This window comes from Streptomyces sp. BE20 (assembly GCF_036322525.1).
In the GTDB taxonomy this organism is placed as follows: Bacteria; Actinomycetota; Actinomycetes; order Streptomycetales; family Streptomycetaceae; genus Kitasatospora.
Map to the genome: position 1 here is coordinate 1 of NZ_JAQYWW010000562.1, position 47789 is coordinate 47789.

Genomic DNA, 47789 nt, shown 5'->3' on the forward strand with positions numbered 1-47789 from the left:
GGAGCTTGCGGCCACCGGTGAAGATGTCGGCGGTGCCGTCCTCGTTCTGGCTGAGGAAGACACCGAATCCGGCCGGGGGCTGTGCCAGCCGGTCCACTTCCTCCTTGAGGGCCACGATCTGGTCGCGGGCCTCTCGCAGGGTGGAGGCGAGCCGTTCGTTCTGGGCGGTCACGCCGGCCAGGTTGGTCTGGAGCTCGACGATCCGCTCTTCGAGGACTCTCGAATTGCGCGGCGAGTCGGCGAGCTTGCGGCGCAGGACGGCGATTTCCTGCTCAAGGTACGAGACCTGAGCGGTCTCGTCGGAACCACGAGCGGGCCTGCCGGTGCTGCGGTTGTAGTCGTCATCGTGGGCTGCCACGGTCCTCACCTCCTCCGGGGAGCTGGACGCTTCCAGACCCTACCTGGGACCAGGGGTCCGTAAACCCCTAGATCAAGAAAGATGGAACGGGCGTGTCCGATCTTCGCCCTCGCGTGCTTCCCCTCTGCTAGGGGGATACCCACCGCGCACCGGCCAAAGCGGACCAGATGTATCGTCGATCGAGTCGATATCCGATCGCGACCGCTGCCTGAGGTCCGATCGTTGTACGAATGGCGGGAATGCCCCGCGCGGGGACGTCCCGGGACAGAAACGGCGGAAAAGCATGTCGGTGAGCGAGTCGGAGACGGAGACCGGACCACTGGAGGTCTGGATCGACCAGGATCTGTGCACCGGCGACGGCATCTGCGCGCAGTACGCGCCCGAGGTCTTCGAACTGGACATCGACGGCCTGGCCTATGTGAAGGGCGCCGACGACGAGTTGCGCCAGCAGCCCGGCGAGACGGTGCCGGTGCCGCTGACGCTCCTTCAGGACGTGGTGGACTCGGTGAAGGACTGCCCGGGCGACTGCATCCACGTCCGCCGGGCCGCCGACCGGGTCGAGGTGTACGGCCCGGACGCGGAGTAGGCGCCCCCGGTCCTGGCGGAGTTCAGGTCCGGCTGAGCGGGGCGGCGGTCTGGGAACGGTCCCAGCCGCCGCCCTTGCGCGTCCAGGTGAGGTCGAGTGAGATGTCCGGTTCGAAGCGCGGCACGTCGTCACCGGAGTAGCCCTGGGCGTGGCCGGTCACGGCCCCGTCGCTGCGCAGCGCCAGCCGGCCGACCGTGAGGTTCTCACGCTCCGACAGCAGGGTGGCCAGGACGACGGGTCGGCCGCCGGCGGGGCCGGGGCCGAGCAGGTAGACGGCGTCCGGCGGGGTGCCGTTCTCGGCCGCGCAGTGCGCGGCGACGACGGTGCCGGGCCGGCCGTCACCCAGGTCGGCGGCGAAGCTGATGGCGATCTTGACCGGGAACGGTCCGCAGTCCAGGGGGAGTTCGGCCGCGGCCGGGTCGGGGGCGACGGCGGCCGGAAGGGCCTTCGGGGTCGGCCGGGCCGGGCCGGGGGTCCCGGTCGCGGGGGCGGCGGCGAGTGCCGCCGCCACCACGGCGGCGCAGCCGGCGACGGTGAGGGCCCAGTGCCAGGGGGCGGTCCCGGCCCGGCCGGGCGCGGTGCCGCCTCCGGGGCCCGGCCGTCCGGAAGTGTGCTGTCCAGCCGTCGTCCCGACCGCGGTCTCCACCAGGCGTCCCCTCCAGTGGTCTGTGTGAGCGAGCATCGTCCCACACCGGGGCGGCCGTCGGAGGGCCCGGGGTGCCCCTCCGGGCAGCGCGAAGGGGCGGTACGACGACGCGTACCGCCCCTTCGACGGAGTGCTAGCCGAGGTCGGTCGGACCGTCGGTCTCGGTACGGGCTGCGGCGCGGGCCGCGGCGCGCTCCTGCAACGAGCGCTCGGGCGACCCGTTGTCGTAGTCCTCGCCGTAGGCGCCCTTGGCCGGGCGGCGGCGGCGCAGCGGCGGCTCGACGCCGTCGGCCAGCCGGCGGGAGGTGAGCAGGAAGCCGGTGTGACCGATCATCCGGTGGTCCGGGCGGACCGCCAGGCCCTCCAGGTGCCAGGTGCGGACCATGGTCTCCCACGCCTGCGGCTCGGTGAAGGTGCCGTGCTCGCGCAGCGCCTCGACGGTCTTGGACATCTGCGTGGTGGTGGCCACGTAGCAGCAGATGAGGCCACCGGGGACGAGCGCCTTGGAGGCGACGTCCAGGCACTCCCAGGGGGCGAGCATGTCCAGGATGACGCGGTCGACGTCGGCCTCGACCAGGTTGTCCTGGAGGTCGCCGACGGTGAGCTTCCACGCCGGGTGGGGCCCGCCGAAGTAGCGCTCGACGTTGCCCTTGGCGATGTCGGCGAAGTCCTGCCGGCGCTCGTAGGAGGCGAGCATGCCGGTGTCTCCGACGGCGCGCAGCAGGTAGGTGGAGAGCGCGCCGGATCCGACGCCGGCCTCCACCACGCGGGCGCCCGCGAAGATGTCGGCCATCGCCAGGATCTGCCCCGCGTCCTTGGGGTAGATCACGGCGGCGCCGCGCGGCATGGACAGGACGTAGTCGGGGAGCAGGGGGCGCAGCGCGAGGTACGGGACGTTCCCCGTGGTGCGCACGACCGTGCCCTCGGGGGCGCCGATCAGCTCGTCGTGGGGGAACGCACCCTTGTGGGTGTGGAACTGGTTCCCGGCCTGGAGCGTGAACGTGTAGTGGCGGCCCTTGGGGTCGGTCAGCTGGACCTGGTCCCCGACCTGGAAGGGCCCGCGTCGGCGGGTGGCACCGGTCGGTTCGGACATGCGGACAATCCTAAGGGAAGCGGACGGCCCCGCCCGACCGGGGTGATCGTCGGCCCCGGCGGCGCGGTCAGGACCGGCCGGTGACCGCCGCGGTCAGACGCTGTTCGATGTCGGTGAGCGCGGCCACCCCGTACACCCGGCCGTCCTCCTCGACGACCAGGTACTCGCCGGCCGGGGTCGCCCGGACGGCACGCAGCAGGTCCTCGCCGGCGAGGTCGGCGGAGAGCCGCAGGCCGGGTTCGAGGTCGCGGGCGAGCGGGCCGACGGCGACCCAGGGACGGCGGTGCTCGGGGATGCCCCGGACGGCGGACTCCCGGACGATGGCGATCGGGTCGCCGCGCCCGTCGACCACGACGACGGCACCGGCCCCGGCCTCGCCGGCGCGGCGCATGGCCTCGCCGAGCGGGGTGTCGGCGGTGACCTCGACGGTCCGGCGGGCGAGGTCGCGCAGCCGCAGCCCGGGCAGGACCTCCTTGAGCCGGGCGTTGCGCAGGGCGCCGCCGGCGCCGTTCCAGATGACGGCGGCCAGGACGGCGGCCAGGACGGCGTCGATCATGGTGTCGGTGCGGCTGCGTTCGAGGTCGCGGGCGGCGCTGACCAGGGGCAGCCCGATCAGCACGGCGACGGCCAGGCCGCGGCCGGCCCAGGCGGCCGCGACGGTGCCGGCCATCGGGCGGCCGGTGGCCGCCCAGACTGCGGCGCGCAGCATCCGGCCGCCGTCCAGCGGCAGGCCGGGCAGCAGGTTGAAGGCGGCGACGACGAGGTTGGAGACCATCAGGCCGGTGAGCAGCACCCCGGGGACGGTGGTCAACTCGACGGCCTGGAGCGCGAGGAAGAAGAGACCGCCCAGGACCAGCGAGAGCAGCGGTCCGACGAAGGCGAGCCAGAACTCGCGCCCGGGGCTCTCGGCCTCCTTCTCGATCTCGGAGACGCCGCCGAAGAACTGGAGCTGGATGCGGCGGACACCGAGCCGGTAGCGGAGCGCGACCAGCGTGTGGGCCAGCTCGTGCACCAGGACGGAGCCGTAGAACGCGACCGCGAAGGAGAACGCGACGAGGTAGCGGGCGCCGCCGAGCTCGGGCAGGACTCGGTCGAGCTGGCCGCCGAAGACCCAGGTGATCAGCGCGGCGATGACGAACCAGGACGGGGTGACGTACACCGGGACGCCGAAGGGGCGGCCCACCAGGATGCCGCCGCGGGGCTCCGGGTCCTCGGACGGCGGGGCTCCGGGACGGTTGCCGCCGCCGTGCGGTGGCTGGTCGGAGGTCTGCTGCCCCCTGCTGTCGCTCACCGGTGTCCCTTCGTCCGTCTCCCCCGCGCCGCGCCTCACGCCGGTGCGCCCACGCTACGTGATCGGGACGGCCGGGCGCCGCGCGCCCCTCGCTTCTCCCTGCCTCATACCCCGTGGCGGGTTCCGGCAGCACCGTGGCAGCGGGATGACGGCGCAGGGCAATAGGGTCGGGGTATGCAGCAGACCGACACCAGCAGCGCCGAGGTGGTCGCGCCCCGCCCGGCGGCGCCCCCGACCGGCCTGTCCCCGTCCCGCGCGGGGGACTTCCTGACCTGCCCGCTGCTGTACCGGCTGCGGGTGATCGACCGGCTCCCGGAGCCGCCGAGCTCGGCGGCGACCAGGGGCACCCTGGTGCACGCGGTGCTGGAGCGGCTGTTCGACAGCCCGGCGGCCGAGCGGACGCCGGAGCGGGCCCTGGGCCTGCTGCGCCCGCAGTGGGAGCGGCTGCTGGGCGAGCGCCCGGAGCTGTCCGGCCTCTTCCCGGAGGACCCGGACGGCGCGGCGCTGACCCTCTGGCTGGCCGACGCCGAGAAGCTGCTCGCCCAGTGGTTCCGACTGGAGGACCCGACCCGGCTGCATCCGGTGGAGCGCGAGCTCTACGTGGAGACGGCGCTGGACTCCGGGCTGCTGCTGCGCGGCTACATCGACCGGGTGGACGTCGCCCCCACCGGCGAGGTGCGGCTGGTCGACTACAAGACCGGCCGGGCGCCCTCGCGCGACTTCGAGGGCAAGGCGATGTTCCAGATGAAGTTCTACGCGCTGGTGGTCTGGCGGTGGAAGGGCGTGATCCCCCGGCGGCTGCAGCTGGTCTACCTGGGCGGCGGCGGGGACGTGGTCAGCTACGACCCGGACGAGGCCGACCTGCTCGCGGTGGAGCGCAAGCTGCTGGCGCTGTGGGAGCGGATCGGCCACGCGGTGGCGACCGGTGACTTCCCGGCGACCCGCAACCGGCTCTGCGGCTGGTGCGACCACCAGGCCAGCTGCCCGGAGTTCGGCGGCACGCCCCCGCCGTACCCGCTGCCGCTGGCGCGCACGTCTGACGAGGACGATCCCACGGGGGATCCGATGAGCAAGGAGTCCTAGGTGACGATCCGAGTGCTGCTGGTCGACGACCAGCCGCTGCTCCGCACCGGTTTCCGGATGATCCTGGAGGCCGAGTCCGACCTGGTGGTGGTCGGCGAGGCCGGCGACGGCCAGCAGGCCCTGGACCAGGTCCGGGCGCTGCAGCCCGACGTGGTGCTGATGGACATCCGGATGCCGCGGATGGACGGCGTGGAGGCGACCCGCCGGATCGCCGGTCCGGGGCGGGACGGCCCGGCCAAGGTGCTGGTGCTGACCACCTTCGACCTGGACGAGTACGTGGTGGAGGCGCTGCGCGCGGGTGCGAGCGGCTTCCTGCTGAAGGACGTGCCGGCCGAGGAGCTGGTGCAGGCGATCCGGGTGGTGGCGGACGGTGCGGCGATGCTGGCGCCGTCGATCACCCGGCGGCTGCTGGACATGTACGCCACCAAGCTGCCCTCCGGTGAGGAGGCCCCGCCGCAGGCGCTGAACGCGCTGACCGAGCGGGAGCTGGAGGTGCTGAAGCTGGTGGCGCGCGGGCTGTCGAACGCGGAGATCGCCGCGGAGCTGTTCGTCAGCGAGACGACGGTGAAGACGCACGTCGGCCACGTGCTGACCAAGCTGCAGCTGCGCGACCGGGTGCAGGCGGCGGTGTACGCGTACGAGAGCGGGCTGGTCCGTCCCGGCGCGCTCTGACCCGGACGTGCCGGAGGCCCGGCCGCTCCCCCGCTGGGGGGGCGGCCGGGCCTCCCCGTACGGGGGCTACTTGCCGACCCGGCCGATCTCCCAGAAGCGGAAGAAGCCGGTGGTGTCGACGGTCGACTCCACGCCGGTGATGTTGGAGCGGGAGGCGAAGAACGACTTGTTCTGGAACAGCGGGATCAGCGGGGCGTTCGTGGCCACGATGCCCTGGATCTGGCCGTAGGCCGTCGTCGCGGCGGCGCGGTCGGCCTGCTTGAGGGTGTCCGGCACGAGCTTCTGGCTGATCTGCGGGTCGTCCCAGCCGTGGTGGTAGGCGCCGCCCTCGACGACCAGCGGGGCGACGTAGTTGTCCGGGTCCGGGTAGTCGGCGAACCAGCCGATCGTGTACATCTGGTACTTGCCCTCGGCCCAGCCCTTCTTGAAGGCGTCCCAGTCGGGCTCGTGCTGGACGGTCACCTGGAACAGGCCGCCGGCCTCCAGCTGCTTCTTCAGCGTCTCGGACTCGGCGCCCTCGGCGCGCGAGCGCGACCAGGTGAGGGTGATCTTGACCGGCGTCTGGACCTTGGCGGTGGTGAGGATCGCCTTCGCCTTGGTGACGTCCTGGTCGCCGTAGCGGTCGAAGAAGGCCGTGTTGTGGCCGCTGACGCCGGCCGGGACCATCGAGTAGAGCGGCTGGACGGTGCGGGCGAAGACGTCGCGGGCCAGGGCCTTGCGGTCGACCAGCTGGGCGGCGGCCTGCCGGACGGCGACGTTGCCGCCGACCGGGTCCTTGGTGTTGAAGACCAGGTAGCGGGTGTCGCTGCTGTCCCCCTCGACGACGCGCAGGTCGGTCTTGCCGCCCTGCTGGTCGGAGAGGATCTGGGCGGCGGTGTTGGGCTCCAGGCTGTTGTCGGCGAGGTCGACCTCGCCCTTGTCCAGCGAGGCCTTGAGGTCGGCGGGCTTGTCGAAGTACCGCAGGGTGAACTTCTTGTTCCGCAGCTTGGCGTCGCCGGTGTACTTGTCGTTGGGCGACAGCACGACCTTGCCCGGGCCGCCGGTGCCGCCGGCCATCGGCTCGATCGAGTCGATCTTGTACGGGCCGGAGCCGACCAGCTTGTCGTTGCCGAGCAGCTTGTCGGCCGGGAAGACCTCCTGGTCGACGATGGCGCCGGCCGGACCGGCCAGCTTGGCCGGGAGGGTGGCGTCGGGCTGGCCGAGGTGGAAGACCACCTCGGTGTCACCCTTGGCCTCGACCGACTTGATCGAGGAGAGCAGCCCGGCCGGGCCGCTCTGGTCGTTGATCTTCAGCGTCCGCTGGATCGAGAAGACCACGTCGGCGGCGGTGAGCGCGTGCCCGTTGGAGAATTTCAGGCCGGACTTCAGCGTGCAGCGGTACTGGGTGGCCTCGCCCGCGGTGAACTCGCAGGACTGGGCGGCGTCCGGGCCGGGCGCGCTGGAGGCGGCCGGGTAGCTGAGCAGCGACTGGAAGGTGTTGCGCAGCAGCAGCCAGGAGCCGGCGTCGTACGCGCCGGCCGGGTCCAGGGCGTTGGTCACCGAGGTGGTGCCCATGGTGATCGCCTTGTCGCCGTCCCCCTTGACGGCGTCGGTCACCGAGCCGCAGCCGGCCACCGAGGCGGCCACGAGTCCGGCGCAGCCGAGCACGGCCAGTCGTTCAGCTGAAGTCTTCACGGGTCGCGTCCTTCGGGGTGCGGTCCGGCCGGAGGGCCGGGGGCCCGCGAGCCGGTTGCCTCCTGGGTTGCGGAGGGGCGCGCGCGCGAGCCGGGCGCCCGTGCGACCGCGGGCAGGACGGGGTTGCCCGTCAGCGGCGGTGCCTGGGCTCGGGGGTGGGGAACGAACTGGAGTAGCGTGCCATATCGAACACACACCCCCGATACCCCCACAGGTGACAGTTGGGACACGGGGGGACGGCACCGGACAGGGCCGTCCTGCGAGTTGTCAGCCAATGCCCGTTTTCTCCCCGGGCCGTCGAGGGCCGGAGCCGGTCCGGACCGACTACCGGCCGGTAGTGCTCATCCGCAATGAGACGACAATCACACCCGCGAGGCGACGAGGGAGCGGAGCAGCTCCAGGTCGACCTGCTCCAGCGACGACAGCACCAGCCGGCCGGGCGCCGGCTCGATAGCCGCCACCGAGGGCACCGCGATCACGGGACAGCCGGCCGCCTCGGCCGCGCGCACCCCGGTCGGCGCGTCCTCCACCACCACGCAGCGGGCCGGATCGGCGCCCAGCCGGCGCGCCGCCTCCAGGTACGGGTCCGGGTGCGGCTTGGTGCGCGGCACCTCGTCCCCAGCGACCGTGAAGGCGAAGTGCTCGGCGCCCAGCGAGCGCAGCACGATGTCGATGATGTGCCGGTGGGAGGCGGAGACCAGGGCGGCCGGGACGCCGTGCGCGGCGAGCGTGTTGAGCAGCCGCTCCGCACCCGGCATCAGCGGCACCCCGCCGGCCAGCAGGTCCACGAACCGCTGGTTGATCAGCACGGTCAGGTCGGCCGGTGCGAGGTCCACGCCCGTGGTGGCGAGCAGGTAGTCGATCACCCGGCTCATCGGGCCGCCGACCACCTGCGCACGGTCCTTCTCGTCGAGCGCGTAACCGAGCTCGGCGAAGAGCGAGGCCTCCGCCTGCCACCAGTAGTCCTCGGTGTCCACCAGCGTTCCGTCCATGTCCAGCAGCACCGCCTGCAGGCCCTGCCCGTCGCCCGGATCGAGGGTCTGGATGGCGGTGGAGATGGTGGTCATGGCGGGATCCTTCCGTCCGTGCCCCCGGATCGGCTCCGGGGATGACACAGGCCGGCCCGCTGGTGAGCGGACCGGCCCGTTCAGGATCATCAAGGATACGCCCGGCCCCTCCGGATCGGGCGAACGCTGCGCAGCATCCGGATTACCGCGCGTTGAAGTACTTGGCCTCCGGGTGGTGGATCACGATCGCGTCGGTGGACTGCTCCGGGTGCAGCTGGAACTCCTCGGAGAGGACCACGCCGATCCGCTCGGGCTTCAGCAGGTCGGCGATCTTGGCGCGGTCCTCCAGCTCCGGGCACGCCCCGTAGCCGAGGGAGAACCGCGCGCCCCGGTACTTCAGCGCGAACATGTCCCGGACGTCCTGCGGGTCCTCGTCGCCGAAGCCCAGCTCGAAGCGGACCCGGGCGTGCCAGAACTCGGCCAGCGCCTCGGCCAGCTGGACGGAGAGGCCGTGCAGTTCCAGGTAGTCGCGGTAGGAGTTGTCGGCGAACAGCTCGTTGGCCGCCTCGGAGATCCGGTTGCCCATGGTGACCACCTGGAGGCCGAGCACGTCGCGGACCCCGGACTCCTCCGGGCGGAAGAAGTCGGCCAGGCAGAGCCGGCGCCCGCGCCGCTGGCGCGGGAAGGTGAAGCGGGTCCGCTCGGTGCCGTCCTCGTGGAAGACGATCAGGTCGTCGCCCTTGGAGTTGGCCGGGTAGAAGCCGTAGATGACGGCCGCCTCCAGCCAGCCCTCGGTCTGCAGCCGGTCCAGCCACATCCGCAGCCGCGGCCGGCCCTCGGTCTCCACCAGCTCCTCGTACGAGGGGCCGTCCCCGCTCCGGGCGGCCTTCAGGCCCCACTGGCCCTTGAACAGGGCGTCCTCGTCCAGCCAGCTCGCGTAGTCGGCGAACGGCACGCCCTTGACGATCCGGTCGCCCCAGAACGGCGGCTCGGGCACCCGGTTGTCGACGGCGACGTCCGAGCGGATCTGGCCGAGGTTGACCTCCTCGGGCTCCTCGACCTCCACCCGTGCGTGCCGGCGCTGCTTCAGCTCCGGCAGGGTGGCACCCGGCACACCGCGCTTGACCGCGATCAGCGCGTCCATCAGCCGCAGGCCCTCGAAGGCGTCCCGGGCGTAGCGGACCTCGCCCTCGTAGATCTCGTGCAGGTCCTGCTCGACGTAGGCGCGGGTGAGCGCGGCACCGCCGAGGATCACCGGGTAGTCGGCCGCCAGCTTGCGCTGGTTCAGCTCCTCCAGGTTCTCCTTCATGATCACGGTGGACTTCACCAGCAGGCCGGACATCCCGATGACGTCGGCCCGGTGCTCCTGCGCGGCGTCCAGGATCGCCGAGACCGGCTGCTTGATGCCCAGGTTGACCACGTTGTAGCCGTTGTTGGACAGGATGATGTCGACCAGGTTCTTGCCGATGTCGTGGACGTCGCCCTTGACGGTGGCCAGCACGATGGTGCCCTTGCCCTCGTCGTCGGACTTCTCCATGTGCGGCTCCAGGTGCGCCACCGCGGTCTTCATCACCTCGGCGGACTGGAGCACGAACGGCAGCTGCATCTGGCCGGAGCCGAACAGCTCGCCGACCACCTTCATGCCGGCCAGCAGCGTGCTGTTGACGATCTCCAGCGCCGGGCGCTCCGTCAGCGCCTCGTCGAGGTCGGCCTCCAGGCCGTTCCGCTCGCCGTCGATGATCCGCCGCTGCAGGCGCTCCTCCAGCGGAAGCGCGGCCAGCTCCTCCGCCTTGGACGCCCGGACGGAGGCCGAGGAGACGCCCTCGAAGAGCCGGAGCAGCTTCTGCAGCGGGTCGTAGCCCTCGCTGCGGCGGTCGTAGACCAGGTCGAGGGCGACCTCGCGCTGGTCCTCGGGGATCCGGGCCATCGGCACGATCTTGGAGGCGTGCACGATCGCCGAGTCCAGGCCCGCCTCGACGCACTCGTTCAGGAAGACCGAGTTGATCACCATACGGGCGGCCGGACTGAGGCCGAAGGAGATGTTGGACAGGCCGAGGGTGGTCTGCACGTCCGGGTGGCGGCGCTTGAGCTCGCGGATCGCCTCGATGGTCTCGATGCCGTCGCGGCGGGACTCCTCCTGCCCGGTGCCCAGGGTGAACGCCAGGCAGTCGACCAGGATCGAGCCCTCGTCGATGCCGTACTCGGTGGTGAGCTGGGCGATCAGCCGCTCGGCGATCTCGACCTTCTTGTCGGCGGTGCGGGCCTGGCCCTCCTCGTCGATGGTCAGCGCGATCAGGCCGGCGCCGTGCTCGCGGGCCAGCGAGGCGATCCGCCCGAAGCGGGTGTCCGGGCCGTCGCCGTCCTCGTAGTTCACCGAGTTCAGCAGGGCGCGCCCGCCGAGCGACTCCAGACCGGCGCGCAGCACCTCCGGCTCGGTGGAGTCCAGCACGATCGGCAGGGTGGAGGCCGTCGCCAGCCGGCCGGCGATCTCCTTCATGTCGGCGACGCCGTCGCGGCCGACGTAGTCCACGCAGAGGTCCAGCAGGTGCGAGCCGTCCCGGATCTGGTCCCGGGCGATCTCCACGCAGGCCTGCCAGTCGCCGGCCAGCATCGACTCGCGGAACTTCTTCGAACCGTTGGCGTTGGTGCGCTCGCCGATCGCCAGGTACGAGGTGTCCTGGCGGAAGGGCACCGCCTGGTAGAGCGAGGCCGCCGAGGGCTCGGGACGCGGGTCGCGCACGGTGACCGGCCGGCCCTGAACCCGCTCGACCACCTGGCGCAGGTGCTCGGGGGTGGTGCCGCAGCAGCCGCCGACCAGCGACAGCCCGTACTCGCGGGTGAAGACGTCGTGCGCGTCGGCCAGCTCGGCCGGGCTCAGCGGGTAGTGCGCGCCGTCCTTGCCCAGCACCGGCAGACCGGCGTTCGGCATGCAGGAGAGGCCGATCCGCGCGTTCTTGGCCAGGTACCGCAGGTGCTCGCTCATCTCGGCCGGGCCGGTGGCGCAGTTCAGACCGATGTAGTCGACGCCGAGCGGCTCCAGCGCGGTCAGCGCGGCTCCGATCTCGGAGCCCAGCAGCATGGTGCCGGTGGTCTCCACGGTCACCTGGACCAGCACCGGGAGGTCGAGGCCCGCGTCTGCGAGGGCGGCCTTGGAACCCAGGATCGCGGCCTTGGTCTGCAGCAGGTCCTGGCTGGTCTCCACCAGCAGGGCGTCCGCACCGCCGGCGATCAGGCCCGCCGCGTTCTGCCGGAAGCCCTCGCGGAGCGTCGCGTACGGGGCGTGGCCGAGGGTCGGCAGCTTGGTGCCGGGGCCGATCGAGCCGAGCACCCAGCGGGTCCGGCCGTCGGTCCCGGTGTGCTGGTCGGCGGCCTCGCGGGCGATGCGGGCCCCGGCCTCGGAGAGCTCGAAGACCCGCTCCGGGATGTCGTACTCGCCGAGCGCCGAGTGGTTGGCGCCGAAGGTGTTGGTCTCCACGCAGTCCACGCCCACCGCGAAGTACGCGTCGTGGACGGAGCGGACGATGTCGGGCCGGGTCAGGTTGAGGACCTCGTTGCAGCCCTCCAGGTCCTGGAAGTCCTCCAGCGTCGGGTCCTGGGCCTGGAGCATGGTGCCCATCGCCCCGTCGGCGACCACCACACGGGTGGCCAGTGCCTCACGCAGCGCGTTCGCGCGGCTCTGCTGGGTGACGGACGGGTCGGCTGCAGTGGCCATGGGGCTTCTCCCTGGGTGCGACGGCTGTCGGCTTTGCGCACCCGCTGAGTCGGGGACGCACGTGGCCAGGGTATCCGGCCCCCGCTGGGAGCAGAGCACCCATTTCGTATCCTGAGCCCTCGTCCGCGAGGGGAGAGCGACGCTATGGGTGGATTCCGGACACGTGCAGGTCGGATCGGGGCGGTTCCCGCCGCCTGGGCCCGGGCGCTGCGCGTCCGCTGGCGGAGCTGGTCCCGATGGCGGAAGTCGCTGGCAACGGCGCTGGTGGCGCTGGCCGTCGTGGTGGTGCCGATCGGATCGGCGGCCCTCGCGCTGCGCCTCCAGTACGTCGGCGACCCGTCGCCCGAGGCACGTACCCGCGGTCGCGACGCGGTCTGGCTCGGCCACGCCTGGGTCGACGGCCGGAAGGGTGACGCGGACATCGCCGCGCTCGCCCGGCGGCTGGCCGGAACCGGCATCCGGGACCTGTACGTGCACACCGGCCCGCTGGAGCACGACGGCTCCCTGCCGACCTCCGTGCACCCCCGGGCCCGCTGGTTCACCGAGGAGGCGCACCGGGCACTGCCCGGAATCCGGGTGCAGAGCTGGCTGGGCGACGAGGTCAAGCCCGAGAAGGACGCGCTGGACCTGGAGGACGCCCCCACCCGGGACCGGGTCACCGCCTCCGCCCGCCAGGTGCTCGATCTCGGCTTCGACGGCGTGCACTTCGACATGGAGCCGATCCGGCCCGGTTCGAAGGGCTGGCTCGCCCTGCTCGACCAGGTCCGCCCGGTCACGGCCGAACGCGGCACCAGGCTCTCGGTGGCCGTCCCGCAGATCGATCCGCTGCCTTACCAGCACAACGTGGCCATCGCGTTCACCGACCACGGCAAGTGGTGGGATCAGGCCTATTTCGCCGAGACCGCCCGCCGGGTCGACCAGGTCGCCGTGATGACGTACGACTCCAGCATGCCGACCGAGTCGCTGTACGGCGGCTACAACGCCTACCAGACCGAGCTCGCGCTGGAGGCCACCCCGGAGGACGTGGACCTGCTGATGGGCCTGCCGTTCTACTGGGAGGACAAGTGGGGCCACTGGGGTCGCGCCGAGACGGTGACCGCCGGCATCCGGGGCATCCGGCTGGGCCTGGGCCGGTACGACCTCGACCGGCAGAACTTCGGTGTCGGGCTGTACGTGGACTTCGCCGCGACCGAGCAGAACTGGACGGACTACCGGCGCCACTGGGTCCGCTGAGCGGGGCCGGGGGCCCGTACGGGCCCCCGGCCTCAGGCCGGCGAGGCGGGGAGCGGGGCGGCCATCCGGTGGGCCAGGTCGCCCAGGAAGCGGCGGACGGTGGCGTCCTCGCCCGTCACGTAGTGCAGGACGGCCCGGTAGAACGGTCCGTAGACCTCGCCGTGTTCGGTGACGGTCAGCGTGCAGCCCCCGCCGACCGGCGTCAGCCGGTACGTCCAGGTGCCGCCGTACGGGAGGTCGCGGTCCGCGATCCCGGTCACCAGGCGGTGCGGGGCCTCGCTCTCCAGCACCTCGTAGGTGGTGTGCCCGTGCCGGCCGTACTCGCGCCAGCGGGCCAGGCCGTCGGCGGTCGCGGGCAGGACCTCGACGTGGGCCAGGCCCCGGCGCCAGGCCGGGTGGAGGCCGAGGTCGGTCAGCACCTCCCAGACCGCGCCGGGCGACTGGGTCAGCTCCAGACCGCCCTCGCTGACGTGCTCCACCGGCAGCCTCCGACCGGCGGCCAGCGTCGCCAGTACCGCACCGGCACCGGTCGCCAGCACCACGCCGGCACCGGTCCACAGCCGTCCGTTCATCCGTCGGCTCCTCACGCCCCGCGACCGGCCCCGCCTCCATCATCGCGCCGCACCGCCGGGCGGGCGCGCCGCGGCAGCCGGGCAGCGCGGCGACCACCCGGACGAGCGGAGGGAGGAGGGGCCGGCCGGGGAACGGGCGAGCGGCGGGATAACCGCTGGATCGTGGCGCCCGCCTCCCCCAGACTGTCCCGGTGCCCGCCGGAACGGGGCTTCAAAGCCCGTAGGCTGGGCAGGTAGGGACCATGGAGCGAGGCGTTCCATGGGTGACGAGAGGTTCGACCGTCGGCATCCGGCCCGCCGGCATCCGGGCACGGCCGGATGGGGCGGCGGCAGCCGACCGGAGGGAGACGCTGGGTGATCGAGCTGGAAGATGTTCCCGAGTTGATCGACCCGGTGATGGTCTGCGCCTTCGAGGGGTGGAACGATGCGGGCGACGCCGCCTCCGCGGCACTGGCGCATCTGGACGAGACCTGGGGCGGCAAGGTCTTCGCCGCCCTCGACGCGGAGGACTACTACGACTTCCAGGTCAACCGGCCCACGGTCTGGCTGGACGGCGGCGTCCGCCGGATCACCTGGCCCACCACCCGGCTCTCGGTGATCCGGGTGACCGAGCCGACCACCCGGGACGTCGTGCTGGTGCGCGGCATCGAGCCCAGCATGCGCTGGCGCTCGTTCTGCAACGAGCTGCTCAACTTCGCGCACGAGCTCGGGGTCGAGCTGGTCGTGATCCTGGGCGCCCTGCTCGGCGACACCCCGCACAGCCGCCCGGTACCGGTCAGCGGGGTCACCTCCGACCCCGACCTGGCCCGCCGCCTGGAACTGGAGGAGAGCCGGTACGAGGGTCCGACCGGGATCGTCGGGGTGCTCCAGGAGGCGTGCACGCACGCCGGGGTGCCGGCGGTGACGCTCTGGGCCGCGGTGCCGCACTACGTCGCGCAGCCCCCCAACCCGAAGGCGACCCTCGCGCTGGTGAACAAGCTGGAGGACCTGCTGGACCTGCGCATCCCGCCGGGCGAGCTCGGCGAGGACGCCCGGGCCTGGCAGCTGGGGGTGGACCAGCTGGCCGCCGAGGACAGCGAGGTCGCCGAGTACGTCCAGCAGCTGGAGGAGGCCCAGGACACCGCCGACCTGCCGGAGGCCTCGGGCGACGCGATCGCCCGCGAGTTCGAGCGGTACCTGCGGCGGCGGGAGAACGTCGGACCGACCGGTGAGAAGCCGGTCGCCGGGCACGCCACGGCGGAGCGCCCGAGCGAGCCGGAGTCACCCGGCTCCCGGGAGAGTCAGGACGGCGCCGAGGAGGACTGACACCTCCCCGCGCGGTCGTCGGCGCAGCCGCGCACCGCACTCCACCGCCTGCGTCGAGGGGGTGACGGGACCGTGGTCCCGTCACCCCCTCGACGAGTCCGCGCCCGCGCGGCGGTGGCGTCCTCGGCCGGACGCCCGCGCCGCGGAGCGGCCGACGGCTACAGCGCGATGCCGAGCAGCGCGTCCACGGTGCGGGTGACCAGGCCGGGCGCGCCGATGTCGGACCCGCCCCCGGTCTGCTGGCGCTCCGCCCAGCGGTCCACCGCGGCGAGCGCGGCGGGCGCGTCCAGGTCCTCGGCGAGCGCCGCGCGGACCTCGGTGAGCAGCTGCTCGGCGTCCGGTCCGTCCGGGCGGCTGACCGCGGCGCGCCAGCGGGCGAGGCGCTCGACGGCCTCGTCCAGGGTGGCCTTGGTCCACTCCCAGTCCTCGCGGTAGTGGTGCGAGAGCAGGGCGAGGCGGATCGCGGCCGGGTCGACGCCCTCCCGGCGCAGGGCCGAGACGAAGACCAGGTTGCCGCGGGACTTCGACATCTTGTGCCCGTCCAGGCCGACCATGCCGGCGTGCACGTACGTCTTGGCGTACGGGTGGGCGCCGGTGGCGACCTGGGCGTGCGCGGCGCCCATCTCGTGGTGCGGGAAGGACAGGTCGCTGCCGCCGCCCTGGATGTCGAAGGACATCCCCAGGTACTGCAGGGCGATCGCGACGCACTCGATGTGCCAGCCGGGGCGGCCGTGGCCGAGCTCGGTGTCCCAGGCGGGCTCGCCCGGACGGGCGGCGAGCCAGAGCAGCGCGTCCAGCGGGTGGCGCTTGCCGGGGCGGTCCGGGTCGCCGCCACGCTCGGCGAAGACCGGGTGCATGGCCTCGCGGGCGAGCCCGGAGACCTCGCCGAAGTGCGGGTCGGACTCGACGGAGAAGTAGATGTCGCCGTCCAGCTCGTAGGCGGCCCCGCTCGCCAGCAGCTTCTGGACCAGCGGGACGATCCACGGGATCGACTCCACGGCGCCGATGTAGTGGGCCGGCGGGAGCAGCCTCAGGGCGGTCATGTCCTCGCGGAAGAGCGCGGTCTCGCGCTCGGCCAGCACCGTCCAGTCCTGTCCGGTGGCGACGGCGCGCTCCAGCAGCGGGTCGTCCACGTCGGTGACGTTCTGGACGTACAGGACGTCGTGGCCGGCGTCCTTCCACACGCGCTGCACCAGGTCGAAGGCGTTGTAGGTGGCGGCGTGGCCCATGTGGGTCGCGTCGTAGGGGGTGATGCCGCAGACGTAGATCCGGGCGGCGCCGTCCTGCGGCACGACCTCCCGGACGACACCCGTAGCGGTGTCGTGGATACGAAGGGGGAGCCCCTGACCAGGCAGGGCGGGAACCTCGGAAGCGGGCCAGGCATGCATGGGAATGACTTTAACCGCGCGAACATTTGAAAGCCTAACCAGTCGGGAAGATCGACTGGATTCGCCTGCTTTCGTTGCCTGAGCGGTTCTGGACTGATAGTGCGCATGACTTGACGACCCCTGCCCGTTGGTGGGAGGGGTCCGATCGAGGCGCCCGGCCGGCCCTGCCGCCGACCGGGCGCTCGCGACCCACCGGTGATACGGCCGGAGCCGCTACAGCCGCTGCCAGAGGGCCGGAACGTTCGGCGGCTCCCAGCCCGGGAAGGCTGTGTGCCCCTGGAGGCAGCGGTAGGAGACGCCGGCATAGGTGACGCGGTCGCCCGCGTTGTAGGAGGTGCCCACGGTCCACGTCGTGGTCCCGCCCGTGGGGGTCGACGTCGGGGTCGAGGTCGGGGTCTGGGTGGGCGTCTGGGTGGGGGTCTGGGTCGGGTTGGGCGTCTGCGGCACGTTGAGGACGAAGTCGTACGTGCCCTCCTTCGCCGACCCGACCTGGCGGACGTTCATCAGCAACCGCGCGTCGTAGATGGTGTCGGTGCTGTTGCGCGGCTCGTTCGGGAAGTAGAGCTGGGTGGTGAGCACCGGCCGGCCGGGCGCCTGGAGCTTGACGTGGATGTGCCGGGTGCGGCCCGGGTAGAGGCCGGGCACGATCGTGGTCAGGCTGAACGCGCCCTTGGCGTCGGTGAACTGGTGGCCGCGGAAGTTGAAGCCGACGTTGTCGTAGGCGCCGTTGACGTCGGCCTGCCAGAAGTCCAGCAGTACACCGGAGATCGGCAGGCACGCGCGGCCGAAGACGAAGCCGCTGACGGTGAGCCGGGTGCCCGGCGTGCTGCTGGTGATCAGCGAGCTGCGCAGCGGGGAGTTGGGCTTGAAGTACGGGCCTTCGGTCTGCTCGATGGTGGGAGCGTCGCCGTCGTGGCAGGCCGGGGTGAAATCGGGGGTCTCGCCGGTGCCGACCCGGTCACGGGCCAGTGCGACGCCACCGCCGACCAGCAGCGGTGCGGTGCCGAGCACGGCGGCGGCCCTCAGGACGGTCTTGCGGCTGATCCGGCGGTCGATCGGACCGTCCGTCCCGGTGGTGGGCTCTTCGGACGCGGGCATGCGCCGACTCCTTCGGTGTGAGTGTGGGGGATCGTTCGTACCAGGGGTAGGGGACGGTGCGGGGACCCGCACCGGAGCCCGTGGGGGGCGGTCTGGGGGCGGCCCTTGCCATGGTGGGGGCATGACAAGGACCCGGCCGGCGACCGACCCGCTCGCGCCGGGCGGGCCGCCGGTGGCCAGCAGTCAAACTACGGGCCGTCCGGAGCCGCCGCGATGGACCTGATCCGGGGATCGTGGTGATTTCCTCCGACCCGGGTACGGAACTCCCCCGGCGTCATCCCGGTCTCCCGGCGGAAGAACCGGCAGAAGTACGCCGGATCACCGAACCCGGCCTCCCTGGAGACCTGGCGGACCGTCAGTTCCGTACAGGCCAGCAGGCGTTTCGCCTCCAGGGTCTGCTGCTGGCGGATCAGCCGGCCCGGCGTCCGGCCGGTCGCCTGTTTGACCATGGCCTGCAGGTGGCTCACCGAGACGCCCAGCTCGTGGGCGCAGGAGGCGACCGAACGCTGCACCCCGCCCGAGGTCGCGACCAGCCGGGTGAAGGCGGTGGCCAGATCGCCGGTGCGACCGGGGGACGCCCCCGGCCCGGCCGGCGAACAGGCCCGCAGCGCACGGACGATGAGAATGTGCAGACTGGCCCGCAGGACACCCGGGTAGCCGGTCGGCCGGGCCCGGAACTCCTCCTCCATGTCGGCCAGCAGCGCGGCGATCGGGCCGGCCTGTTCGCCCAGCCGCACGGCCGGACGGGCCGCCAGGGTGCGCAGCGCGGCGAGGTCCTGGGGGTGGGCGAGCAGGAAGTCCTCGTTGAAGAGGACCACCTGCCCGGTGAGGTCGTCCGCGTCCGCCCAGTAGTGCACCTGGCCGGGCGCGATCACGCACAACTGCGGTGGTTGCAGCGATCGGTGGGCCAGGTCGAGGACGTGGGCGCCGCGTCCGCCGGTGACGTACACGATCTCGTAGAAGGAGTGCCGGTGGGGGAAGCCCGCGCGGGAGAGCGGGCCGATGGTGTCGAAACTGCCGATCGCGAAGGGGAGCAGATGCGGCAACGGGACCTGTAAGCGGTGCAGCGGCAGGTCCAGGTGGGGGGTGGTCCGTCGCTCGTCCATCGTCGCAGTGTGCGGCCGGTCCGGCATACCGGTCCAGACCACTTCCGGCTGCGGAGGCCCGCCGGACGCGCAGGCACGGCCACGGCCGGGTGGTTCGGACACGGTGGTGTCGCGACGGGCCGGGCGCTACGGGCCGGATCCTGCGGCCGGGCCCCACCGCAGGGTTCTACGGCCGGGTCCTACGGCAGGGCGCTGCGGGCCGGGCTGCACGGCCGGACGGAGTGCTCCCCGCCCGGGTGGGCCCGGGTCAGATCGGCGGCCACGGGATGGACGGCCAGTCGTCGGACGGCAGCGGGTGGGCCCCGGTGACGCGCAGCGCCGCCACCCGCGCCCGGGTGGCGTCCAGTTCGGCGACGGTCAGGTGCGGCGCCAGCCGCGCCCCCAGCGCGCCGTCCAACTCCTCGGCCAGTCCGGCCAGCACCTCCGCGGACTCGGCGGGCAGCGGCTGCCCGGCCCAGCCCCAGAGCAGGGTGCGCAGCTTGCCCTCGGTGTTGAAGGTGACGCCGTGGTCGATGCCGTAGATCCGGCCGTCGGCGGCCGGGATCAGGTGGCCGCCCTTGCGGTCCGCGTTGTTGAGCACGGCGTCCAGCACCGCGAGCCGCCGCAGCCGCTCGTCGTCGGGGTGCACCAGCAGGGCGGTGCGCCCGCCGCCCACCTCGGCCCGGACGATCGGCAACCAGCCCGCCTCCGCGCCGCGCGGGTCCTGGAGTGCGAGCAGCGGCTCGGCGTCCGGGTCCGGCTCCACCCAGAGCTGCACCATGCCCGGCCCGTGCGGGCCCTCGCGCAGCACGGTCGGCGGGATCAGCGCCCAACCGGTGGCGGCCGACACCTCGTACGCGGCGATCTCGCGGCCGGCCAGGGTGCCGTCCGGGAAGTCCCACAGCGGACGTTCGCCGGCCACCGGTTTGTAGACCGCCTGGGCGGTGCGGTCGTCCAGCGCGACGGTGCAGTAGAGCGCGGCGTTGGAGGCGTCGGTGAGCCGCCCGTGGACGGTCAGCGTGCCCTCGCGGAGCAGGCGCAGCGCGGTGGACGGGTCGGCGGCGAGCGCGGCGGCGGCGGCCGGGTCGGCCCGGGGCGCCTCGACGGTGTCGGCGCCCGTGTCGCCGTCGGTGGCCGTGCCACTGCCGGTGGCCGTGTCGCCGTCGGTGGCCGTTCCGGGCCCGGGGGCGTCCGGCGCGGCGGTCGCGGGCCCGGCGGCGTCGGGGCCCTCGGCCCGGGGCGGGGTCCCGGTGTTCAGCGCCGGTAGCCGTTCGCGCGCGGGCACAGGTGGCCCTCCGGGTCGAGCGGCAGGTTGCAGAACGGGCAGGGCTTGCGACCGGCCGCCACCAGGTCCAGCGCCCGCTTGGCGAACACCCGGGCCATCGCGCCGGAGAGCCGCACCCGGAGCATGTCCGGGCCGTTCTCGTCGTCCTCGAAGACGGCGGCGCCCTCCTCCTCCTCGTCCTCGACCAGGGCCTGCGCCTCGACCACCAGACAGCTGTCCACGGTGTCCCACGCCAGCGCCATCGTGCCGACCCGGAACTCCTGCTCCAGCGGCAGGTCCAGCGGCGCGGTGTCGAGCAGGTCCTGCGGGGCGGTCGGCGGGATGGACGCCGATCCGCCGCTGCGGCGCAGCGCCTCGTCGAGGACCTCCTCGATCCGCTCGGCGAGCGCGGTCACCTGGGTCTTCTCCAGCAGCACGCTGGTGATCCGCCCCCGGGCGCTCGCCTGGAGGTAGAACGCCCGGGCGCCGGGCTGGCCGACGGTGCCGGCCACGAACCGTTCGGGCTGGTCGTAGAAGTAGACCTGACGGGGCACGCTCTCGCTCCGGATCGTCTCGATCGTCGTAGGGATCGTTCGGGGATATGGGGGTCGGCCGGGGTCCGGGGGACTCATGGTCACCCTACGACCTCCCGGGCCGCGCCGGGGAGCCGAGCCCCGGGCGGGGAGGCCCGCGAACAGGGCACCGCGGGCGGAGGTTCGCCGCGACGGGCTGTCCGGCGCGGCCCCGGGCCGTGCGGTGGTGCTCAGGCCGTCCCGGTGGAGCCGCCGACCACGGCGTCCCCGCTCGACGCCGGGTCGCCGTCGGGCGCCCCCGGACCCCCCGGCCGGCCGGCCGGCCTCGGGGCCAGCGAGGTGAGGTCGCCGGAGTCACCCATCCTCAGCACGAAGGGGCGCCGCGCGGTGTAGCGGATCGCGGTCACCGAACAGGGGTCGACGTTGATCCGCTGGAAGTGGTCGAGGTGCAGACCGAGCGCGTCGGCCACCACCGCCTTGATCACGTCGCCGTGCGAGCAGGCGATCCAGACCGCGTCCTCGCCGTGCTCGGCCGCGACCTTCTCGTTCCACTCGCGGACCGCGCCGACCGTCCGGTGGCTCAGTTCACGCAGCGACTCCCCGCCGGGGAACGCCGCCGCCGCCGCGTGGTCCTGGACGGTGCGCCAGAGCGGCTCCTTCGCCAGCTCCGCGAGCGGCCTGCCGGTCCAGTCGCCGTAGTGGCACTCGCCGAGCCGCTCGTCGAGGGCGGGCTCACCCGGTGCGGAACCGCCCCTCTCGGGACCGGCCAGCTCGGGCCGGACCGCGAGCAGCGGCTCCAGGGTCTGCCGGCACCGCTCCAGGGGGCTGCTGACCGCCTGGACCAGCGGGATCCCGGCGAGTCGGCCGGCCAGCGCGGCCGCCTGCTCGCGCCCGGTGTCGTCGAGGTCCACCCCCGGGGTCCAACCGGCCAGGATTCCGGCGGTGTTCGCGGTGGAGCGGCCGTGGCGGACGAGCAGCAGGGTCGGCATGGGGCCCACCCTACGGCTTCCCGGCTCCCCGCGGGGCCGAAAGGATCTTGCCGGACCGGGGTGAGGATCGCGCCGGGCCCGGCCGACGGCCCGCGCCGCCGGTCGCGGCAGGTACCCCCCGGGGCGCCCCAGGGGCGACAATGACCCGCATGATCGTCCACTGCGCCATCTACCGGGACGGCCGCCCGGTCGCGACGCCCGCGGACCCCGCCGGCTCCCTCGCCGCCGCGCGGGCGGCAGGCCGGGGCGGCTTCGTCTGGATAGGCCTGTTCGAACCCACCACCGAGGAACTCGACGAGGTCAGCACCGAGTTCGGTCTGCACCCGCTGTCGGTCGAGGACGCGGTCAGCGCCCACCAGCGCCCCAAGGTGGAGGTCTACCAGGGATCGCTCTTCGTGGCCCTCAAGACGCTCGGCTACCACCCCGACGGCCACGCCGTCACCAGTGGCGAGGTGATGCTCTTCGTCGGCGAGGACTTCGTGATGACGGTCCGCCACGGTGCGGACACCCCGCTCGGCGAGCTGCGCCACGAGCTGGAGGAGCAGCCCGAGCTGCTCAGGTACGGCCCGAGCGCCGTGCTGCACTCGGTCTGCGACCGGGTGGTGGACGGGTACGTGGACGTGGCCGTCGGGCTCCAGGCGGACCTCGACGAGCTGGAGGCCGACGTGTTCGCCCCCGGCCGGGTCGGCCGCGACATCGCGAGCCGGATCTACGGCTACAAGCGGCAGCTGGTGACCGTCCGCCGGGCCACCGGGCCGCTGCTCGACCCGATGCTGCGGCTGGAGCGCGGCGGCGTCCCGTTCGTCCGCCCCGAGGCGCTGCCCTACCTTCGGGACGTCGCCGACCACCTGGCCCGGGCCAACGACCAGGTGGAGGGCATGGACCGGCTGCTCTCCGACATCCTCGCCGCCAACCTGGCGCAGGTGAGCGTGCAGCAGAACAACGACATGCGGAAGATCTCCGCCTGGGCGGCGCTGGCCGCCGTGCCGACGATGATCGCCGGCGTGTACGGCATGAACTTCGACGACATGCCCGAGCTCCGCCAGCCCTGGGGGTACCCGGCCGCGGTCGGGGTGATGGTGACGGTCTGCCTGGTGCTGCACCGGGTGTTCAAGCGGCACGGCTGGCTGTGAGACGGGCCGGAGCGGGGCCCTCGCGCCACGTCCCCGGCTCCGGCCCCTCCACCCCGGTCCCCGGTCGCTGCTCCGGTCCCGTTCCGGGCCCGCGGGTCAGGCCAGCCCGGCGCGCTCCAGCGCCTCGACACCGGTGCGCAGCGCCCGGAGCCGCTCGTCCAGGGTGAAGCCGGACGGCGCCAGGGTCAGCGTGGTGACGCCCGCGTCCGCGTAGGCCTGCATCCGGTCGGCGATCCGCGCGGTGTCGCCGACCAGCGAGGTGGCGTCGATCAGGTCGTGCGGGACGGCCGCCGCCGCACCGGCGTAGTCCTTGGCCAGGTAGCGCTCCTGGATCTCGTCGGCGGCCTGCTCGTAGCCCATGCGGCGCGTGAGCTGGTTGTAGAAGTTCTTCTCCTTGCTGCCCATTCCGCCGATGTAGAGCGCGGCGTAGGAGCGCTGGGAGTCGACGCCCGCCTTGATGTCCTCGCCGACCGCGATGGTGACGGTCGGGCAGAGGTCGAAGCCCTCCAGCCCCCTGCCCGCCTTGGCCCGGCCGGCCTTCAGCGGGTCGAGCGAGAGCGCGGCGTGCTCGGGGGCGAAGAAGATGCCCAGCCAGCCGTCGGCGATCTCGCCGGTCTGTTCGAGGTTCTTCGGGCCGATCGCGGCGATGTACAGCGGGATGTGCTCGCGCACCGGGTGCACGGTGAGCTTGATCGGCTTGCCGGGCCCGCCGGGCAACGGCAGCGTCCAGTGCTCGCCCTCGTGGACCAGCCGCTCGCGGGACATCGCCTTGCGGATGATCTCGACGTACTCGCGCGTGCGGGCCAGCGGCTTGTCGAACTTCACGCCGTACCAGCCCTCGGAGACCTGGGGGCCCGAGACGCCGAGGCCCAGCCGGAACCGGCCGCCGGAGAGGGTGTCCAGGGTCGCCGCGGTCATCGCGGTCATCGCCGGGGTGCGGGCCGGGATCTGGAAGATGGCCGAGCCGACGTCGATCCGCTCGGTCCTGGCCGCGACGAACGACAGCACGGTGGCCGCGTCCGACCCGTACGCCTCGGCCGCCCAGCAGACCGAGTAACCGAGCCGGTCGGCCTCCTGCGCGACGGCGACGTTGTCGGCGTCCATGCCGAGTCCCCAGTAGCCGAGGTTGATACCGAGTCGCATGGCACTGCCTTCCAGTCAGGTGTTCCGTGAGGGTAACCGGGCGTCCGGCGGCCATGCTACTGGCCGGTAGTGGTGACCCGGGTCACATTCGGGCCGCGCCCCGGACGACCGGGCGGGCGGTGATCGTTCTGCGGGTCTGCACACCTGCCCGGGCACCGGCCGCTACGCTCAGCCGACGTGGGGGCGCCATGCCCCACCTGCGCGTTTACCCCCCGATCTCCCCCAGATCTCCCCCCGACGTCCGCCCGATGTCCCCTCGATATCGGCCAGTGAGAGGGCCCGTCCGATGGAAAAGCGTCACCTCGGCCGCACCGGGCTGCAGGTCTCCCGGCTCGGCCTCGGCACCATGACCTGGGGCCGCGACACCGACGAGCAGACGGCCGCCGAGCAGCTCAAGGAGTTCGTGGACGCCGGCGGCAACCTGGTCGACACCGCCGACGTCTACGCCGACGGCGACGCCGAGTTCCTGCTCTCCCGGCTCACCGACAGCCTGATCCCCCGCTCCGACCTGGTCATCGCCACCAAGGCGGGCAGCGTCCCCGCCTCCGGCCGCCGCTTCGACGGCTCCCGCGGCCACCTGCTCGCCGCCCTCGACGCCTCGCTGCGCCGGCTCGGCACCGACTACGTCGACCTCTGGCAGGTGCACGCCTTCGACCCGGCCACGCCGGTCGAGGAGACCCTCAGCGCCCTGGACATCGCCGTCGCCTCCGGGCGCGCCCGGTACGTCGGGGTCTGCGACTACAGCGGCTGGCAGCTCGCCAGGGCGGCCACCTGGCAGAACGCCCACCACGGCCGGGTCCCGCTGGCCGGCGCGCAGCTGGAGTACTCGCTGCTCCAGCGCGGGATCGAGCGGGAGGCGGTGCCCGCCGCGAAGGACGGCGGGGTCGGCCTGCTCGCCTCCTCCCCGCTCGGGCGCGGCGTGCTCACCGGGAAGTACCGGCACGGCGTCCCGCAGGACTCGCGCGGCGCCTCGCCGTACCTCACCGGGTTCGTGCAGCCGTACCTCGGGGAGCGGTCCCGACGGATCGTGGACGCCGTCGCCACCGCCGCCGACGGGCTCGGCAGCAGCCCGCTGGCGGTGGCGCTGGCGTGGGTCCGGGACCGGCCCGGGGTGGCGAGCACGCTGGTCGGCGCGCGGACGGTGGCGCAGTTGCAGGCGTCGTTGTCGGTGGAGGCACTTACGCTTCCGAGTGAGATCCGCGGTGCGCTCGACGACATCTCGGCGCCGGTCCACCGCTACCCCGACCAGGGGTGGAGCGAGCTGTAGGACGGCTCGCCCCCGCCCCGCGACCCGACGGACCGGACCCGACCCCGTAACGAACGACGTGATGTAGTGCCTGTGGCCGTCCGTACCGCCTGCGGCGTCCGTACGGTTCGTGCGGGCCGTTTCGTACGGACCGGACCGTACGGCCCGTCGGCATGTGCCGACCCTGTTGTACCGAACCGACCGATCGTCGGCCCGGCCGCCCCGCGCGGCGCGCGGCCGGCCCGAACCTGCCGACCGCCCGCACGACGGGGCGGCCGGTGCCCAGCAGTGGAGTTGAGCTTTTGTGGAGCGAACGATGAGTGACACGGAGAACGGCGCTCCGGAGGATACTTCGGCGACCCCGGGCACCGGCGGCTCCGCCGCCGTCCCCGCACCCTCTCCCGACCCCTCGTCCACGCCCGCACCTGCGTCCGTCTCTGCGCCCGCATCCGACGACGAGGCCGGCAAGGCCGACAAGGCGGCGGCCGTGGCGGCGCTGGCCGAGGCGGTCCGGGCCGTCGGGCGGCCCGGCGGAGGCGACCGCGGCGGCAGCAGGGACGGTGGCGTGGCGACCGGCACCACATCGGCGGCCGGGTCCCCCGCCGCTCACCGGACTTCCGCCACCGAGGCTCCGACCGATCGGCCCGCGCCCGGGAGCGCCGCGACCGCAGCCGCCGGGCCCGTCACCGACGAGCAGCGGGACCAGGCGCTGCGGGACACGGCCGAGGTGCTCGCCGCAGGCGGCGCCCCGGCCGACCTGGCACCGGCCGCCGTGGCCGCGTTCGGCGACGGCGCCGCCGAGCAGCTGCGCAGGGACCCGTGGGCGGTACTGACCCTGCCCGCCGTCCGGCCCGAGCACGCGGACGGCTTCGCCCGCGGCCTGCTCGGCCCCGAAGCCGGTCCCGGCGACCCGCGCCGCGCCCAGGCGCTGGTCGGCTGGCTGCTGGAGCAGGCGGCCCTGCGCGGCCACTCGGCCCTGGAGATCGGCGAGGTCACGGCCGGACTCGACCGCCTCGGCGTGCCGGACTCCGCCGCCGCCGTCCAGGCCGCCGTACTCGACGGCCGGGCGATGCCCTTCCAGGAGGAACTCACCGGCGCCGAGGCCCACACCACCGGCGCCGACGACGAGGAGGACGAGCCGCCGACCCGCACGCTGCTCACGCTGGAGCGGCTGGCGCTGGCGGAGGAGAGCCTGGCGGACGGGCTGGTCCGGCTGATGTCGACCTTCGTTCCCGGGGAGGACCCGGCGGACGAGGACACCCGCGAGGACACGGGCGGGGACACCGACGGGGACACTGGCGGGGAGCAGGCCGCCGCCGAGCCTTCCGAGGGATCGCCGGAGGAGCCGTCCGGCGACTCGTCGAACGACTCGTCCGACGGCGAGGACGACGGGGCCCTGGCCGACGAGGAGGGCCCGGCCGCCGCAGAGGCCGCCGACACCGGCCAGTCCTCCGAGGAGTTCCCCGAGCCGCCCCTCGCACCCGGTCCGACCGCCTGGGAGGAGGCCGCCGCCGCAGCCCCGTCCTCCTCCGCGACCGCCCTGATCCGGGCCACCGCCGAGAGCGCCCTCGTCCTGCACACCGGCGGCGAGGCCGCCCGCGCCGAACCCGCCGCCCTGCTGACCGCCGCCACCGGCCTCGGTCTGCGCGCCTGGGCCGCCACCTGGACCGACCAGGGCCGGACCGCCTTCGCCGCGCTCACCGGGGCACCCGGCACCGCGCCCGTCGTCACCCTGGCCGAACTCCTGGCCGGCGTGGCCGGACCGGGGCGCTCCCCGGACGGCTCGCTCGCGCTCGACGTCCTGATCGTCCTGGACGCCCCGCTGCTGGACGTCGAACTGGCCGCCACCCTGCTGGAGTCGCTGGCCGACGGCACCCGGCTGGTGCTCAGCGGCGACCCGGGCCAGCTCTGGTCGGCGGGCCCCGGCCGGTTCTTCGCCGACCTGCTCACCGCCAAGGTCTGCCCGGCGGTGGCCTCCCGGACGCCGGACTTCGGCCCGATCGGCGAGCTGGTCTCCGGCATCGGCATCGGCGAGCTCCAGCCGGTCGACGCGCCCGACAAGGAGGTGGTCATCCTGACCGCCAAGGACGGCGGCGAGGCCGTCCACCGGGCCATCCAGCTGCTCACCGACTCCATCCCGCGCGCCCTCGGCATCCCGGCCGAGCAGGTGGTGCTGCTCACCCCCGGCCACGGCGGCACCGCCGGCACCCGGGCCCTGAACGCCGCGGCCAAGGCCAGGCTCAACCCGGGCCCGGGCCGGTTCGGCGGCTTCGACCCGGGCGACCGGGTGGCCGACTCTCCCGCCCCCGGCCACACCCGCCTGGCCCGGGTGGTCGACGGTGACGCCACCGGCCTGCACCTGGAGTACACGGACGGCGCCCGCCGGACGGTCCCGCCGGCCGAGGCCGCCCGGCTCCGGCACGGCTGGGCCTTGACCGTCCACCAGGCGGTCGGCCGCCGCTGGCCGGGTGCCGTGGTCGTCCTGCCCGACGACGCGGCCGCGGCGCTCACCCGCCAGTGGGTCTACACCGCCTTCGGCCGCGGCGAACGCCACCTCTCGGTGGTCCACGCCGCCGGCCCGGCGCTCCCCCAGGCGGTCACCGAGCGCCAGGCGTCGCCCCGCACCACCCGGCTCCGCGCCGTCCTGGCCGAGAACGCCGCCCAGGCGTACTGACCCGGCCCCCGCCGGCCGCACCCACGGGCCGCACCCACGGGAGGGCTCCTCGTTCACGAGGGGCCCTCCCGTCGCGTTCCGTCACCCTCACTGGTCGCCCGCCGCCGGTCCGGCCGCGACGGGGGCGGCGCACGCCGGCCGTCCGTGGCGGGGTCCATGAGCACAAGTCATCATTCCGGTAGAAATCAAGCCTTGGACGCATGGCACCAGCTCGGCGGAGGGTGGAGGCAGTTCGCCAGCCCGCCCCCCGGCGAACCCGGACCGACCGAGGAGTGCCGCCCATGGATCTTCAGCTCACCGACAAGGTGGTCGTCGTCACCGGCGCCTCCGCCGGGATCGGCGAGGCCACCGTGCGGCTGCTCGCCGCCGAGGGCGCGGTCGTGGTCGGCGTCGCCCGCTCGCCGGAGGGCGTCCCGGCACTCGGCGAGCGGGTGGAGGCCGTGGCCGCCGACGTGACCGACCCCGGCGCCGCCGACCGCGTCGTCGGGCAGGTGCTGGCCCGGCACGGGCGGCTGGACGCCTTGGTGAACAACGCCGGCGGCCTGGACGCGCGGCCCGGCTTCCTGGAGGTCACCGACGAGCAGTGGCGCGCCACCTTCGACCTCAACTTCCACTCCGCGGTCCGGATGAGCCGCGCCGCCGTACCCGCGCTGCTGCGCGGGGGCGGCTCGCTGGTGCACCTCGCCAGCGAGGCCGCCCGGCTGCCCGACAGCCCGCTGGTGGACTACGCGGCTGCCAAGACCGCCCTGCTCTCGCTCTCCAAGTCACTCGCCGTGGAGTTCGGCCCGCGCGGCGTCCGCTCCAACGTGGTCTCCCCCGGCCCGACCCGAACCCGGCTCTGGGACGCGCCCGGCGGCTTCGCCGAGCAGCTCGCCGAGGGCTTCGGGCTGCCCGTCGAGGCGGCCGTCGACCACTTCGTCCGCGAGGTCCGGCGCCTGCCGAGCGCCCGGCTGGGCACTCCCGAGGACGTCGCCCGGGTGGTCGCCTACCTGGTCTCGCCGCTCGCCCGGCAGGTCACCGGCGCCGAGTGGGCCGTCGACGGCGGCGCGCTGCGGCAGCTCTGACCGGCCGGGGGCACCTTCACGGCGCCCGCCGGCCTCCGTTCGCCGCCCACCGTCCTACGAGAGGAATGTCCGAAACCATGCGCTCGCCGAAGCGTCTCCGCACCGCCGCCCTCACCGCCGCCGGTCTGCTCGCCGCCACCGTCGCACTCGGTACCACCACTGCCACCGCCCAGGGTTCCGCGGACGCCCGCGGCTCCGGTGCCGGCGCGGCCTCCGACCGGGCCTGGCGCCTGGTGGACCGCTCGCCGGAGCTCGTCCGGCCGCGCGCCCTGACCGTCGACGGGTCGCTCGGCAAGCGCCGGGCCGCCCAGGAGATCCGGCTCGCGCAGCAGCTCTACACCTTCTGGAACACCGGGGAACAGCGCCACCTGGACGCCGCCGTCGACCGGGGATTTTGGGACAACACCCTCCCGGACGGCCGCCCGCAGGGCCCGGCGGGCCCCGCCTTCGCCTCCCGCGCCTTCCGCGCGGCGGTACCGGACCTCACCTGCGAGCTCGCCGACCTACTGATCACCGGCGACATGATCACCGCCCGCCTGGTCTTCCGCGGCCACTTCACCGGAGTCTTCGACGGCGTGGCCGGGCGCGGGCAGCGGGTCGAGTTCGACGCGATCGACATCCAGCACGTCGGGACCGACCGGATCACCGAGGACTGGCACATCGAGGACAACCGGACGCTGCTCGCCCAACTCGGCGCCGCCGCCCGCTGAGCGCCCGTACGGACGGTCCGGCGCGCATCACTCGGCGCCCGTCACTCGCGCACGGGGTCGGTACCGGGGAGGCTGCCTCGGTCCACCCCCGACCCGCCCGACCCGCCCGCCCCGCCCGCGCCCCGGTGTTCGGGCCGACGGGCGGGGGGCGGGTGCGGACCGGGCGAGGACCGGACGCGCGGGTCAGTCGTCGAGGTCCTCGTCGTCGTAGACCTCGCTGACGTCGAAGCGGCAGATCAGCAGCTGCGGATCCGCGTGCTCGAAGGGTTCCGGCAGCCACTCCCCCGGCTCCGTCGGCTCGGCCGCGGCCACCCAGAGCGTCGAGTCGGCCTCCTCCAGCCCGAACTCCTCGCTGCGGGCGGCGATCTCGTCCGGCTCGAACTCGCCGAACAGCACGCCGATCGCGGCGTTCACCCCACCACTGTCCGCGCCTCCGCCGGGGGTCAGCGAATCGTCCAGCCGCTCCGCCTGGGCGCGCAGCCGCTTCGGGTCGACGATGTGGTAGTCGCGGCGGATCAGCACGCTGATCGCCTCGGGCTGCTCGGGGCCGTGGTACCCGCCCGGGCCCTCGTCACCGGGGACCTCGAAGGGGGTGACCTCGTCGTAGACCTCGTACAGGATTTGGTCGTACGCGATCGCCGCCGTCGCCAGCTGCTCGTAGGCGGTGGACACAGCGGAGTCGTCCACTGCGGTCGGGGTCGACACCGCTTCCAGATGACGGTCGATGGCGGCCTTGACCGCCTCGGCGGCGGCGCGTACCTCGGCAATGGTGGGCTGCGCGGCATCAGACATGGTGCAGACGCTATCTCCCCTCGGTGCCGGTACGCACAGCGGTTGTCACCTACACCCGCGATTTCACCGCAACTTCCCCCGTGATGTCCGTTCCGCGTGCTTCTGTCCCCGCGGTCCGCCCGCCCCCCGGGGGCGCGGGACGGGCCTGCTGAGCCGTACGGGTGTCGCTTCACGAGCCGCGTTCGGGGTATGCCGACCACAGGCGCAACGGAACTGATGCACTGTCAGTCACAGGCCGGGGGCCGCCGGCCGACCCGGCGGGAGGACAGCGGGCATCGCGGCCGAAAATACCCGGGCCGGTTGTCGGAGGCAGGCCGTAGGCTTGCCCGCAGGTGTCCCACAGGAGGAGAATCTTGACCCCACCGCAGCCGGTCCGGCAGCCGGAGTACGAGTACCAGTCACTGCGCATGCCTCGCGGGACGTCCCGCAACGCGGCACGCCAACTACTCACCGATCACGCCGAGTACGGACACTGGGAACTGGACAGGCTTCGCCTGTTCCCGGACGGCAGCCGAACCGTGCTGCTGCGCCGGCGGATCATCCGGCAGGTCCGGAGCTGGTGACGGCTTCCACCTGTTGAGACGGCGTGTTGCCGTCTCCGACCGACCTCTTCACCGACTCCCCCGGGCTGCCCCCGGGCCGGTCTTCCGCTGTTCCGCGGCCGGCTCGCTCCGGCCGGTCCGCTCCGGCGTCGGCTCCCCGTCCGCCCTCTCGCCGGGGCCTCCTCCCGTGCCGGACCCCGGCCCCGCCCTCCCGCCGTCCTCCTGCCATGCCTCGCCGCGCGTCCGCGACCGTCCGAGGTTCGACGGTCGCGGACGCGCGGCGGCCCGGCCTGCCCGCGCGCGGCGTCTCAGCCGACGCGGGCGTCCCGCAGGTGCGCGGAGCTCGGACGGGGGCGCCGCACCGGTCGTGCGGCGGCGCGGCTACTCAGCGGGCACCGGCGCGGGCGCGACGGTAGAGGACGCCGCCGCCGATCAGCAGCGCGAGGCCTGCCGCGCCGAGCATCTCGGTGCCGCCGGCGCCGGTCGAGGCCAGCTGGCCGCCGTCGGTGGAGCCGACCGGGGCCGCGGACGGGCTGCCGGTGCGCGCGGAGGCGGGCACCGCCTGTCGGCTCGGGCTCGCGACGCCCGGGCCGGCGTTCGGGCTGCTGCTCGCGGACGGGGCGGACGGCGTCGGGCTGCCGTTCCGCGGCACGCCGGGGGTGGTCTCGCCGGCACTCGGGCTCGGGGTGGGCGGCGGGGGCGGCTGGCTGGTGACCGGCGGCGGCGGGTTGTGCGGGTTGTGGCCCTCCGGGCAGTCCTCCTCCGGGACGGCGGGCGGGGTGTGCACCGGGGCGGGCGCGTTGGCGCAGTCGTTGCCGAAGGCGGGGTTGGCGGCGCCCACCACGTCGACCGAGTTGCCGCAGGCGTTCACCGGGATGTGCACGGGGGCCTGGACGCTGTTGCCCGAGACCACACCGGGCGACCCGGCCGCGACTCCGGAGGCTCCGGACCCCGAGGCCGCGGTGCCCGAGGCCGCGGTGCCCGAACCGGCGTGCCCGCCGGCGCCCGAGCGTCCGGAGGCGTTGGCGCAGTTGTTGCCGTACGCCGGGTTCAGCACGCCGATCACGTCGACCGTGTTGCCACAGGCGTTGATCGGCACGTGGACCGGCACCTGCACCGAGTTGCCGGAGGCCACGCCCGGTGACCCCACCGCGTCCCCCTCCGCCCCGGCGCTCGCATAGGCGTAGCCGGCGGTCGAAGCCAGCACACTGCCGGTGGCCACGGCCGTGAGGAGCCCCTTCTTGGCTGCATTCCTCATATTTTCCCCTGACGTATCGAGACGACGTGATGACCTACCGAAAGTCGGAATTTCCGAATGAGCGGAGAGGTCTTCGGCTGCATGGGAGAGAACGAAGAAGTCCGCGCGGAGGTTGACCCGAACCAGCCCTATTCATCCGTTCGAGGGATGTCATGAGGGAGGTACGGGGCGGGCCCGAGCAGACAAGCGCCCCCGGCGCGGCGCAACCGCCACCGGGGGCCCGACTCAACGACTGGTATGGGCTCAGGCGTTGACGCAGTGGTTGCCGAACGCGGGGTTCAGCACGCCGATCACGCTGATGGTGTTGCCGCACAGGTTGACCGGGATGTGCACCGGGATCTGGATCTGGTTGCCCGACACGACGCCGGGGGAACCGGCGGCCACGCCCTGGGCACCGGCCCCGCCGTGCGCGGAGGCGACACCGGCGGCGGCGATCAGCAGGCCACCGGTGGCGGCGGTAACGGCGGCAATCTTCTTGACCTTCATCATTCCTCCTGTAAAAACACCCGGACATCGGTTCCGGGCCGTCACAGAAGTGAACGACGGTGCGGCCGAACGGGGTACGGAACAGGCGTCCCATTCACTCGCAGTGGTGATACGACGAACAGGTAATCGACTTACGGCGGCCGGCGCGACCCTCCGTGCGGCACGGGCCCGCCCACCCCTGCCACGACAAACGGCCCGCCCCCGGAGATCCGGGGGCGGGCCGGTCGCCCGACCGGAGCCGCCCGCCGGGGCGACTGGCGGTCCGGCGGCTCCGCGAACCGCCTCAGCAGGCGTCGATGAACCGGTCCAGCACCCGCACGCCGAACTTCAGCCCGTCCACCGGCACCCGCTCGTCCACGCCGTGGAACATGCCGGCGAAGTCCAGCTCCGGCGGCAGCTGCAGCGGGGCGAACCCGAAGCAACGGATCCCGAGGTCCTGGAACGACTTGGCGTCCGTGCCGCCGGAGAGGCAGTACGGCACGGCCCGGGCGATCGGGTCCTCGGCACGCAGCGCGGTCTGCATCGCCTCGACCAGGGCGCCGTCGAAACTGGTCTCGATCGCCTTGTCGGAGTGCAGGCTCTCGCGCTTCACACGCGGACCCAGCACGCTGTCCAGCTCGGCCAGGAACTCCTCCTCGTAGCCGGGCAGGAACCGCCCGTCCACGTGCGCGGTGGCCTGCCCGGGGATCACGTTCACCTTGTAGCCGGCGCCGAGCATGGTGGGCTGGGCGGTGTTGCGCAGCGTGGTGCCGATCATCTTGGCGATGCCGCCGAGCACCCGGAGCGTCTCGTCCATGTTCTCCGGGTCGAGCTCGACGCCGAGCGCGTCCGACAGCTCGTCCAGGAAGGCCCGGACGGTCTTGGTGATCCGCAGCGGGAACTGGTGGCGCCCCAGCCGGGCCACCGCCTCGCACAGCTCGGTGATCGCGTTGTCGTCGTTCTCCATCGACCCGTGCCCGGCCCGGCCGTCGACCGTGAGCCGCATCCAGTGCATGCCCTTCTCGGCCGTCTCCACCAGGTAGAGCCGGGCCTTGTCGTTGACCGTGAAGGAGAAGCCGCCGACCTCACCGATCGCCTCGGTCACGCCCTCGAACAGCGCCGGGTGCTTGTCGACCAGGTACCGGGCGCCGTACGTGCCGCCCGCCTCCTCGTCGGCGAGGAAGGCCAGCACCAGGTCACGCGGGGGCTTGCGGCCGGTGCGCAGCCGGTCCCGGACGACCGCCAGGGTCATCGCGTCCATGTCCTTCATGTCCACCGCGCCGCGGCCCCAGACGCAGCCGTCCGCGATCTCCCCGGCGAACGGGTCGTAGGTCCAGTCCGCGGCGTTGGCCGGCACCACGTCCGTGTGCCCGTGGATCAGCAGACCGGGCCGCGACCGGTCCTCGCCCTCGATCCGGACGACGGTGGACGCCCGGCCCTTCGCCGACTCGAAGATCTGCGGTTCGAGACCGAACTCGGCGAGCTGCTCGGCCACGTACTCGGCGGCCTTGCGCTCCCCCGGACCGGAACCGTCGCCGTAGTTGCTGGTGTCGATCCGGATCAGATCACGGCAGATGTCGGCAACCTCGGACTCGCCCGTCACCTTCGCCGCCGACCGCCCCGCCGACTCGCTCCGCTCGCTCACGGTCACTCCTCGTCTCTGGCCCGCACCGGCGCCCCAGCGCGCCATTCCCCGGGACCTGCACCCGGGCCGTACGAGCACGTCCGCCCATCCTCTCCCAGCCCCCGACCCGGATCCACCCCCACGAAACACGCCGACACGCCCCCGCAACCCCCACTCCCCCACCCGGAGCCGTTTTGGGACCGCAAGCCGATCACTGCTACAGTTACATCTGTCAGCGCGGCCGACGAACAGAAGGAAGCCGCAAAGACAACACCCCGTCCGGGTGGCGGAATGGCAGACGCGCTAGCTTGAGGTGCTAGTGCCCTTTATCGGGCGTGGGGGTTCAAGTCCCCCCTCGGACACAGTCCATCTCCCCAGGTGGAGATGATGTAGCAGTGATCAGGTGCGGATCGGGGTTCTCCTCGATCCGCCCTTTTCGTTTCCCGGGATGCCTGGAGCCCTCGGACGAGTCGGACATCCGGTGACCTCGATCGGCGAGGGGCGCGAGGTCCTGTTCGTTCATAACCCGGAGCCCGGATCGACCTCCTTGCTACGGTCACTCGCATGACGCTCCCGATTCCTTCGGCCCTCGCTGTCGACCTGCGGGTTGAGCCGGTCGACGAGGTTCTCGACCGCGTCGAGCAGGCTCTCCGGGTGCGCCTGCAACCCGACACGGTGCTGCGTAAACGCCGCTCGGTCGGGGCGCGGACGGACCGTGACACCTGGGTCCGGATCGAACGGCGCCCACTCGACCGAATCGGCGGCCAAGGCTGGAACGGCACCGAGTGCGCGGCAGCCCTGACAGCGATCGACAAGCCGACCTGGCGCGCCGGGCTGGCTTGGCGGGATGCATCACACGCGGCGATGTGGCGGGCCGACGAGACCAGTCTCCTTCCGGGCAACCCGGTCGGCACCAGCGTGCTCGCCACCGATCCGGGCCTTCCTGCTTCCTGGTGGCAAGCACTGAACTCCTCGCTGGACGCGTTGGCCGGCCAACACACGACACGGATCGCCACCCCGGACACGGTGCCCATCGGCCAAGCCGTGGTCACCAAAGCCATCCGCGCAACCTTTCCCGGCACCTTCGACACGACCGTCACCCAGTGGGCGCCCGCCCACGCGGACCTGAACTGGGCGAACGTGACCGGCCCACGTTTCTGCTTGTTCGACTGGGAGGACTGGGGTAACGCGCCGCGGGGCCTGGACTCGGCATCGTTGTGGGCGAATTCTCTTGCCGTCCCGGCGCTGGCCGACCGCGTGCGCCGGGAGCGCGGGCACGCGTTGGAGAACAGGGAGGGCAGGTTGATGATGTTGTTCGCCTGCTCGAAGATCATCGGACCGGATGCCCATCCGGAGGATCCCCGGGTGGAGCCGGCCCGGCATGCGGCAGCCCGGATCGTGGCGCGCCTTCAAGCCGGCTGACGGCGCGCCGCCCGGTCTCGCAGGAGGTCCCGGTATCGAAGGACCATCTGCTCATCCACCGGGCAGTCCAAAGCGGCAAGCAGTTCGTGGAGGTGCACGGGGTTGTCCGAACCGACGGCCACGGCGTCTACACGGGGAAGGCTGAAAGCTGACCGGAACGCCGCTTGCGGCCGGGACAGCGATCTCCCCTCCTGGTCCTGGATGAAGATACGGGGGTCGATCTTGCCCCACACGGGGTCGCCGGCGTTGCCCCCGAAAGGGCTCATGCCCCACATCGAACGAACTGGCAGACCCAACCGGGAGGCGAGGGTGTCCACAGCGTCCAGCGTGTCGATCCCGACCAGCAGGCCGGCACGAATCATGAGTACGGACGGCTTCGGCACCGTCGGGTCGACCAGTTCCGGCAGCGCGGAGGGATTCCAGGACGAGATCCCCCAAGATCCACATAACCCCTTCCCTGCGGCATCGTCCAGGGCCTCGCATGCCTGCGCCAGTGCGTCGCGCGCATCGACGGCCTTTCGTAGTGAGTGTTCCGGGTTGTGCAGGAAGACGAGGTCCGGGGGTCGCCCGAGGTCCCTATTCGTCTGCTCGACGGCGAGCCGCAGCCGGGCCGGGTCGAGAGAGTGATCTGCCCTGCCCGCGCCCGGAAAGAATCCGACCTTGGTGGACAGCGCGAAGCGTGGAAGGAGGTCGCCCCCGATCTTCGCCAGCCTGCTGTGGGCCTCGAAATTCCTGTAGTTGAAGCTCGTGTCGATCGCCGTAATACCCAGTTCCAGGGCGCTCGTCAGCAGCCGGCGTTCGTAACGAGACCGGTGTAGCCCGAGAACAACTCGGGGGTGAGGCCTGCGCACAGTTCCTCCTCCGTCAAAATCCTTGCCAAGAGCCCGACTTCGTCGCCCACACCGCGGACTGCCTCAGCCAGCCTCACGGGCCGGCCGCTCAGGAGCACGTGCAGAGCAGGCAGCGCCTCGGCGGTGAAGGTGAGCTTCTTTCCAGCCGCGAGAACAGCGACCGTGTCGCCGTTCTCCTCGATCAGCGGCGGAAAGTCGGTAATGCACACCGCGGCCTCCAGCGGCCCGAAGATCTCCAGGAACGGCACGTGCCGAGGTGTGACGGCTTCCCGCTCTCGGACCGCCAGGTAGTCGGCCGGGCTCCTTGCGGTGATGACGCGTGCGGCAGCAGCGGCCAGCTCCCGCTGTTGGGCCGCCCGCTCCCCGGGTTCGCCCCACCGGTCGAGATCACGACGGAAGAGTTCGGTCTCGCGGGACCAATCGGCCAGCCAGGAGAACCAGTTCACCCCGGTTCGCTTCGCGAAACCGAGCGTCATGTGCATGCTCCGGCCCTGACTGCGACCGACGCGGGAGGCCCGGTGCCAGTAACCGCGCGGAATGTGCATGACGTCACCGGCCTGCATCGCACCCGTCCAGACGATCTCGTCGCTGGGCGTGTCGTTACGGTCGGCATCGCGGTACAGCGGAGCTTGCCGCGATGCTCCACGCACCTCCCAGTCTTTCTCGCCGGCCAATTGGATGATCAGGACATCGTGGTCGTCCCAGTGCAGATCGAAACCGGCGGCGTCGTTGGTGGTCAGATAGACGTTGACCTGGACGTTCTCCCGGGACCACCACTGCATGGCCCGACATGCCACCTCCATCGTCGGGTCGAAGACGTTCGCCTGATCCAGGACGATCGTCGCGCCCTCGTGAAGGAGATTGCCCAGCCGGCGCATGTCCGCCATCGGGATGCTCTGTCCCCTGAGTGAGATCTGCGGGCTCAGGTAGGCTTTGGGGTGTAGCTCCTCGCCCCCGCGGAAGCAGCGGAACTGCGGGTTCGCCAGGCTGCGGCGCATCACCATGTCAAGAAGCCCTTGGGGCGTGAGCATCCGCTCTACCAGTTCGACGTCCCTGAGGCTGCCTCGCGCGAACTCCTTCCCGAGCAGCCCGGGGCCGTCCCACCCCAGAGCATCCTCGACACCACGTACCAGACGATGCTTCACGGTCCCTCTTCCTTCGAGTGCGTAGCGTGAGGGGCGGAGGATCGTGCCGAGTCGGTCGACGGGACCCTCCGCCCCAGGACGCCGGCCTGTCAGGCCGGATTGTTCAGACCATCGCCGTCGGGCCAGGGGCCATCGCCCGAACCGCCTGTGCCAGGATCGGAGCGGTCAGTGTCGTGTCGGTCGTGGACACTTGCCAGCAGTTCCACGGCCACCAGAAGGCCGTCCCCGGTAGGGGGCGGCGTGTACTCGGGCACTGTTGGGTTCCTCTCATGTCGGGTGGTCCCGCCGGGCTTCCAGCGGGTGGTCCAGGGTGAAGCGTCCGGCTACCGGCCCCCTCGCAGGGCAGCTCTGGCCGGCGCTGCGCTGCGACCTCTCACCTTCTCCGGGAACGCACCGGCCTGCGGAGCGCCCTGGAGCAGGCCGAGGCCCGGCTTTCCAACCTGTCGAGTCGGCAGGCTTCGGCAGATCTCCAGCAAAGCGCCTCCGACCTGGCCGGCACAGAGCAGAATTGATGCATCGATGTGGCGCAGATGGGGGAAACCCGCGCGCAGCCTGGCATGTTCTGCCGACAGCGAGTCTTCGCTCGCGCGTGACGGCCTACGCGTCGCAGACACGTGACTCCTCCAGCACCTGGATGGGCAGGCATGCGCGCAGGCATCCTCGGCCGGAGCCTCCGCCATCGAGCGTTCGACGGTCGGCCGGGGACGGGGCGACGCTCAGACCCTTCTCCGCAGTGGCACCGGGCGGGGGTAGCCTTCGAACCCGGGTGCATCGACGGCCGAGAGGAACGGATGAGCGGGGAGTACGGCGGGCCGCTCGCGGCGAAGTGGGTGGCGCGCAAGCAGGTGTCGCACGATGAACTGCTCGCTGCGGACGGCGCTCTGTGGTGGCTCCAGTCCGATCCCGACCTGGGCGGCATCCGCCGACTGATGAGCACACGCCCTGGCGCTCCGGCGCGGGCGCGAACGCCACCCGGGGTGTCGGTGGGCGGCCGGCTCCATGCCTACGGCGGCGGCTCCTTCGCGGTCGCCGCCGACACCCAGTGGGTGGTTGCCGAGGACAGCAAGGTCTACCGGATCAGGTCCGGCAACGAGCCGGAACCGGCCGTCGCCGTGGCCGACGGTTACCGGTACGGCGAACTGCACCACGCCGCGAACGTCCTGCTCGCCGTCCGCGGCACCGACGAGGGCGACCAGATCGTCGAGATCACCCCGGACGGCGACGTCCGGGTGCTCGTCAGCTCAACGGGATTCCTCGCGGCCCCGCAGCTGCACGATGGGGCGCTCGCGTACCTGGAGTGGGCCGCTGACCGAATGCCGTGGGACTCCACCCGACTCATGCTGACCGCGTGGCCCGACCGGACGAGCCCGGGCCGATTGCTGGCGGGCAGTGACCGGGAGGCCGTGGTCCAGCCACTCTGGGGCCCCGACGGACAGCTGTATTTCATGTCCGACCGCACCGGATGGTGGAACCTCTACCGCTGGACAGGCGGGACCATCGAGCCGGTTGCGCCGATGGACGCCGACTGTGCGCCCGCACCGTGGGAGGGCGGGTACCGGTCGTACGCCTTCACCGACTCCGGGCCGATCGTCCTGACCGTTCACGACGGCATCGGCACCGAGCTGGTGAGCGTTGATCGCGGCGGGCTGCTGATCCGCCATGCCACCGATCTGACCTCGATCAAGCCTTACGTCGCTGCTCTCGGCGACGACGTGTTCCTCATCGGATCAACCCCCGCCAGCCGACCGTCCGTGCGCATGATCGACCTCGGCCTGCCGGGCGAGCGTCCGGCGCTGCCTATCGGGCCCGGCATCAGCGGCATCCCTGGACCGCAAGTCCTGCCACCGACCATCCGCACCGTCCGCTCGGGTGAGCTCTCCATTCGCTTCCTGCTGCACCAGCCCGACGGGGGGCTCCCCGCTCCCCTGATCGTCCGGGTACACCCAGGGCCCACCGACGACGTCCCCCTACGCCTTGACTGGGCCGTACAGTTCTTCGTCAGCTGCGGCTTCGCCGTCGCGGAGGTGGCCTACCGTGGCAGCACCGGCCAGGGCCGGGTCTTCCGACAATCCCTTCACGGCCACTGGGGCGAGTACGACGTCGAGGACTGCGCGACCGTCGCCCGCCACCTCCTGGAGACCGGTCAGGCGCAGCGAGACGCCGTCTTCATCGCCGGAGCCAGCGCGGGCGGATACACCGCCCTGCAGGCCGCCTGTCGCCAGGGCCCGTTCACCGCGGCGACCGCCACCTCCGCGATCATCGACCCAGCACGTTGGGAGAAGGTCGTCCCGCGCTTCCAACGGCCCCACGCAGCGATTCTGAGCGGCCCGGCAGGAGCGGTCCGCGCGGAGGCTGTCCGCATACCGGTCCTGCTGATCCACGGAACGGCTGACGAGATCGCCGCGGTCGACGACACACGCCGACTCGTCAAGGACCTCGCGACACTCGGACGCCCCCACCGGGCCTTGCTCCTGGAGGGCGTCGGCCACTACCTGTCCGCGCCGACAGCCCTGGAGCACGCGTTGCTGGCCGAGCTCGACTTCTACGACAGTCTCATGCGCCGCGAGCCGTAGCAGTCGCCGTCGCTACTCGGTCCGCCGCCGGTAGGACGAGGCGCGCGTACTCACGCAGTTCAGCCACCGGCGCGTAGTCGGCGTGGGAATCGAGCCCCGCCAGAACGCCGGCGACGCGCTGGGCGCAGCGCCCTGACGACGTCCTGGCCGCGTAGTTCACGGCATCGCGGCCCGCGGCACATGCCCGGTCGACGTCCCCCGTGCGCAGCCACGTCGAGGCGAGCAGGGCAGCGTCGATCGCCAGACGCCGCACCTTGTCCCGCCCCACGCCCTCGATGGCGTCCATCAGGTGGCCTCTGGCGGCTTGGGAACGGTCGAGGTCGTACAGGCAGTGCGCGACCTCGTCCGCCAGATAGGCCGGAGTGAAGTACCTGATCCACGAGGGTTCGTCCGCAGGGACGGACGAACCGAGCAACCGCTCCGCCTGCAGGATCAGCGCGGTGGCCTCCCGCTCCTGTCCCATCCGGGCGTGGGCCCGGGCTTGGACTGCGGAGATGGCTGCCCGCGTCGCGGGACTCGCCGCCGTGCCCGCCGCTGCCGCAGACTCGGCCCAGCGCAAGGCGTGGCGCGGCCGACGGCTGTGCAGGGCCAGGTGGCCGAGGCTCACCGCGACGAGGTAGGCCCCGTAGGAGTGGTTGTGGGTCGCTCTGGTCAGGGCCAGCGCCCGCAAGTAGTAGACCTGAGCCCGGCTCGGATCTCCGGCATCGACGGCCTGGTAACCGGCCAGCTCGAAGAGGCCGGTGGCCACGCGGGCTCTGGCGTGCACCACGTCCTCGCCGGTAGCGGGGCGGGCGAGCAGCGTCGCCAGTTCGGTGTCGATGTAGATGGTCACCTGAGCGGCGAACGGACCGGCGCCGTACGTGTGGTCGAGTTGGCGAAACATGGCGAGCATGCCGTCAGCCGCTGTGACATCGTCTCCGGTCAACCACAGGCGACCGTTCGCCCGACGCAGCGTTTCGGGACTGAAACCGGATGCCCAGTCCCTTACTCGGGCGTCGCCATCGGCCAGGCAGAGCTCACCCGCGCCGCGGTGTGCCTGTCCGTCGAGCGGCTCGGGCGCAAGCGGTTCAGCAGAGCCAACGATGCCCGTAACCGGAGCCGCCTCGCACTTGTCCGCCTCGAAGCTTCTTCCTTGATCGAACGCCAGCAGTTCGTGCAACCGGTGTACGGATACGCCCAGCTCGGCCGCGAGTCGTGGCCGAAGCCACGGTCGCGGGTCGCCCTTTCCGCTCTCCCAGCGGTGAACCGTCGAACGATCGACATGGAGGGCGGCTGCGATGGACTCCTGTGTGTGACCGACCAACTGCCTCTGGGCAGCCAGGGACGGCCTCCTCCGGACGACCATCGGCCACCTCCCGATCCTCTCCGTTCCGTCAGCACCGCAGCCAAGGAGCAGCCTCGTCGCACGGACAGCGCACGACTGCAGCAAGTTTGCTCTGATTTCCTCGACTTGGCAGGGGTTCGCCGGGAACCACCGCAACTACCTGTGACGAGAGTTCTGCCAGCGCGGCCATCGAGTTCGGCGGCGGCGGTCAGGTGGTGCTCGTGGGGGGGCCGGGAGGGCGGCGCCCCGGCCTCGGGTCAGTGAGCGGACCAGGTGCTCGGCAGGGTCCGGGTCGTGTTCACGAGGGCGTCGCACACGTTCGGCAGGAAGGCCTGACCTCGGCAGGGCCGGTCGTGGGGCGTCGTGCGCGGGCGGTGCCCGGGGTCAGCGGGCGGTCCAGACCGGGCAGGCGGCCTGGTGGCGGTGGGTGCGGATGACGGTGCCGCCGAGGGACCGGTGCTCGGTGGTCGCGATGGCGCAGCACGGCCGTGCGGACGCTGCCGGTACTGCCGGTGCGTGAGCGGAGGTGTGACTGCGGGTGGGCGAGGACGCGGCGGCGTGCACGGAAGCGCGCGGGGCCGGGGCGCCGGGCTTGGGACCCGTGGAGGTGCACGCGGAGGCGGGCGGCTGCTCCCGGCAGGCCATCGGTGCGGCGGCGGCCGCGGTGGTCGTACCGATGGTGCCGGAGCGGCGGGCACCCTTCCGCGGGGTGGTGGCGCGGTGGACGGTGGGCCGACGGCCGCGTCGGCGGCGGGGGGAGGACGTGGTCATGGTGGCGAGGTTGCCCCGACCGGAGCCGCCCAATCCGGCACCCACTCGAACGAGTGCGGGGCGGAGTTTCATTGACGCCGACTCGGACCGGGCGGAGAAGTGCCTCCTCGTGAGGGACGTGTACTTCTCCGGGCCTGCCGCCGCCGGGCGGCCGGGCGGCAGGCTCAGGCCGCCGGCGCGGGGGTGCGGGCCGGGGTGCGGCGGTCGGTCAGGTTGCGGACCAGTTCGCCGGTGATGAAGGCCGTCACCGAGGCGACGATCAGCAGCGGCATCTCGTCCGTCGCGTCCGATCCCAGCAGCGCCGCCGCCAGCACGGTGCTGGTGAGGGGCAAGCGGGTCACCGCCGCGCCGGCGGCGGCCAGCCCGGCCGCCATGCCCGGAGCAACGCCGAAACCGGGCAGCGGACCGCACGCCACCCCGATGGTGGCGCCGATCAGGATCGCCGGGAAGATCGGGCCGCCGCGCAGGCTGCCCAGCGCGATGCCCCAACCGACCGTCTTGCAGAGCGCGAGCGCCAGCAGCGCGCCCTCCGACCAGGCCCCCGGGTTCGCGGCGAGGGCGCCGAGGGTCGCCTGTCCGGAGAGCGCGTCCTCCTCCGGTGAACGGCCGGTCATCAGCGCGTACGCGGCGATGACGACGCCGACCGCGACCGCGCAGAGCACCGTCCGGATCGCCGTCTGCCGGACCGTCGGCACGGAAGCGGGGCCGCCGGGGCCGTTCGGGTCACCGACGGTGAAGACCTTGACCCGGCGGCCGAGCAACTGGCCGGCCACGCAGACCACGGCGACGAGGACCGCGACCGGCACGCCCCAGAGGAAGTCGCCCGGGTCGGGCGTGCCGCTGGACGGCACCGAGGGCAGCGAGAGCGCGCCGATCGACAGCCCGGTCCAGTGGCCGAAGCCGGTGAACACCAGCGCACCGATCCCACTGGCCAGCAGGCAGGGCAGGATCAGCGCCACCAGCTGCGGACCCCCCAGCCCGGCCGCCTCGATCATCATCACGGCGGCGACCAGCGGACTGCCGAAGATGGTGGAGATCGCCGCCGTCGAACCGGCCGCGCCGAGCACGGGCGCCAGTCGGGGCTGGGCCGCGCGGCGCGCGGAGCTCACGGCGAGCAGGGCCAGTCCGCTGCCCATCGCCATCAGCGGCGCCTCCGGGCCGAGCAGCGCGCCGAGCGGCAGGCAGACGAGCGCCGCCAGGATGACGCCGGGCACGGCCTTCGGCAGGGTCGGGGCCCCTCCGAGCCCGTCCACCGGGACGTGCCCGCCGCGGCCGGGCATCCGGGTCACGATCGGGGCCACCAGCAGCCCGGCGATCAGCAGCAGGGGCAGCGGCCACCACCAGGGCGCGCGGTCGTGGCCGAGCGCCTCGGGCAGGCTCTCCCAGATCCAGTGCTGGAGTTCGTGCTCCAGGCTGACGAACCCGAAGGCCGCCAGCGACACCGGGACGCCGACCAGCGCCGCGATCAGAAGGAGGCCCAGGTATCCCCTGGTCAGCAGCAGACCGCGCAGGGTGGGGTCACCGCTCTGCTGGGGCATACCGGCTCCTTCGCGCTCCCCGGCCGGTCCACCCCCGGCCGCGTCCTGCGACCGAGTCTCGCCCGCGACCCGGCGCCCCGCACGGCAGGCGGCGTCCGGGACACGGCGCGTCCCGCCGGGTTGCGCCGGGCGGGTGAGCGGGGAACGGGGCCGGGCGGGCAGGCGGCCGGGCGGGCGCGAAGGGCACGGGCGAGCGGGTGGGTGCCGGGGTGGACGGGGTCGGTCCTGCCGGACCGTCAGTCCTGCCGGACCCGGTGGGACTCCCCCAGCGCGCTCTCGATCCCCTGGACCATCCGCCAGAGCGGCATGCGGCGGCTGGCGACCAGCACCACGACGTCGTCGTCAGGCCCGGCCTCGTCCCGGCCGTCCGGACCGCGGCCCGGGCCGGCCTCCAGGTCCACCCTCGACCCCGTGCCCGCGCCGTCGGCCGGGGCCGGGGCCGGGGCCGCGCCACCGGGCCGGTCGCTCCAGGTCTCGGTGACGAAGGCCATCGCCCGGTCCACCTCGGCCACCCAGTCGCTCTCGCCGCCCGAACGCAGCCAGGTGCGCAGCGCGTGGTTGTGCGCGGCGACCACGGCGGCGGCGATCACGTCGGCCCGCAGGGCCCCGTCCGGCCGGTCGGCGAAGCGGCCGCGCAGGTAGTGGGCGAGCGTGTGCTCGTAGCGCCAGACCACGGAGAGCTCGTAGGCCCGCAGGCCGGGCACCTTGCGGGTGAGCCGGTAGCGCTGGACGGAGAAGGACGGCTGCTCGGCGTACATCCGCAGGACCAGCCGGGCGGCGTCGCTGGCGCGCCGGACGGGGTCCTCCTCACCGGTGCCGAACTCCAGGAACTCCGTCATCTCGGCGAGGCTGCGCTCGTGGTCGGGGAAGACCACGTCCTCCTTGGCCGGGAAGTAGCGGAAGAACGAGCGCCGGCCGACCCCGGCGAGCGAGACGATGTCGTCGATCGTGGTCTGTTCGAATCCGCGCTCCAGGAAGAGCTCGAAGGCGGCGGCGACCAGCGCCTCGCGCATCGCGGGCTTGGGGGGCCCGTCGTTCATGGGCTGGTCCTGCGCTTCCTTCTCGCTCATTCCCGGAACATAGCATCGGCTTCGAACACCAGGACCAGCGCGCGCACGCCGCGTACAGCTCGTGCGACGTACGGCGCGCCGGTCCGGACGCCCGAAGGGTGACGGTGGGTTACGGCAGGTTCCGGGCCATGACGATGCGCTGGATCTGGTTGGTGCCCTCGTAGATCTGGGTGATCTTCGCGTCCCGCATCATCCGCTCCAACGGGTAGTCACGCGTGTACCCGTACCCGCCGAGCAGCTGCACCGCGTCCGTCGTGATCTCCATCGCGGCGTCCGACGCGAAGCACTTCGCCGCCGCCCCGAAGAACGTCAGGTCGCCGTCCCCGCGCTGCGACTTCGCCGCCGCCGCGTACGTCAGCTGCCGCGCCGCCTCCAGCTTCATCGCCATGTCCGCCAGCATGAACTGCACGCCCTGGAAGTCACCGATCGGCTTCCCGAACTGCTTGCGCTCGCGCACGTACCCCTTCGCGTAGTCCAGCGCCCCCTGCGCGATCCCGAGCGCCTGCGCCGCGATCGTCACCCGGGTGTGGTCCAGCGTCCGCATCGCCGTCGCGAAGCCCGTGCCCTCCGCACCGATCATCCGGTCGGCCGGGATCCGCACGTTGTCGAAGTACACCTCGCGCGTGGGCGACCCCTTGATGCCCAGCTTCCGCTCCGGCGCACCGAACGACACGCCCGCGTCGCCCTTCTCCACCACGAACGCCGAGATGCCCTTCGACCGCGCCTCGGGGTCGGTCACGGCCATCACCGTGTAGAACTCGGACACCCCCGCGTTGGTGATCCAGCGCTTCACGCCGTTCAGCACCCAGAAGTCCCCGTCCCGCACCGCCCGGGTCTTCATCCCCGCCGCGTCCGAACCCGCCTCCGGCTCCGACAGGCAGTACGAGAACATCCCCTCGCCGCGGGCCAGCGCCCCCAGGTACTTCGCCTTCAGCTCCGGCGACCCCGACAGCTGCACCGGCAGCGACCCCAGCTTGTTCACCGCCGGGATCAGCGACGACGAGGCGCACACCCGTGCCACCTCCTCGATCACGATCACCGTCGCCAGCGCGTCCGCCCCGGCACCGCCGAACTCCTCCGGCACGTGCACCGCGTGCAGGTCGTTGCTCTGCAGCGCGTCCAGCGCCTCCTGCGGGAACCGCCCCTGCTCGTCCACCTCCGCCGCGAACGGAGCGATCTTCGCCTCGGCCAGCGATCGCACCGCCTCACGAAGCATTCCGTGCTCCTCGGAGATCCGGAAGAGATCGAAGTCCTGGCTCATGAGCGGCCACTCCTGTTTCACGACGTTCACGACGGTACTCAGTACCCTTCATTATGCACGTGCGGAGCAGAAAGGGAACTCAGTGCCTTCACAGAGCGGCACTGAGTTCCCTATCCTTTTCGGGGCGAAAGCCACCGAACCGTAAGCCGTCCGAGCGCAGGGAGATGACAACGTGGTCCACTCAGCCATCGACGCCGACATCGACATCGACATCGCCAACGCCCCGCTGTTGTTCCAGCGCTGCGCCTGGTGCAGCAACCCGACCTTCCAACGGCTGCTCTGCCCCACCTGCGGCTCCACCGACCTGCGCCTGGAGCGCAGCGAGGGCACCGGGGTCGTGCGGCGCTGCGCCGTCGAACAGGCCCGCACCCCGCTGGCCCGGCAGAAGTCGCTGATCCGGATGGCCGAGGGGTTCGACGTCTGGTGCATCGTCAACGGTCTGCGCTCCACCGTGCCGGTGGGCACGAGGGTCCGGCTGAGTGCGGCGGAGGGCTCGGAGCACCCGGCCCTGACGGTGTTGTCGCACGAGGAGCCCGAACGGCTCCCGTCGCCGGACCCGCGCCCGCTGCCACCGGTCCAGGGCGGGTTCACCCAGCACCTGGCGATGTTCGCGGAGTAGCGCAGGGGCCCTCGTCCGGTGCGAAGAAGCCCGGGCGCGGGCCCGGCCGCGGGCGGCCTCGCAAGCCCCGGCCGCACCGAGTGCCGGAGGGCGTGGCACCGAGTACCCCGGGGTACTCGGTGCCACGCCCTCCGGCGTACCACTGGGCAGGCTCAGCCCTTGCGGGACTGCACCTCGGCGGTGAGCTGCGGCAGCACCTCGAAGAGGTCGCCGACCACGCCGTAGTCCGCCAGCTCGAAGATCGGGGCCTCGGGGTCCTTGTTGACGGCCACGATGGTCTTCGAGGTCTGCATGCCGGCCCGGTGCTGGATGGCGCCGGAGATGCCGTTGGCCACGTACAGCTGGGGCGAAACCTGCTTGCCGGTCTGGCCGACCTGGTTGCTGTGCGGGTACCAGCCGGCGTCGACGGCGGCGCGCGAGGCACCGACGGCCGCGCCCAGCGCGTCCGCCAGCTCCTCGATCACGCCGAAGCCGGACGCCTCACCGACGCCGCGGCCGCCGGAGACGACGATGGCGGCCTCGGTCAGCTCGGGGCGGCCGGTGGAGACGCGCGGGGTGCGCGAGACGACCTTGGCGGCGTTGCCGGTGAACGCGACGCTGACGTCCTCGACGGTGCCCGCGGCCGCGGCGGCCTCCGGCGCGACGGCGTTCGGCTTGACCGCGATCACCGGCACCCCGGTCGAGACGCGCGAGTCGACGGTGAACGAGGCGGCGAACACCGACTGGGTCACGATCGGGCCGTCCTCGCCCGCGCGGAGGTCCACCGCGTCGGTGATGATGCCGGAGCCGAGGCGCAGGGCAACGCGGGCGGCGACCTCCTTGCCCTCGCCGGAAGAGGTGACCAGCACCGCGGCGGCCTCGCTCGCCTTCGCGATCTGGGTCAGCGCGTCCACCTTCGGGACGACCAGCTGGTCGGTGAACTCGGCGCCGTCGGCCACGTAGACCTTCGCCGCGCCGTACTCGGCCGCCTTCGCA

40 protein-coding genes, 1 tRNA gene and 2 pseudogenes are annotated in these 47789 nt (G+C 72.7%); 15 read left to right on the forward strand and 28 right to left on the reverse strand.

What is annotated here, in order from left to right; translation table 11 throughout:
• Positions 1 to 358 (reverse strand): annotated as a pseudogene (locus tag PUR61_RS09485) (proteasome ATPase); the annotation flags it as partial.
• 283 nt (positions 359 to 641) lie between these two features.
• On the opposite strand from PUR61_RS09485, the gene PUR61_RS09490 reads away from it, so the two are divergent.
• Positions 642 to 944, forward strand: coding sequence for a ferredoxin (locus PUR61_RS09490; protein WP_329877712.1), 303 nt, complete (start codon positions 642 to 644; stop codon positions 942 to 944).
• Between the two features lie 22 nt (positions 945 to 966).
• Here the strand turns inward: PUR61_RS09490 and PUR61_RS09495 are convergent, their stop codons facing one another.
• The 3 genes from PUR61_RS09495 to PUR61_RS09505 form a co-directional block, all read right to left on the reverse strand.
• On the reverse strand, positions 967 to 1626 hold the full coding sequence (locus tag PUR61_RS09495) for a hypothetical protein (protein WP_329877714.1): 660 nt from the start codon (positions 1624 to 1626) through the stop codon (positions 967 to 969).
• A 97-nt stretch (positions 1627 to 1723) separates the two neighbouring features.
• Complete coding sequence (locus PUR61_RS09500; RefSeq protein ID WP_329877716.1) at positions 1724 to 2683, reverse strand: tRNA (adenine-N1)-methyltransferase; 960 nt, start codon at positions 2681 to 2683, stop codon at positions 1724 to 1726.
• A gap of 67 nt (positions 2684 to 2750) precedes the next feature.
• A complete protein-coding gene (locus PUR61_RS09505; RefSeq protein WP_329877718.1) occupies positions 2751 to 3974 on the reverse strand; it encodes a site-2 protease family protein in 1224 nt (407 codons plus the stop codon).
• 174 nt (positions 3975 to 4148) lie between these two features.
• On the opposite strand from PUR61_RS09505, the gene PUR61_RS09510 reads away from it, so the two are divergent.
• Complete coding sequence (locus PUR61_RS09510; RefSeq protein WP_329877720.1) at positions 4149 to 5057, forward strand: RecB family exonuclease; 909 nt, start codon at positions 4149 to 4151, stop codon at positions 5055 to 5057.
• Complete coding sequence (locus PUR61_RS09515) at positions 5058 to 5729, forward strand: response regulator (RefSeq protein ID WP_030299918.1); 672 nt, start codon at positions 5058 to 5060, stop codon at positions 5727 to 5729.
• A gap of 66 nt (positions 5730 to 5795) precedes the next feature.
• Here PUR61_RS09515 and PUR61_RS09520 read toward each other — a convergent pair whose 3' ends face one another.
• From PUR61_RS09520 to metH, 3 genes are all read right to left on the reverse strand, one after another.
• Positions 5796 to 7403, reverse strand: a complete 1608-nt coding sequence (locus PUR61_RS09520; RefSeq protein ID WP_329877727.1) for an ABC transporter substrate-binding protein — start codon at positions 7401 to 7403, stop codon at positions 5796 to 5798.
• Positions 7404 to 7765: 362 nt separating this feature from the next.
• The gene (locus PUR61_RS09525; RefSeq protein WP_329877729.1) at positions 7766 to 8470 is read right to left on the reverse strand and encodes an HAD family hydrolase; all 705 of its coding nucleotides are present in this window, start codon (positions 8468 to 8470) and stop codon (positions 7766 to 7768) included.
• Between the two features lie 142 nt (positions 8471 to 8612).
• Positions 8613 to 12122: a methionine synthase gene (gene metH / locus PUR61_RS09530; RefSeq protein WP_329877731.1), complete on the reverse strand. Its 3510-nt coding sequence runs from the start codon at positions 12120 to 12122 to the stop codon at positions 8613 to 8615.
• A 144-nt stretch (positions 12123 to 12266) separates the two neighbouring features.
• Between metH and PUR61_RS09535 the strand changes: the two genes are divergently transcribed.
• Positions 12267 to 13355 (forward strand): glycosyl hydrolase family 18 protein, encoded by a 1089-nt coding sequence (locus tag PUR61_RS09535; protein ID WP_329877733.1) that lies wholly within the window; start codon positions 12267 to 12269, stop codon positions 13353 to 13355.
• 32 nt (positions 13356 to 13387) lie between these two features.
• On the opposite strand, the gene PUR61_RS09540 is transcribed toward PUR61_RS09535, so the two are convergent.
• Positions 13388 to 13927: an SRPBCC family protein gene (locus PUR61_RS09540; protein WP_329877735.1), complete on the reverse strand. Its 540-nt coding sequence runs from the start codon at positions 13925 to 13927 to the stop codon at positions 13388 to 13390.
• Positions 13928 to 14281: 354 nt separating this feature from the next.
• Here PUR61_RS09540 and PUR61_RS09545 point away from each other — a divergent pair, with 354 nt between their 5' ends.
• Positions 14282 to 15232 carry a PAC2 family protein gene (locus tag PUR61_RS09545; RefSeq protein WP_329877737.1) on the forward strand — a complete coding sequence of 317 codons (951 nt, stop codon included), beginning with the start codon at positions 14282 to 14284 and terminating at the stop codon, positions 15230 to 15232.
• Positions 15233 to 15390: 158 nt separating this feature from the next.
• Here PUR61_RS09545 and mshC read toward each other — a convergent pair whose 3' ends face one another.
• From mshC to PUR61_RS09575, 6 genes are all read right to left on the reverse strand, one after another.
• Positions 15391 to 16620, reverse strand: a complete 1230-nt coding sequence (mshC, locus tag PUR61_RS09550) for a cysteine--1-D-myo-inosityl 2-amino-2-deoxy-alpha-D-glucopyranoside ligase (RefSeq protein WP_329877739.1) — start codon at positions 16618 to 16620, stop codon at positions 15391 to 15393.
• Positions 16621 to 16833: 213 nt separating this feature from the next.
• Entirely contained in the window at positions 16834 to 17718 is an 885-nt protein-coding gene (locus tag PUR61_RS09555) for a dioxygenase family protein (RefSeq protein WP_329877741.1), read from the reverse strand.
• Positions 17719 to 17906: 188 nt separating this feature from the next.
• Positions 17907 to 18824 carry a helix-turn-helix domain-containing protein gene (locus PUR61_RS09560; protein WP_329877743.1) on the reverse strand — a complete coding sequence of 306 codons (918 nt, stop codon included), beginning with the start codon at positions 18822 to 18824 and terminating at the stop codon, positions 17907 to 17909.
• A gap of 247 nt (positions 18825 to 19071) precedes the next feature.
• Complete coding sequence (locus tag PUR61_RS09565; protein WP_380361038.1) at positions 19072 to 19839, reverse strand: SCO1664 family protein; 768 nt, start codon at positions 19837 to 19839, stop codon at positions 19072 to 19074.
• 218 nt (positions 19840 to 20057) lie between these two features.
• Positions 20058 to 20621 (reverse strand): DUF3090 domain-containing protein, encoded by a 564-nt coding sequence (locus PUR61_RS09570; protein ID WP_329877745.1) that lies wholly within the window; start codon positions 20619 to 20621, stop codon positions 20058 to 20060.
• Between the two features lie 209 nt (positions 20622 to 20830).
• Positions 20831 to 21589: a histidine phosphatase family protein gene (locus PUR61_RS09575; RefSeq protein ID WP_329877747.1), complete on the reverse strand. Its 759-nt coding sequence runs from the start codon at positions 21587 to 21589 to the stop codon at positions 20831 to 20833.
• Positions 21590 to 21729: 140 nt separating this feature from the next.
• On the opposite strand from PUR61_RS09575, the gene PUR61_RS09580 reads away from it, so the two are divergent.
• Positions 21730 to 22722, forward strand: coding sequence for a magnesium and cobalt transport protein CorA (locus PUR61_RS09580; RefSeq protein ID WP_329877749.1), 993 nt, complete (start codon positions 21730 to 21732; stop codon positions 22720 to 22722).
• A gap of 96 nt (positions 22723 to 22818) precedes the next feature.
• Here the strand turns inward: PUR61_RS09580 and PUR61_RS09585 are convergent, their stop codons facing one another.
• Positions 22819 to 23865: an LLM class F420-dependent oxidoreductase gene (locus tag PUR61_RS09585; RefSeq protein WP_329877751.1), complete on the reverse strand. Its 1047-nt coding sequence runs from the start codon at positions 23863 to 23865 to the stop codon at positions 22819 to 22821.
• A gap of 286 nt (positions 23866 to 24151) precedes the next feature.
• On the opposite strand from PUR61_RS09585, the gene PUR61_RS09590 reads away from it, so the two are divergent.
• From PUR61_RS09590 to PUR61_RS09605, 4 genes are all read left to right on the forward strand, one after another.
• Positions 24152 to 25132 carry an aldo/keto reductase gene (locus PUR61_RS09590; protein ID WP_329877753.1) on the forward strand — a complete coding sequence of 327 codons (981 nt, stop codon included), beginning with the start codon at positions 24152 to 24154 and terminating at the stop codon, positions 25130 to 25132.
• Between the two features lie 295 nt (positions 25133 to 25427).
• Positions 25428 to 27785: an ATP-binding domain-containing protein gene (locus PUR61_RS09595; protein WP_329877755.1), complete on the forward strand. Its 2358-nt coding sequence runs from the start codon at positions 25428 to 25430 to the stop codon at positions 27783 to 27785.
• Positions 27786 to 28066: 281 nt separating this feature from the next.
• The gene (locus PUR61_RS09600) at positions 28067 to 28849 is read left to right on the forward strand and encodes an SDR family NAD(P)-dependent oxidoreductase (protein ID WP_329877757.1); all 783 of its coding nucleotides are present in this window, start codon (positions 28067 to 28069) and stop codon (positions 28847 to 28849) included.
• 77 nt (positions 28850 to 28926) lie between these two features.
• On the forward strand, positions 28927 to 29559 hold the full coding sequence (locus tag PUR61_RS09605; RefSeq protein WP_329877759.1) for an ester cyclase: 633 nt from the start codon (positions 28927 to 28929) through the stop codon (positions 29557 to 29559).
• Positions 29560 to 29742: 183 nt separating this feature from the next.
• Here PUR61_RS09605 and PUR61_RS09610 read toward each other — a convergent pair whose 3' ends face one another.
• Positions 29743 to 30351 (reverse strand): hypothetical protein, encoded by a 609-nt coding sequence (locus PUR61_RS09610; RefSeq protein ID WP_329877761.1) that lies wholly within the window; start codon positions 30349 to 30351, stop codon positions 29743 to 29745.
• Positions 30352 to 30704: 353 nt separating this feature from the next.
• Here PUR61_RS09610 and PUR61_RS09615 point away from each other — a divergent pair, with 353 nt between their 5' ends.
• Positions 30705 to 30914 (forward strand): DUF5703 family protein, encoded by a 210-nt coding sequence (locus tag PUR61_RS09615; RefSeq protein WP_329877763.1) that lies wholly within the window; start codon positions 30705 to 30707, stop codon positions 30912 to 30914.
• A gap of 364 nt (positions 30915 to 31278) precedes the next feature.
• On the opposite strand, the gene PUR61_RS09620 is transcribed toward PUR61_RS09615, so the two are convergent.
• The 3 genes from PUR61_RS09620 to PUR61_RS09630 all read right to left on the reverse strand — a co-directional run bounded on the left by PUR61_RS09620 (position 31279) and on the right by PUR61_RS09630 (position 34306).
• Entirely contained in the window at positions 31279 to 32151 is an 873-nt protein-coding gene (locus PUR61_RS09620; RefSeq protein WP_329877765.1) for a chaplin, read from the reverse strand.
• Between the two features lie 243 nt (positions 32152 to 32394).
• Positions 32395 to 32637, reverse strand: a complete 243-nt coding sequence (locus PUR61_RS09625) for a chaplin (protein WP_380362713.1) — start codon at positions 32635 to 32637, stop codon at positions 32395 to 32397.
• A 283-nt stretch (positions 32638 to 32920) separates the two neighbouring features.
• Positions 32921 to 34306: a M20/M25/M40 family metallo-hydrolase gene (locus tag PUR61_RS09630; protein ID WP_380362698.1), complete on the reverse strand. Its 1386-nt coding sequence runs from the start codon at positions 34304 to 34306 to the stop codon at positions 32921 to 32923.
• Between the two features lie 211 nt (positions 34307 to 34517).
• Here PUR61_RS09630 and PUR61_RS09635 point away from each other — a divergent pair.
• Positions 34518 to 34602, forward strand: a tRNA-Leu gene (locus tag PUR61_RS09635).
• A 202-nt stretch (positions 34603 to 34804) separates the two neighbouring features.
• Complete coding sequence (locus PUR61_RS09640; protein ID WP_329877771.1) at positions 34805 to 35662, forward strand: hypothetical protein; 858 nt, start codon at positions 34805 to 34807, stop codon at positions 35660 to 35662.
• On the opposite strand, the gene PUR61_RS09645 is transcribed toward PUR61_RS09640, so the two are convergent.
• Together PUR61_RS09645 and PUR61_RS09650 are read right to left on the reverse strand one after the other, a co-directional pair.
• Positions 35650 to 36513, reverse strand: coding sequence for an aldo/keto reductase (locus PUR61_RS09645; protein WP_329877773.1), 864 nt, complete (start codon positions 36511 to 36513; stop codon positions 35650 to 35652). The genes PUR61_RS09640 and PUR61_RS09645 overlap by 13 nt on opposite strands.
• Positions 36447 to 37658 carry a JmjC domain-containing protein gene (locus tag PUR61_RS09650; RefSeq protein ID WP_329877775.1) on the reverse strand — a complete coding sequence of 404 codons (1212 nt, stop codon included), beginning with the start codon at positions 37656 to 37658 and terminating at the stop codon, positions 36447 to 36449. The genes PUR61_RS09645 and PUR61_RS09650 overlap by 67 nt, the downstream gene beginning before the upstream one ends.
• 791 nt (positions 37659 to 38449) lie before the next feature.
• Here PUR61_RS09650 and PUR61_RS09655 point away from each other — a divergent pair.
• On the forward strand, positions 38450 to 40231 hold the full coding sequence (locus PUR61_RS09655) for a S9 family peptidase (protein ID WP_329877778.1): 1782 nt from the start codon (positions 38450 to 38452) through the stop codon (positions 40229 to 40231).
• Here the strand turns inward: PUR61_RS09655 and PUR61_RS09660 are convergent.
• The 6 genes and pseudogenes from PUR61_RS09660 to PUR61_RS09680 all read right to left on the reverse strand — a co-directional run bounded on the left by PUR61_RS09660 (position 40212) and on the right by PUR61_RS09680 (position 46195).
• Positions 40212 to 41390, reverse strand: a complete 1179-nt coding sequence (locus tag PUR61_RS09660; RefSeq protein WP_329877780.1) for a hypothetical protein — start codon at positions 41388 to 41390, stop codon at positions 40212 to 40214. The genes PUR61_RS09655 and PUR61_RS09660 overlap by 20 nt on opposite strands.
• Positions 41391 to 41576 (reverse strand): annotated as a pseudogene (locus PUR61_RS45270) (helix-turn-helix transcriptional regulator); the annotation flags it as partial.
• A gap of 363 nt (positions 41577 to 41939) precedes the next feature.
• Positions 41940 to 42326, reverse strand: coding sequence for a hypothetical protein (locus PUR61_RS09665; RefSeq protein WP_329877782.1), 387 nt, complete (start codon positions 42324 to 42326; stop codon positions 41940 to 41942).
• Between the two features lie 164 nt (positions 42327 to 42490).
• Positions 42491 to 43864 carry a chloride channel protein gene (locus PUR61_RS09670; RefSeq protein WP_329877784.1) on the reverse strand — a complete coding sequence of 458 codons (1374 nt, stop codon included), beginning with the start codon at positions 43862 to 43864 and terminating at the stop codon, positions 42491 to 42493.
• Between the two features lie 236 nt (positions 43865 to 44100).
• Positions 44101 to 44877 carry a TetR family transcriptional regulator gene (locus tag PUR61_RS09675; RefSeq protein WP_329877794.1) on the reverse strand — a complete coding sequence of 259 codons (777 nt, stop codon included), beginning with the start codon at positions 44875 to 44877 and terminating at the stop codon, positions 44101 to 44103.
• A 166-nt stretch (positions 44878 to 45043) separates the two neighbouring features.
• On the reverse strand, positions 45044 to 46195 hold the full coding sequence (locus PUR61_RS09680) for an acyl-CoA dehydrogenase family protein (protein ID WP_329877786.1): 1152 nt from the start codon (positions 46193 to 46195) through the stop codon (positions 45044 to 45046).
• A 172-nt stretch (positions 46196 to 46367) separates the two neighbouring features.
• On the opposite strand from PUR61_RS09680, the gene PUR61_RS09685 reads away from it, so the two are divergent.
• Positions 46368 to 46814, forward strand: coding sequence for a hypothetical protein (locus tag PUR61_RS09685; protein WP_329877788.1), 447 nt, complete (start codon positions 46368 to 46370; stop codon positions 46812 to 46814).
• A 152-nt stretch (positions 46815 to 46966) separates the two neighbouring features.
• On the opposite strand, the gene PUR61_RS09690 is transcribed toward PUR61_RS09685, so the two are convergent.
• Positions 46967 to 47789, reverse strand: an 823-nt coding sequence (locus PUR61_RS09690; RefSeq protein WP_329877790.1) for an electron transfer flavoprotein subunit alpha/FixB family protein, incomplete at its 5' end; no start/stop codon positions are given.

Excerpts from the sequence above, each read along its gene's own strand:
- PUR61_RS09490 (WP_329877712.1), top strand. The coding sequence starts at position 642 with ATGTCGGTGAGCGAGTCGGAGACGGAGACCGGACCACTGGAGGTCTGG.
- PUR61_RS09495 (WP_329877714.1), bottom strand. The coding sequence starts at position 1,626 with ATGCTCGCTCACACAGACCACTGGAGGGGACGCCTGGTGGAGACCGCG.
- PUR61_RS09500 (WP_329877716.1), bottom strand. The coding sequence starts at position 2,683 with ATGTCCGAACCGACCGGTGCCACCCGCCGACGCGGGCCCTTCCAGGTC.
- PUR61_RS09510 (WP_329877720.1), top strand. The coding sequence starts at position 4,149 with ATGCAGCAGACCGACACCAGCAGCGCCGAGGTGGTCGCGCCCCGCCCG.
- PUR61_RS09525 (WP_329877729.1), bottom strand. The coding sequence starts at position 8,470 with ATGACCACCATCTCCACCGCCATCCAGACCCTCGATCCGGGCGACGGG.
- metH (WP_329877731.1), bottom strand. The coding sequence starts at position 12,122 with ATGGCCACTGCAGCCGACCCGTCCGTCACCCAGCAGAGCCGCGCGAAC.
- PUR61_RS09535 (WP_329877733.1), top strand. The coding sequence starts at position 12,267 with ATGGGTGGATTCCGGACACGTGCAGGTCGGATCGGGGCGGTTCCCGCC.
- PUR61_RS09540 (WP_329877735.1), bottom strand. The coding sequence starts at position 13,927 with ATGAACGGACGGCTGTGGACCGGTGCCGGCGTGGTGCTGGCGACCGGT.
- mshC (WP_329877739.1), bottom strand. The coding sequence starts at position 16,620 with ATGCATGCCTGGCCCGCTTCCGAGGTTCCCGCCCTGCCTGGTCAGGGG.
- PUR61_RS09555 (WP_329877741.1), bottom strand. The coding sequence starts at position 17,718 with ATGCCCGCGTCCGAAGAGCCCACCACCGGGACGGACGGTCCGATCGAC.
- PUR61_RS09560 (WP_329877743.1), bottom strand. The coding sequence starts at position 18,824 with ATGGACGAGCGACGGACCACCCCCCACCTGGACCTGCCGCTGCACCGC.
- PUR61_RS09575 (WP_329877747.1), bottom strand. The coding sequence starts at position 21,589 with ATGCCGACCCTGCTGCTCGTCCGCCACGGCCGCTCCACCGCGAACACC.
- PUR61_RS09580 (WP_329877749.1), top strand. The coding sequence starts at position 21,730 with ATGACCCGCATGATCGTCCACTGCGCCATCTACCGGGACGGCCGCCCG.
- PUR61_RS09585 (WP_329877751.1), bottom strand. The coding sequence starts at position 23,865 with ATGCGACTCGGTATCAACCTCGGCTACTGGGGACTCGGCATGGACGCC.
- PUR61_RS09590 (WP_329877753.1), top strand. The coding sequence starts at position 24,152 with ATGGAAAAGCGTCACCTCGGCCGCACCGGGCTGCAGGTCTCCCGGCTC.
- PUR61_RS09595 (WP_329877755.1), top strand. The coding sequence starts at position 25,428 with ATGAGTGACACGGAGAACGGCGCTCCGGAGGATACTTCGGCGACCCCG.
- PUR61_RS09600 (WP_329877757.1), top strand. The coding sequence starts at position 28,067 with ATGGATCTTCAGCTCACCGACAAGGTGGTCGTCGTCACCGGCGCCTCC.
- PUR61_RS09605 (WP_329877759.1), top strand. The coding sequence starts at position 28,927 with ATGCGCTCGCCGAAGCGTCTCCGCACCGCCGCCCTCACCGCCGCCGGT.
- PUR61_RS09610 (WP_329877761.1), bottom strand. The coding sequence starts at position 30,351 with ATGTCTGATGCCGCGCAGCCCACCATTGCCGAGGTACGCGCCGCCGCC.
- PUR61_RS09620 (WP_329877765.1), bottom strand. The coding sequence starts at position 32,151 with ATGAGGAATGCAGCCAAGAAGGGGCTCCTCACGGCCGTGGCCACCGGC.
- PUR61_RS09625 (WP_380362713.1), bottom strand. The coding sequence starts at position 32,637 with ATGAAGGTCAAGAAGATTGCCGCCGTTACCGCCGCCACCGGTGGCCTG.
- PUR61_RS09630 (WP_380362698.1), bottom strand. The coding sequence starts at position 34,306 with ATGGCGCGCTGGGGCGCCGGTGCGGGCCAGAGACGAGGAGTGACCGTG.
- PUR61_RS09640 (WP_329877771.1), top strand. The coding sequence starts at position 34,805 with ATGACGCTCCCGATTCCTTCGGCCCTCGCTGTCGACCTGCGGGTTGAG.
- PUR61_RS09655 (WP_329877778.1), top strand. The coding sequence starts at position 38,450 with ATGAGCGGGGAGTACGGCGGGCCGCTCGCGGCGAAGTGGGTGGCGCGC.
- PUR61_RS09665 (WP_329877782.1), bottom strand. The coding sequence starts at position 42,326 with ATGACCACGTCCTCCCCCCGCCGCCGACGCGGCCGTCGGCCCACCGTC.
- PUR61_RS09670 (WP_329877784.1), bottom strand. The coding sequence starts at position 43,864 with ATGCCCCAGCAGAGCGGTGACCCCACCCTGCGCGGTCTGCTGCTGACC.
- PUR61_RS09675 (WP_329877794.1), bottom strand. The coding sequence starts at position 44,877 with ATGCGCGAGGCGCTGGTCGCCGCCGCCTTCGAGCTCTTCCTGGAGCGC.
- PUR61_RS09680 (WP_329877786.1), bottom strand. The coding sequence starts at position 46,195 with ATGAGCCAGGACTTCGATCTCTTCCGGATCTCCGAGGAGCACGGAATG.